Source organism: Secundilactobacillus muriivasis, assembly GCF_054785195.1.
This window is the reverse complement of record NZ_BAABMI010000027.1, coordinates 53767-97141: the sequence shown is the minus strand read 5'-3', so window position 1 is coordinate 97141 and position 43375 is coordinate 53767. Positions and strand designations below refer to the sequence as shown.

Below are 43375 nucleotides of genomic sequence, written 5' to 3'. Positions count from 1 at the left end.
AAGCAAGATCAAAAGCCGTCAGTTTTTGAAAAACATGAAAACTGACGACTTTTTTGAAAGGTATGAATAATTCAGGTATATGATTCAGGGAAATATTTCTTGATTTGTGCTAAAGATTTGGGATTATTAATCGTGGCTGATGTTGATTCAGCGAAAAACTCGGCTTCTGCATGACCGTTAGCAACTTTCTTGTTACCACCATACTCTTTGGTCGTCCAATAGCCTTTCCCATGACCAAAACCTAACGATAACCCGCCATTAGTAGCAGCTTCAACCATATCTGAAACATCAGCAAAAAGTCGCCAATTTGTATCGTCATCGGCTATATATTGCTCTCTCCAAGCCCGTTCCACATTATAGGAAGATACTACATCAGGAAATTCATCATAGATAGACTGAACTGCTGCTAGTCCTTCTTTGTGTAGCATATCCTGCAACCCGTATTTTGGCTTAAGGCTGTAGTTAGAGTAAGTTGCAATCTCAGCATCTTTCACCGACCTTTTTAGATAGCGGTGAACGGTCTGTAGAATTGCACCATCTCCAGTATCGTCAATGCTGTGGGCGAGTTCATGAAATAATACATCGTTTTCTGTTGCATACCTGGTATCACCATTAAATGATTTTTTATCAAATTGAATTAGCTTACTACCAGCTAAATAATAGGAACCCCGGTTAGGTGAAGTCCTAATTGCCACTGCTTTCGGTCGTGTTGCAAATAGCTTCTGCATATTCTCAGGTGCTTTTTCAAGGATCTTCATGAAAGTCTCTGGAACATCAGTCCCTAACTCACTTAAGCGTTCCTTATCATCGCTACTCAAAACGTTATTTAGATTAATAGCATATCCAGTGGGTTTGTATGGTGTTGGCTTAGGCATCTCAGCCCCAGAGTTAACTAGCTTCTTCCATTCGTCAAATTTCATATTTCTAACCAGCTTACCCTTGCCAGTTTCAGGATCACGATACCATCGGCTAGTCGTCTCTGGTAAATCATCCGTATAAGGTACTGTAGTACATCGGCACCGACTGTGGATGATTGGGTAGTTCACCCCGTTCTTACGTTCTGACAATTTAAAAATGGCACCGTCTAAGCGTCCACACACAGCACAAGTGTGCGACTCTAACGTTGCCATATACTGGTACTTTTCAATTTCGTTTTCTTCATAACTTTCAGCAGTGGCTTCTTCAGCAACGTGAGCCATTTCACTGATAACTAAACGATGGATGTTATTACGTTGAATATCCTGAAATCTAGCGTGAAACATCTTGCTAATTCGCTGTGGACTGTAACCCAACAGAGTTCCACGAAGCACTGCATCCATCAAATAACTGGGTAGCTCTTTGGTGTAGTTCTTCCAGATTCGCTGTGAGAAGTCTTTACCATCTGGTGCCCACGGTTTTGAAACGGCTACTTTTAACTGCTGTTCATTGAATCGTGCAAAGTTAGCAGTAAACTGTGCCTTTTGAGCTTGAATGTTGAATGTTGTTCGCATGTAGGTGTCATCATACTGCTTAGTTAATTCCTGTTGCATATCAGTGGTCTGTTGATTTGCAAAACTCCGTGTGTGGAACTGAAGTTGCTTCTCCAAAGACTGCAACCGAGCAACCCGACTTCTGAAGTACTCGGCATCAAGCTCTGCATCATATCCACCGGCTCTAGCCTTGGCTTCAAACTGCTTTAAAGTTAGCTGCCAGTGTTTGGTACTGATATTACGCAGTAGCTTACGTGCAGTTTCCTTATCAATAGCCTGGTTATTAGCGTAACGGGTCACCCAATACTCCATTTCGCTTTGAAGCTCTCGGTACAGCCCGTTTAGCTGTGGCTGAAGGGCACGCTCATACTCAGCGCTATTCTTTAACTCCCTTGCTTTGACTTGAAGATGGCGGCGTTCCCAATACTGTTGGTTCGTCATCGTCATCAGGATCACCACCATTCAAATCGTTGAGTGCATCGGGGTTATCATAGCCATCGTGTTTAACCGCATCATCTTCACGGTCCTTCAACTCCTGCTGCCAGTCTTCCACAATCGGGTTAGCCTTAGCAACAGCTTCATCTGATGAGTATTGAGCAACTGCTGATAAAATTTGGGCCCGCTCTAAATCATTTTGAATCAGCGTCCGAGTCCAAGTCTGCTTGACCTTAGTATCATCGGCGTCCGCTACACCCATAAACCGTAAGATGGCCTTGACCAGCTCACTGATACCAATCTCGAATTGAGCTTGGGTGTTTCCGGCTTTTAGTTCGAGGTGCGAGTACAGCATTTTAATGGCAGCGCCCGTTGCGTTATTGGCCTCGAACTTAGTTGGGTCGATGCCTTGACCCTGCTTAAAGATTTTAGCTTCGGTCGTTTCCAACAGACTGTTTCTAGCATCCACAGGAATATCAATCGTGAGTGTTTCTAGGCCTGACTTATCACCAGTCCCCATACTCTCAAACTTAACGGCCTTATCCTGTTTCAGAGCTTTCTTAAACTCCGCCAGCGATTCTCCACCATAGTTTGTGAGCACTAAAATGACCTGTTGAACGTCATCAACGTCATTCACGAACCCGTTATAAACCGAATCGTAAACGTCAATCTGGCCTTTGTATTTAGTCAATTCCGGGCGTCCAAACTCGTTCTTCTTGAATGGAATAAACGGAATGTGTCCGGGATCATCATAGGTCATTGTGTTACTAGTGCCCGTTTCAATCCCAGTCGTAATGTCCACAGCAGTGAAACGGTCATAGACTGGTTTCAGGTCAGAGTAGGCGTCTTCATCAGTGGACTGCCATACAGTTACCTCGGTATCAGTCCAATACTCATGAATGTTTCGAGTGCCACCAGTTGCCGGATTGATTTCTTCATAGCTTCGGCGCACTGCCAAAAGCTTACGCTCTAAGTCGTTAGAGTAAATCGGTGTAACTTGGTCAGGCGGTACGATACCATACTTAAAGCCTTCGTCCTTATCTTTCCAATAGTGGACCCAAGCTACACCGGCATTCGCCGCATACACTACCAAGCTGTTTAGGCGAACACCAAACTCATCACCAAGAATATCAACCAGCTTATCATTGTTGGTTTCGTCTTCAACGTCAATCTGTGGCGGTGTCGTGGTTAGATAGCCAGCTTCTTGATCAACAATCAATTGATGGTAGTTGCTACTAACACGGTTGTCCGCACTCCGCAACAACTCATTAATCTTGCCATCATTACGAGCCTTTGACTGACCACCGACTGGAATAGTGATGTCGTTTTCATTTAAGTAGTAACGCATCGAGGTCTTGTAGTCTTCGATAAATTCATTGTGCATGCTATCGGTTCTCTTAAGCAGCTTCTTCATTGCTTCTACTTCCAAGGTCTGAACCCTCCCTTCTTCATTAAGCTTTCAAGTGCGTACCTGGTGCGGTCAATTGAGTGATCGTCACCATCAGGGTAGCCTGATTTGAAGTTCCCGTTGGCATCTCGTTCCAGCTCATAGCCCGTAAACTCTCTGGTTGCATTAGGACACCGCTCAGGGTCAACCACAATCTCTCTTAGGTCTTGCAGCCACTTGAACCCATGCTCACGACTACCAGGACCTTTCTTGGCACCGACTAGGTTCAGGCCTAAGTCTCTAAACTCAGAGATAGTTCTAGGCTCAGCCGAATCGGCGATAACGACTTCGTTCGCTGGGTTGAGTTTCTTAATGGCTTCCACAGCGGTGCGGTTCTTCATGCCGACCTGGTAAATCTCGGTAAACAAAAAGATCCGGCGTCTAGCCGAATCCCAGTAGATGTCACCATATGATAGTGGGTCATGCGCAAAACCAAAGTCGATACCGCGATAGATCTTATCGAAGTGACTGATTTCTTCATCCGTGATGCGCCGAACAGTTACATTGTTGAAGACTTCAGCGCCAGTCCCGGTTACTTCACCCAGATATTCATGGGCGTAAGCCTTTGGATTGTCCTTGCGGAGTTGCTCCGCATCGGCTAGAAATTCTTTCCCTAACCACTCTTTTGGCACGGTCAGGTAATCGCTAGAGTGCACCAGCGTATCGTCACGTAGCCCCTGTTTATCGCTCTCCTGATTGACCCATGAATTAACGCTGGCTGGCGGGTTGTAGGAGTAGAAGGTGATGATGTCTGAACCACCACGGTTGAGTGATTGGTTGATACTCCGAATCTCTTCCATGCCCTTGAACTCGGCAACTTCTTCATAGTGTTTGAACTTCGTATAGCCATGCCGAAACTTCTGCGATTTGATTTTGAGTGGGTTATCAGCGCCCTTAAACCGTATCTGTTGACCGGTTGGCAAGTAAGTTAGTTGCATCGGACTTACTGAGTCTTGCCACAGATGATTAACGCCTAACTGGTCAATTGCCCACAGGTATTGATCATAGACCGATTCACGCAACGTTGTAGCGTAACGACGCATGACCACAGCGTTAGCATCAGGATCAGTCATGATGCCTAAAACAATTTCCAAACTAACAAAAGAGGACTTGGTACTACCACGCCCTCCCTTTAACCAATAATTTGAATGAATGTGATTCTTGATATCATGGTGTAACTGGTAAAACGCTGGTGCGGTAACGGATGCTAGTTTAACCATCGTCATCACCAGCCTTATCTGGTACATCATCAATGATTTGAACGGGGCCAACGTTAGCGTTGATATCTTGCCTGATAGTAGGCATAAATCCAGCTCGATCCAATAAATCTTTAGCAGCATTGAATCTAACCAGTTCACTCTTTGCGTCAAGTAGGTGGACCATCGTTCTCATGGCTTGTGGCGTAGAACGACTAATTGTTTCATCGGTGTAAGCCTTCATCGCATCAATGAAATCAGGTTCCCGTTTCCACCTCGATAACGTTGTTGGGTGAATTTTTAACTGTGCGCTAATGTTAGTTTGGGAGAGATTGCCCTCAAACATTAGTTCAATCGCTTTCTGTTGCTTCTTTGTTATCATGCTATCCCTCCTAACTATTAGCGTTGTTTAGCAATTAAATAATAGACTGGTTCACCTAAATGTTCTTTTGCATGGCACTCTTGGCAAAGAGTAATTCCATTATCAACATTTACTCGATTGATTGGATCATTAGACCAGTACGAAATATGGTGAGCACATAAATTCTCAGTCGAACCACAATGCTGACAAGTACTATTATCACGTTTAAGAACCTTCTGTCGCCATCGCCTGACCATGAAGCTCTCACGATCAGTCACAACCGCATATTCTTCAATCATATCGTTAACGAGTTTCTTTGGAAAAACGTAACGCAACAATAATCTAGAGGCCATCTTTTGCTCCGATGACGTGTCCCAAGAACCAATAGTTGCCAACGCATCAACGATATCCATGTAGTTCAGATAATTTCCTTTGATTGTAAGCTGAGTATCAATGTAACTAATAACGTTCAACTCATCATCCGAAAATTCATGATTGTCGGTAAATTGACGTTGTTCTGCTGTTAGTTTAGCCATTCCACAGGCCTCCTTTCATTATTGGGTGACCATTGTCTTGTACGATAGAAGTTGTATTGCTGGCGCTTAGTGTCATCGCGATTACGTGTGACCGTGTTGTACTTGTGCGTGTAATGCTCATCGTGGCTACGTGCCCAACGTTCACGGCTAGCTAGATACTCAGCCCGGCTGTCTGCACCTTCTTACGCGCGGCATTACATCATCCCAAGTCTCTTAAACCGTTCTTCGACCTTACGTGCAACCCTATCATTCTTACGCTGTATCTCACGTTGCACCTTAGCTGATTTATTCATAGCCTTTTCCACATGTTTGCTAAAATTCTGAAACGCCTTATCATAATCACGTGCCACCCGTTGATAATCCTTCATCACTGAATTCAATTTACGCACCTCCCTGATTGTATTAAAAAACCACTCGTAATGAGTGGTAATTTTGAGACCTACGCAGGCTGTTAGTTTAGCCGTTGTCAGGCCTCCTTTTTAATTGGTTGTAAAGATAATCCTAAAAATATACACGCTTTCACTCACTGCGGATGCCAGGATAGCAAACATCAGTGCAACGCCAATTTCACTTATAATTGACTTTTCCGTTTCAGGAAAGACGCTAATCACAACAATTGCCAGAACAGAAGTCATAAAGTATAGAAAGGTTGCGATTATAATTCTCTCCAAGAACTTTTTATCCGTACCTAATTTGCGTAACCATCCCGCACTTAGCTTGGGCACAAACGCTAACGCCGCCATAAAAATTGCAGTGGCTAAACTAGAAAATGACACAATGTTTGAAACTGAATCTTGGTAATTTGGCAGTCTACTCGGAGTTGCTTTTATCGCAATCATTAAAACAAACGTAATCATAAAAATACTAATAGAAAATCTATTTCTATGAATCCTTGCTTTCGTTATCATCCATATACACCTTCAATGCTATTGTCTTCTGGATGAATTCAACTTGGCTTGCAAAAGCCTTAGCCAAATAATTAAAGTTGTCACGAATTGTCATGCCCACAGCAGTATCAAACTCAATATACCCTCTGTAATTTAGCTTATTCGTAATCAAGTCAAAAAGAACTTCCTGACCATCTTTAATTCCTTCAACTTTAATTGATTTCACGTCATCAAATTCATCCATCCCGAGTCTTGTTTCCATATAATGTTTAATTTTACTTTTTGTTTTTTCTTTGTTTAAACTAACAGATTTCATTCTGACTTCGAACTCATCTGCCTCTAAATCATTTGCAAGTGCAATATCTCCCATTTCTGATCTAGCGTCATCTTTCTGGTTATTCGCATCCCCAGTTTTGGAAACCTTATAGTCAACGGCCGTAATAATAGTCATTTCGTCTAAATCTTCTATTCCTTTTTTATCCGGAATAAAAGCAAGTCTAAGTCCCTGGGCATCAAGTATTTGTTGCAAAAATTTCTTTAAAGCCCACAAATTCACTCCTCCAGAGGTTCTCCCGGTGGCTACTACGGAGTAAAACGGATCAACTATAAACTGTGAATCAACTAGTGGTCCAACTTGATTCATATCCACATCATCATCAGATAAGTCCACGACTTCTTCTCTATCACTAACCACTTTTGACAAATCACCGTATTTAATCTGTTGAGCCGAATCAACCTTTGCAATATTAATTGCAAAGCAATAATAATCCACCGTATCTTCACCGTAATTAATAAGCTTGTTCATGGAGATTTTTTGGATTGCCGAAATATAATACCGAACATCGTCAATTGTTAACTCATCAATTTCATCGTAGTTCTGATTAACGAACAACTGAAAAATATGATCTATTTTACTTTTTAGATCAAACTTGTGTTTCCCCTGTTGAAGCTCATAAAATGCAATTTGCTTTTGACGCCGAACTAAATTAGCCATGCTATCTCCTCCAAGTATCAAATATCCCATATTTTTAGCATAACAAAACCCCAGCATTTCTGCTAGGGTCTCGTTGGCTAAATACATGTTCGGGAAAGAAAATAGTATGTCGAATACTTTTTCACACTATCATTGTATAACTTTGATTCGGGCTTTTGGGAGCGGATTTTCGGCACTATTTGGACACGTCATTGAGACTATCAATTCCGAAAATCATTACGCCCAGTTCATTGATTGCCTTACGTTCATCCCGACGAATGGTTTTTTCATCACACCCAAACTTTTCCGCCAGCTTTACCCGCGTCATCGTCTCAGTGTTAATGTACAGTGTCTTAATCACCTTGTAGCGCCGCTGTTGTTCTGCCGTTCCCGCCATACAAATCGCTTCATAGCGATCAAGCACCTTATTGAGAAAGATAATCATCTCCTTAGAGCGCGCCCGGTACCCCAGTAATGAGTATAGGGTCAACTCATACTTGTTTAACGGAGTGTCCTCCTCAAGCACCGGCATATCAATATCAACGTGGCTCTCTAATAACCGGTAATTCTGAAATAGTGCCTTCGTGTTACGTTTAATTTTCTCACTTTCGGTCTCCGAAAAGTCGTTGCCTTTAGTAATTAGCCGATCCACAATCTTATCAATCGTACTGTCCGTTAGTTCAATCGCCATAAACTACCCTCCCAACATGCAAATTTCTTTGATCACTTCGTTGCGCTCTTTGCCGGTTAAATGATGGTATGCCACTCGAATCGTGTTCGGCATTTTATTAACATGCCGGGTCATCCAACTAATCGAACGAATGATATCAGCATCATGCTGTTCAAAGATGTTCACGAAGTAGTTTTTGAATTTAATTTGGTCTTTAGTCATTATCCGCCTCACTTTCTGAACGTCCACACATTGCTTACGATAGCAACCACACAAACAGCAGTGGCAACCCACTTCCAAATGCCTTGAGTAACTACCATGCCATTAAGGGTAACTTCACCGAACAGGACTGCTATTAAAAGCATGGTAAAAACACCCGTGGTCCAGCCCGAAATTAATAGGTACCAGTTCATTTACCGCCCAACACCTTTCCAATATCGTTGCCCATTCGTTTGAAGGCTTCACTCATTGAACCAGCTGGTGGCGTAGGTTCGATCCGCTCGAGGCGGTTATCGTGATTCAAGAGATATTTATCATACTCATTCTTGAACTTTTCCAACCGTGCCCCCAGAATCATCGTCGTGATAATCGCTGACAGTGCAATCGAGATGATTGCCGTTAGTGCGTACATCATTCGCCCACCTTCACTTCCACAGTGACTAAACGTCCATTCAAGTAACCTAACTTCTTTAAATTAGAGTCCGAGAGAAAACGCTGTGCAGCTAACGCATCAGTGGTAGGTACAATTCGAAGTTGATTATTTACCTGCTTAAGTGAAGCTAAATATTCGCCAGATGCAAACTCAAACACGTTAAATTTCATTCCGCCGCCTCCTTGATTTTGACATCACCCAACCAAACTTCGATGGGGAGGTTGCCGATTTTTCGTAGAATCTGGTCACTAACAATATCAGTAGCACTCGTGCTCCAACTTGATACGGCACCCATCGTTCCTAACGGATCATCAAGAAACAGATGTAATTCATTCGTTTTAGTTGATGATCGATTTACTCGCCACATTTCATAATCGTGGGCCTTATCAACAACGCTCGTTTCAAAACCGGCTTTAAATCTGGTCAATAAATCTTGTTTAGTCCACTTTGAATTCTAGCTTTCATCACTGATTGCCTTGTAAAACGCCCGAGTACTACCACCGAGATTTAGCTTCATTCCATTTGTGAAAAAGGCCTCCGCCTCACCATCGCTATTATCTTGAACCATAATTACCTGATTTAAATTAACCATTGCCGGGTGGCCACCCTCAGCTTCTATGCCTAAAGACATCCACTTAGGTTCAATTGTTGTCTCCATATACAAATTCCTCCTAGTTTAGTGCTCGTTACAGTCATTTGATATACCCTCCCAGTGCGATACGACCACTAACATCATTCTCTTTAGCACGAATGTATGGTAAAGCTCGGTGTGCTAAGCTGGTTTTCACATCTTCCAAAGTCAACGGAAACTTTCCATACCTCGTAACGTTCGCATTTGCGTTTAATCGTTCAGTAATCTCTTCGAGCGTCATTTGACTGGTCGACATGTGATTGTACATCTTGTTCAACGCTTCTTGATAAGTCGTTGTCCGATGATATTTCACCATCATTTCAATACGATGATCCTCTTTACGAAAATACGCCTTCCGAAAATCCGCGAACTCTTCCCACGCATCATCGGGGACCTTATCTGGACCGCCATATTCGTCTTCGATAATGTGGACTGCTTTGGTGAACTCGTTAGGTTTCATCTCGACCACCGATTTCAGTAAGTGGCTGATTCAAATGTTCAATTTCGAAAAGTGCGACCTTTAGTCCGTCGGTCAATGTGGTTTCATCATTTTCTGATGGCGCCGGTGTATTCTTAATGTCAATAATCAACCGGTGAGTCAATTCTTTCAGCGGATCAGGGTATTTGATTTCAACCATCAAATTAGTAAGCGTGATGGATTTTTCAATCTCTGCAACTTCACTATCGTCAAACCACTGAATCAAGCTTCCAGCCCTCACGTTGGGGTTGTGCTCACCACACATGAAGTAGTTGTGCTTGCTATGCTTACCGCGGGTTAAGTACTGCTGTCCTTGATTGCTTTTAACATCTGGTAGATAGAACCGTCTTAACTTACTCATGCAGGTCACTCTCCTTCACGAACACGCCATTGACCATCTCGCCTTTGCGGTCCTTGATGGTGTTGTACGCCACTCGCAAGCACCCTTGAAACGACACACCTAGTTGCTGACACAGGATAATCATGACCACCGTCATGTCACCCATAGAGTCACTAGTCTTGATGACGTCGTTTTTGTTGATTCCTTGGGCTAGTTCACCCAACTCTTCGGTTAGCTTGTTAAGTTGCTTGGTTGGATCAGCCACATCCAGGCCTCGTTCGCAAGACCATCGTTCAACGCCTTTAATTAATTCGTTCATCGTACACGCTCCTTAGTTAATTGTCCTAACGGAATTTCCCGCTTCTCCAACAACGCTGTTTGGTAGGCGCCTCGATTGATGATGGCGTGCACCCATCCGTATTTACGGGTGTCACCTTCCAACCAGCTCACTTTGTCACCCGGTTTAATCATTGAGCTCACCCCAGTCATCACAATAGAGAAACTCCGCCGAAACGTTAAAGTAATGTGCTAACTTAAACAGCGTTGGAATATCTGGTAAATGCTCGCCTCGTTCCCATCTACTAACGGTACGTGCATCAAACCCCATCACGTTACCAAGCTCTTTTTGAGTTAGCTCGTACTGCTTACGTAGTAATCTAATTCGGTTTTCCATTCGATTCACCTTCCACAATCTTCAACGCATCATCAACTGATCGGGCCACTCCATATAAAACTGGGACGGTTTTAAGAATCTTCGCAAACTTTTTTTGATCTTCTCGCAGTCGTCCGGTTTCATTTTTCATCTCAATAAAAAACATTTTGCCATCACTATGCCGATAACCAAACAGATCAGGGAATCCTTTTGGTAATCCAGTGTCGAACCACCGACCATTATCCATTTTGACTTTACCGACGTTTGCCCGAAAAATCGTGCAACCATGCTGGCTAATTGCTACCCTAACATCGTTTTGAATTTTTTGTTCTCGTGTCATATTTTTTTTAAGTGAATCAATGAAGCACTGACATTTCAACTTGAAGCATTCGTTTGTCCTTACTCTCCCAAGGGATTAGACGGCGTGAAACCGTGTATCGCTAAAAAATGACTTTATACGTTATACACGCACCCTATGTCTATACCCCTATATAAAATATATATATATATATATATTTAGTGTAGTAGTAGATTCATATAAAAGGTGCGCCTTACTCTCCCAAGGGATTAAGCGTGAAGCACTAAGTGGATTTTGAGCACTTCATAGTTAATTCAGCGCTTCAAATCCGCTTATACCCCCTTTTCACGACTCTCCCAAATCTTTTTTGGGCTGGTTTCCAACCGCCATGATTATCCATGACGTACTTAATTTTCTTAGCCAAGCGTCGATTGTTCACCAGATTATCTTCACCAATCTCATGAGCGATCTCTTTACTTGCCACAAAACTTCCAGTAAACCGCTGAAGGTACTCTTCAATCTGAGCCTCTTCTTCGTCTACATACATAAACGACTTTCTCAAATCGCCTAGTAACTTCTCCTGTTCCTCCGTCAACATGAAATCAAAACCATCCTGATAGTAAGTGGTGAATTCACCCCAGAGCTGGTCGATGTAGTCCTGTGGTAGTTCCGTTAGTGGGGACTTCTCTTGTTTGGCCTTATCGGCTAACACTGGCATGAAGCGCCGTTCACCGGTCTTATCTTTCAGATAGGTCATTTCATTGGTCGTCCGAGCCATCACAAAGTTTTTATTTCGCCGTACACTATGCCGAGCATAAGCGGCCCGAAACTCAAACGTCTCTGAACTAATGAACTTCTTTAAGATTTCAAAGGACGAATTATTGGTGGCGGTCATTTCGTCATCGTTGACGATCAGGGCTCGCAGCATGTTTTGAAAATTATCCTTGTTTTCGAAGTCCGTAAACTGATCTGTATACCAGCCATTAGAAACTTTCTTGAGCAGTGTGGTTTTCCCAACGCCTTGACCACCAACTAAATCTAAAACGTAATCAAACTTCATCTCTGGTCGATAAGCCTTTGCCACCGCGCCGGTGAAGAAAATCTTCGTTTCCAACGTGGTAACTTCGGACCGTTCGGCACCCAGATACATTGGCAAGAAGTCAGCAACCCGTTCAGTGCCGTCCCAATCCGTTTGACACTGTTCAAAATAATCCAATACCGGATTAAATACGTTCTTGCGGGCCACGTTAGTCATCGCACCGGTCAGTAACCGGTCTGCAAACATCACATTGTATTTCAATTCCATGTAACCGAGTAACGCCGGGGTGTAATCATCATCAATTCGACCCTTTTCGAGCATCAACTTGGGTAAATCTTCGAGCAATTCAATTTCATAGGTAAATTCGTTGAAGGCAAACTTACCAGCCAACATTGGATCTCGTTCTAAAATCGTCGCCACGTTGGTAATGCTGTTAGCGCGAATTTTGCCGTCTTTGGTTGTTTTAAAACCCGAAATCGGCATTTCAGTCACGTTACTTTGTAGTGCCTTTAATTTTTCAATACTCTCTTCAACCGCCATTTTTAGCCTCCTCTCGTCTGCGGATTTCTTTTTTCAGCATTGAATCAAATGTGCGATCAAACTCATTTAGTGGTAATGAATTCGGGGTGCTTGTATTAGCCAATTTTGCAAGCTGATAGACTTTTTCAGCATCAACGTTCCGATATAGCAAGCCACCTACAAAACTCGTTAGAGCATTGTTTCGACCCCCTGTGTCGCCGAATCCGTCCACGATAGTTTCAAACAATCGACTAGTATTGGTCTTCTCATCTGACACTGGTAAATTCATCGCTGGTGTCGTATTGGACCGTTGGTTGATCGCTGCTACCAATTTAGTTGAAGCTGTCACCATTGGTTCTCGGTTTAACCACTGATAGCCTTCACTAGGTGCTACCACCACGTAATTATTTGGGTGGGCCTTGATATCCACACCTGGCAACCAGCCAATATTTTGCTGCACGCTTTGGTCTTCACGTTTCAGATAGAACAACTGCTGACCGCCGTGCCGGGTTCGTTGTGCTAACGTTTTACGAAAATACCCAGTATGATCCATCTTCGCTAACGTTGCGATACCGTCCACACCGCCTTCATGTCGGTCAATATCAACAACGAAGAAGTTGGTGGTTCGTAACGCTATTCCAGCGTATGGATGGTCGGTCCAATATTGTCTGATTTCGTCAACCGTTAAGGGCGGTTTATCAGCAAACCGAATTAACGGTTTCTTGCCTACCATTGGCAAAACACTCATTCCATGTTTGGCGTACATCACTGCCGAATTAACAAGATTCTGTATCATACAATCACCATCTTTGAGCAGGGCATCTCACCCCGCCGGTGGAAACGACACTGCGTTAATTGATTAATCGAAGGGCAACTGGCTATCATCCACCACTGGTGATTCTGTGGCGTCCTGACTAGCCGTGTCAGGAGCGAACGGATCATCAGCTGGTAGTTCCTCTGGCTGTTCGGCTTCATCGAGGTCATAAGAAGTGTACGGATTCGATGGATCCTTCTTGTTTTCCCGCACCGTGACTTTTAGAATCATCGTGACGCCTTCGTGACCGTGCATTTTTTGGTACAAATTTTCGTGCGTATCAGTTTCGTTATCGGCAAAATCATCTGGAGTAATTTCAACACCTAAGAAAGCGCCTAGTTTCATGATCAGCTTGATATTCCGATCTAAGATAAACTTTGGAATCGGCTTGCCTGACTTAGCTGTTTCAGCAAAGGAAATGTTGACGTTCTCCTTTTGACCAGTATGGTCTCCTTCTATTACTTCAAATGTGGCGCCAAAGCAATCCCAACCAGAATCGAAAACTCGGTGTGCAACTTCTGAAACTACCGTAGTGTAATCACCAGCTGGTAAACCTGCAGCAGTTGCTACTGCGTCTGTCTTTGGATCATAGCTTGATGCCGCGATTTCATTTGCAATATCTCGTAAACTCATAATTAATTACCTACCTTTTCTTTTGTCAGTGCGCCAGTAATGGCCTTTAAAATTTGAAGAATCTTAGGGTCGTCAATATTTTTCTCGTAGTAGTCTTTGCGTTTATCAGTCACCGACCGAACGTGACGACTACCGATTTTTTGAACGTGGATCACTAAATCACAGTTACCGTTGACCACGTTGTAGTACTTGGTTTTAAGCGATGGGACCTCTTTCGTGGTGCCGTCGTCTTCTACGTGGTCTTCGACACGAGAAACATAGATCACGTTAACTGGTAACATCTTTAGTTCCATCACTAATCCTTGAAAAACACCGTTAAACGTCGCGTAACCTTTTCCGTAAGGAATATCAGCCAGTGCCTTTACTCCTGCCTCTAAGCACACGGCTTGCTCAATCAGCAATGCTACGTCGTCCACCACGTCAATGACGATGGTTTCATAACCGTGCTTTTCCGTTTGCAATGCCAGCATGATTTCATCGAGCTGTTCGATGACGGTTTTATCTGCGGTGCCATCGGGGTTGCGTTTGTTAAATAGTTGAATCGATGGTGCCTTGTTTTGCTTAGCGTTCCCATCCGTATTTAGAAATAACGGGTTCGGGAATCGTTCAGCTAGATAGCTTTTTCCCGCCATTGTGCGACCATAGATGAAAAAATTACGCGGCGTGTCAATGGTCGGCTTAGGTTCGTTCTTTGGTAAAATGCCCATTATCTAATCATTCCCCTCTTCTTGAGTTGGTAGTAGGCCCACCCCGGCTTGTAACCGTGTGCCTTACGATAAGCGCCAATTTCGGCGTAGGTCTTTAAATCATCAGGTTTCATGTGTCTCACGCGGTCCATAAGTTCCTGTTCGGCCGTGTATTCTTCCAGTTCAGCGCCATCATCGGTTTCGGGTGTGTTGCTTTCCGATTGCTGTTTAACCGGCAACGGCTCCCCACAAAACGGGCACAGTGTTCGGCCACTGCTATCCTTGTCGGCCTCATCACGGTAAAACGTTCCGAAGCATTCTTCGCATACCACTACCGGTTTAACCGGTTCACCAGTCTTGCTACCCGATAACTTCCAGTCACGGTTAGCCGTCGGTAAGCCGAATTTTTCAACATTACCAACATGATCAATGATGATGGCTGTTTTACCAGATCGTGGATTCATGGACCGCATCGAAAATTGAAGGTACAACGATAGTGATTGAGTTGGCCGTAGCATGATGACACAATCGACGTTCGGTAGATCCAGCCCCTCGGTAAACAGCTCATTATTAGCTACCACTTGAATTCGACCAGCACGATACTCATCAATAACATGGTCCCGAACTAATTTGGGAGTGCCACCATCAACAGCCGCCGCGGTAATGCCACGCTGATTAAATTCATCGGCCAACTGATGGGCACTTGCTACGTTGTAGGTGTAGGCAATCGCCTGTTTACCTGCTGCGAGTTTGAGATAGTGATCAACCGCATTACCGTAAATTCGAGGCTTGGATGCTTTTTCGATTGACGCTTCCGTAAATTCGCCGGTCCGCTTCGCTTTCAACATCGAGGTATCAATTTGTTTGGGTGCGTAGTACTGAATTGGCGCTAAATTACCGTGGTCAATCAACCACTGAATTGGCTTTCCCACAATCAGGTCATCTGCAACATCTTCAAACCCGGCCCCATTCAATCGAATCGGCGTTGCCGTAAACATTAAGTGAATGGCGTCCGGGAAGGCGTCCAGGATTCGCCGATACGATTTTGCCAATACGTGGTGAGCTTCATCAACGAACAACACTGCTGGTGCCTGTAACCGGTCGACTTTGCGGGTAAACGTCTGCACCATCCCGATTTGAGCTAATCGCATATCAACCCCCTGCTCTTCAAAGGTCGTTTTAACTTGATCAACGATTTCTTTGCGGTGGACGATGAACATTACCCGACCACCTCGAATAGTCGTCTTACGCGCAATTTCAGCCATTAAAACCGTCTTCCCCGTTCTAGGGTGGGGACTGCACCATGATTGAACGATGACCAGCTCGCATTGAGTCAACAATCTGCTGATACTCCTCCAACTGGTAGTCCCGAAGGTCATACAATCCCAATCACCTCCCGCCTATTCATTGCTATCATCGGGATCAATAACCTCCACCCGACTAAGCCCAAACCTGATAAACTGATCCGCTAACCGGCCCATTGGGATGCCGGTCTCTTCCTTGAGTGACTTCAACTGTTCGATGGTCTCAGCTGGTAAGAATACCGGTTTGACCCCGCCGATTGCTGTGGGTTTCTCACGAGTTAAAATAATTTTGTCATTCATAATTAACGCACCCGAATTGAACGTGTCTGAATTAGCTTAGTACCTGGTACTTCATCACCGGCCTTCAGTGCGTTCAAAATGTCCTTTCCCATAATTTGTGGTACTTGCTTAATGAATTTATCCGGCACTAAAGTTTCGTCCAGATACACCACTTTGGGCGGGTTATTTTGAATCCAGATTGATAACTCTGGATCCTTAATTTTTTCCTGACCTGATAATTCCATGGCACCTTGAAGGGCCGACTTTAACCGGGATAAGTTGTTGTTCAAACTATGCAACCGTTCCTGATCAACGGTGATTTTTTCTTTCAACATTCTGCTGTCAGCCGTAAGCTGCTTAATGACCTTGCCGTAACCAACCGCCTTATCCGCAATACCGTCTTTTAAACTAGCAATAGTATCGGCGTATAGTTGTGCATCATCTGGATTAGCGGATTCTGCTAAGTCCAATACCTGTTGTAAGTTGCTTTCTAATTGATATAGGTTCATGAACGTACCTCCCGTAATTCGGCATTGATCAATTCACCGTGGTCTGCATCCATTTGGAGATACAAATCATTTAATGTTGATGCCGACCTGTACGTTTCACCATTTTCCAGGTTGACAAGTGCAACGTTATCGCCCGACTCGGCAACCATTGCCAGTACGTCATCACCGTAGAAGTAAATCACATTGCCAAGGTGATAAGACTTCGGTACATTCTTTCGCTTGATCAAATCAATTTTCATCGATAACCACCCACAACTTTCCTTTCATCAGTAACTCACGCTTGGCCTCATCGAGTTGTTCAAACCAATACTCCAGCGCATCAATTCGATCAATCGAAATTGCGTCAATTTGACTTTGAATTGTTTTAACCCGACTTCGCAACTTTAAAATTTCTACCATTGCTACCTCCTGTGGTATAATTCACCTGAAATGTTTTTAGTTCAGTCAGCTACTTGCGATAGCTGGCTTTTTTTGTGCTGTGGAATAACTTCCACAACCATGAGTGACGTTTAGTCCGAAAGACTAGATCACTGTACGTTCGAGTGTGGATCATTCACATCACCTCCTAAGAATGCCTATACAGCCATTCATTCATCCGGTTTAATGTACCGGTTTGAATCTTGGACCGTTTACCGCTTAAAATATCGGATAACGTCCAATGGCTAACGCCCCGTTTCCTGTTCCATCTGGCGATAGTTCAAGTTGAGTTCACCGCGTTTTCTACGAATCGCTGTTCGCATTAGTTCTGTTACTACTGGCATGTTCATACCTTCTTTCTGTATTTTTCAAGAATCGGCTTGAAGTATTTTTCTTCGGCTGCCTTGCGAGCGTTGATGGCGTCTTGTTTATTGAAAAAATAGCCTAAAAAAATATCATTGCCCTTTAAGCTGATTTTAGCTCGCCACTTCTGTCGCCTGACATCCCAGCTTACCCCGATGGTTCCTGATTTATTATTTTTACGTGGCTTTCGATGCGGTTTGATAGAACGAATCTGGGTGCCTTTTTCAGGTTCAAGGGCGATCTCTTTTAAACGTCGTCGAGAATTATTTTCGTTCCGCAAACAACCACAACTGAGTTGACCACGAAGTAAGGCATGTGAGGAGACCTGCACTTCGCGTCCACAATCGCATTGGCATTGCCAAACTACAAAGGAGTGGGAACGCTTTCCACTATCTTTAATTACTAGTAGGCGTCCAAAGCGAATTCCTTTTAAGTTCTTCGCAGTTTTCGCACCAAGCTCTTTTCTAAAGCATCCACAGCTTGTAGTATGACCACTAATTAGGTTAGTTGAACTGATTTCAGCTGTGTTCCCGCAGTCACAGTCACATTTCCAAGCAGCGTGTTTTCCTCTATTTTTAGTCCGTTCAACCACAACCAAACGTCCAAACCGTTTTCCGGTTAAATCTTCAATTTTTCTACCCATTAGATCACCTCCTTTTGTTATCTCACCTCTGATATACTTGATGGATAAAGGAGGTGATAAATATGAAACCTAGTGATGAACGTAGATTGTTTTTACTTTCTGAATTAGCAAATCCTGTCAATAGACCAGATTCTGAACAAATCAACTCCGTTCTTAAACGAGGAGAAGATAATGGTTTTTCATCTGATCTTCTAATCGATGAAATCCAAAATATGGATTCTCAACATGAAGGATTACTGACTGTACAACTTGCGCCAACTTTAGGAGGACCTCCAGTTTTGGCTATTTCTCAGAACTATTGGCTAACTTCTAAAGGTGAAGATTACCTATATAAATTGCAACATCCAGGCTCAAACGAAGGAGATGAATCATCTATGTCTGGCATCCACATCGATACCATAAACAACAATGGGCAAGCCGCCTTTGGAGATTATTCATCGTTTACTGACAACCATTCTCAAACTATCAACATCGATGAATCTATCCACCAATTACTTAGCATAGAGAATCAATTACCTGATAATTCTGACAAAGAACAGCTTCGTGATTTAGCCGCTGAATTAGAATCAGCTCTTAAAGGTTCAGAAAACCCCAAGCCTAAATTCCTTTCACGATTCAAGGAATTCATTGGTAAAACTTGGAAGGTAACTGGCCCGGTAATATCGCCACTGCTAGTTGAACTCGGCAAACAAACGTTTTTCTAATTCAGGTCCTTAGCCGAAATTCTCCGCTCAAAAAGTTTCTTCCCATTTTGGTCCCAGTACTGCTCCCAGATTCCTAACTCGTTCTCAAAGTCGGGTGGATACAGGTGAGATGGCGCTTTGAGCAATACACGAGTTACCGTTACTTGTGATACTTTCAGAACGTTATCGACGTAACGTTTCTGAATCTTATTTTCGTAGAACTTTTGATCATCCTCTTGCATAGGGTGGTCATTTTTAATTTCTGCCATATTCAGCCTACTTTCTATTCGCCTGTTCCAGCACCGCCGCCAGAACGAAAATTAAAATTAGAACTAGCATGTTAATCAAACCAGTCGTTAGGATGGTGCACCAACTCATTGGTCCAGTACCCTAAGCCTAAACAAAACACCGTCCAGCTAAACCACTGCCAAATTACCGCCAACATTTAAATCACCCTTTCAAATTAACCCGCCTAGGTTTTTACTTTGTAGTCTGGTGATTCATAATCCACTCATGCACCGCGGGAACATAGTAGCGTGTCAATTTTCCGTCCTTAAAACTCGGGAAGCCTGGCTGATACCTGAAGTGATCATCAAAAGTGTTTACATCAATGTTTAAAACTTGTTCACACAGTTCTTTGCGGGTAAGCAGTTGATAGTCATTTTGCTGACCCGCCTCGAACCCACGTTTAACCGCTTGATTGACCAGGTCTAAAATACCCTGTTCCAATACTGATTCAGTCATATGATCACCCTACTTTTGCATAGATGGCCTTACTCACCGACAGGTCAAGACCGAACTCGTCATTGATTTCCATCAGGCGAACTGTGTCATCTAAAATTGGCTCGCGTTCAACTAACATCTCTGGCGTCATATCACCTTTTTTAATCATTTTGGCGTAGCCATGTTTAGTTGAAATAGCCTTGTTAGCGATGGTGTTGGCCTTGATAAAGTTCACACGTACTGGATGTTTGAGGCCCTTACACAGTCGCGCCATCGCTTCTTTCTGATGTTGCTTGTCCAGCATCCGAAATACCTCAAAACCTTCAAGGCCTGTTGACTTACGGAGTTGTTGGATGGTTGTGAAGACCCATCGTTTGAACTGCTTAGCCGCTGGGAGCTTGCTTGAGAACACCAGGTCATAAATGCCGAACTCGCTAATCACAACTGCTTTTGACTTGTAGTTAGAACCAGGGCCCTGAATCAGGGCGGTGGTTTTGTCTTCGTCTTCCACATGATTGCTAATGGCATTACGTGGCTTTGAATAACCTAAAGCGCTGGCCACGTCAATCGCTACAGCCCACCATTCGTGGTTAACTTCCACAAACCGAATGTTGTGACAGTTCCAATTTTCCATTCGCATTTAGATCAACTCCTTTCAAATTAGTAATTCAAGAACTTCTTGAGCTGTTCTCGAATCCGAATTGACTTGGGCGTCATATCACCCTTAATTGCTCGATTGAGCAACTGCGGGTTGAGGTGTAACGCTCGGGCAACATCAACTTGTTTCATGTCCCGGTCAAGTAACGCCCGCTTAATACGCTTTTCTACATCATGTGCACCTTGTACTAGCATTTCTTCCGTCATTGGACCACTTCCTTTCATTTGATATAATCTCTCCTAAAGGGAGGTGTTAAAATTGACTTTTTACAATTGGCTTATGGAATTTATAGATGTTGATTTACCAATTGGTGATTTCGCAAAGGATGCGAAAAATGATTCTAATTTCCCCAAAAATGTTTCAAGTTGGGATGCTCTGGCAGACTACATCACGTCCGTAAATCCACGAAATGCTGAACTGGACGTAATCCAGAATGTTTTCAATTATTATGCTGCTGAATACTTGGAGTAATAAGTAGCAGTTCATAATTGTCGGGGAGCTTCATATCCCGCAGGCTATACTTGCTAATCAATTCCCAGTGGGTATAAAGTCCTGCATTTAATTTTTGAACTCCCTGACGTTTACATAGTTCCAAAATCAAATCGTCTGTGATAACTTCACTTAAATCCATCGGTTCTGCCTCCTTTCACTGTTATTTCTTCATCAAGTTATTGACTATTTTTAAAATGAAGCCATAATTAAATAAGCGATAAACTCCACGCCTATTAGCTTTACTCGCCAAAGTACCCAGCTAACAGGCTCTGTTATTTATTGCTCAATTACTTGATGAACTTATAATAATCTAATCGAGTAAAATAGTCAATAATTTTAATTCGATTAAATAAAATTATAAGTTGGTCATGTTGGAGGAATGCTAATATGACTGTGTTTGAACGCACGAAAGAAATTTCAAAATTAAAAGGAATGAGTCTACAACAGGTTGCAACTAAGGCCGGTCTTGGGATAAATAGTATCTATCAGTGGCAGAAACAAAAACCTAGCACTGAACGAATCGCAAAAGTCGCTGAGGTCTTAGATGTTTCGATTGACTACTTAATCGGTAATACAGAAGATCCTAAAGTAAAACCCATAGTTGACTTAAACAAGGATGAATCAATCCTAACCTTTGATGGTAAGCCGATTCCAGATGAAGATAAAGAACTAATTCGTAGACTACTTCGAGGAAAGTGATATAGATGGATAGTATTTTAAATGATCTTTACCAATTCGCATACGATAACGGAATCGGGGTTGTTTTGAACAGAAAACTTTCACCCAATTGCCCATCGATAGCAGATACCGAAACAAGTAAAATTTTAGTTAACTTAAATCAACCTGGGTATGAAAGCCAACTACCTTTTCAGGTTGCACATGAAATTACTCACGTGATTGAACACCACAAATCGCTTCATGGGCTGGGTTTTCATGGTGAACACTCCGAGCCACGGATTGAACTTGAAGCCAATCGCGGCGCAATTCGCATGCTGTTGCCTTACTATGTGGACGAACGCAGCCTAGATCATGTCAGCTTCACCCAATTCATGGACTACTTTATGATTCCATCACATTTAGAGAAAACAGTTATTGAAGAATTTCAAGCACTTGCCTAGGCCCTCGTCCAAATACTGATGACACAAAAAGCTGAAAGTTGAATTAACTGCCCTGTTAACTGGTAACAGCTAACTTAGCATCGGGTGAATTCAAGGAAAGCCTAAACAAAAGCAAGGTAACCCTGATCCAAGCACACACAAGTGTGAAGGTGCAACGACTAATCATTGAGCTACGGCAATAATATGGACACGAGCGCCCGACACCCTTCTGGGGTGAAAAGATAGTCTGAACTTTATGGAAACACAAAGAAGCCCCGCCTAAATCGACGGGACGGTAACAATATTGATCGATGCATTCATGCCTGCTTCATTCACTGTCAACCCAGCAAACACTGATTTAACCGTAACCAAGGGAGTTGACACTGCGATGACGAACTTAGAATCTGCTTTCACTTCACCACTGGACAAGTTAGCAAAATCTGTTTCAGTTCCTAAAGTCAAGAATGCATTAGATGGTAAACGTAATTCAGCTAAACTGGTTTCAAATGAATTATTTTCAACTAAATTATACCCTATTGGGGAGGATATTACTATGAGAAAAGTTGCAACTGTAGGGGTTACGCTTTTGGCGGCACTTGCATTAACTGCCTGTGGAAACTCTAATTCATCGTCAAATTCTGATAAAGAAACTACCAGTTCATCTAAAAAAGCTGAACCAAAGAATGCTATCACCTTAACTAAATACAATCGTATTAAGGTTGGTGATATTACCTCTGGGCAAGGTGGTTCAGCCGAAAGCACCGTTAAATCAATGTATGGTAAACCTGAAAGTAAGACTGAAACCACAGTTACCGGTTCTACTACTAAGGCATCTCAGTATACTTGGACTAACGTTGGTACCTCGCTTAAGGGCGCTACCATTACCGCTCAATTTGTGGATGGTAAAGCCGTTGGTAAAGGTTACAGTAATGCTGATTTTACCGATAAAATTAACTCATCTACTTACAAATCACTCCAAACGGGAACTACTTTAACCGCTGTTAAAAAACAATTGGGTACTCCCGCTGGTGAAATCATTACCGGAACGGGTGCTATGAGTTCCCAAGTACTCACTTATACTAATGGCAAACGAACTATTTCGCTTACCTTTACTGGTGACAAACTTACAACCAAATCTGAAACATCTATCTAAATAAAAAAAACACATCGCCCTCCCGCCAAGAAAGTCGATGTGCCCTTAGAAAATACATATACGGGTGAACTGCACCCTTTTTACAATCATACATTAAAGGAGGTGATGCCACAAGCATCCACATAAATTCAACCCGCCTAGGTGAATTTGAAAGGATGATTAATAATGGCAACTTTTACAAAAAGAAATAATCGATGGAATGTTCGCATACTAGATACTGCAACCGGAAAAAGAGCTAGTCGGACCTTTCCGACTAAGAAGATGGCTCAGGTCTGGGCTAACAAAATGGAGCTCCGAAAGTTTGCGGGTGCTGGTGTCGTACAGTCTCAAGACACACTGCCAGAATACATGCAACTATGGTATGACACATTTAAGGCGCCAACCATCTCAGCAACTACTCAAAAACGCTATGCTAATACGCTAAAAGTAGTCGCTGCAAAATTTGTTGGTCAGAAAATTTCTGAGATCTCACGAACTCAATATCAACAATTTTTAAACGAATTTGGTCAAACACATTCGATTGCCAGCTCGCAAAAACTTCATAGTCAGATTAGAGCTTCAATTCGTGATGCTGTGGACGATGGCATCATTACCAAGGATTTTACCAATCGTGCTAAGATAAGTGGCGCAGATGGCAAAAATGAAGCTGACAAGTACCTTGATAAGGATGACATGGTGAAGTTAATCACCGACTTAAAGCATGATATTAATGCTCGTCACCCATCGAAGACCATGGCACTAGTCTCACTTTACACTGGTGCTCGATACGAAGAGATTAGTGCACTACAGTGGAAAGATATCAGCGAGAAATTCAAAACGCTAAGTATCAATAAAGCGTGGGATAACGATACTAACGATTTCAAGCCAACCAAGAACAAACAATCTAACCGGGTAATCCCGGTCAATGATGAGTTCTTTGAAATCATGACGCAGTACTGGCACTCATTTCAAGAGGTAGCATCGCCTAACCCACATCAGTTGGTTTTCGTTACGCCCAAAGGTAAGATTCCATCGTCAAACGCAGTCAATGATTCACTACACAACGCTTTGACCCGAATCCATGCAAAGCAGATTACTTTTCATGGCCTCCGCCATACCCACGCTTCTTACCTGATCTATGCTGGTATTTCGCTGTACGCCATTTCTAAACATTTAGGTCATGCCAACTTCAACGTAACGCTTTCAACCTATTCACACGTTTTTAGTGAACTAGAAGCTAAGGAAAACAAGGCTATGGTTGTCGCTTTAAACAACATCAGAGATTGTGAAGTGGAACAAATGACAGCACCTAATCCCTTGTGGGGCAATTGATACAGCAATCGGTCGATTGTGAAGTGGAACAAATCTCTAATTTTAAAATTGACATCAAATTTGTGCCAATTTTGTGCCACTAAGCTCATTTTCCATCACTCTCAATCACTTTAGAGCAAAATAAAAACGCCTATTTATAGGCGTTTCAGAATGATATGAAGTGATGCATAATGATACAATATGCCCCGAGCAGGATTCGAACCTGTACTTGGTTGCCCAAACAGCGACCTGAACGCTGCGCGTCTGCCAATTCCGCCACCGGGGCATCAAACAACAGAAATAATCATACCGTATCATCAGTGGTTTGTAAAGGCCTATTTTGGCAAAGTGATGACGGTTCCATAGCCATGAACGATTAAAAACTTAGGTGCAACGCTCATGCGAACCACTTCCGTATTAAACGACACATTAACGATTCCGTCGCCACCACGCTCCTTCGTTTTTTGAAAGAGTTGCTGTTTGGCATCTTCAAACAGTTGATCAAATAATTCAAATTCATCCGGTTTTTCGGACGTTAACATTTTATGGCACGTTACAGCCACCACACCTTTAATGACGTGTGCTTGGTTAAAATCACCTGTCGACATAAACATCGAATCACCCCTCTGACGTCATTATACCGGTTAATTGGGCAAGAGAGAACGCTTTTATCCAGAAGCATCAACTTTTGAAGCTGACTAAAAAACAAATCAAGGCAGTACACTGTCTTTAATAATGCCCGTAGCTAATTTTTAACCACACCAAGTGACAATCCACTTCATATTTCGAATAATGTTTCTTATCCATATCACTAAGCATATAAATAATTGGACAAGCAAAATCAAGCGGGGTACAATGAATTCGACTAATGATTAAATTGTCCATCACAGACCGTCATGAATTGATGACGATTTACCTAAAACTCTTAGAAAGAAGGCGCCACTATGTCCGATACGACTCCTCGTTTACTAGACGATCAGCTCTGTTTCGCATTCTACAACGCTAGTAAGACGTTCAATCACTTTTACCAAGAGGCTTTGAAGCCTTTCCACCTCACCTACCCACAATACATCGCCATGTTGGCTCTCTGGGAGAAGTCACCCATGACGGTTCGTGAATTGGGCGAACACCTTAATCTTGATAGTGGGACGTTAACCCCACTGCTTAAACGTTTGGAAAGCATGGGTTGGGTCACTCGAACCCGTAGCCAACAAGACGAGCGACACGTGAACATTGAAGTCACTGAATTTGCCCAAAACCAGCGTGATGAAGTTTACAGCCGGGTCAACGCCTGCGTGGACTTCTTGAAGCTGGATGGCATCGATTACGACCAATTCATGAAGCAAATCAACAGTGTTATCGGCGAACTGAACACGATCAACCATGATCAATTAATTCACGGTGTCACTGAATAACTGACAATAACTAACAACGGGCTCACCGCCACCATCCCAATTGGAATGATGACGGCGAGCCCGCTTTTTACTTCTATTCAGCCTACTTGTGCCAAAGAAACTCTTTTGCCGCTTGTTGTGACGCAAACGGTCCTGGGATCGTTGAAACGCCACGGTGATTGCCGAAGTAGTCTTCGTTGAAGATAATATCGTCCCCATTTGGCATCTCAAACCGTTGTTCTGGTTCGAACGCTTCGCCTAAAACGTTGGTATTGATGATGCTATTCTTGAAATTGCTGAGTCGCTCATACAGATTCGTTTTTAATGCGGGTTGACCCTCATTTTCAACAAGTTCAAATTCGACCTTATCTTGGTCATCCACTAACTTATGATCCTCTTTCTTCCACGCTTGGGCGCCGTTCAAATAAACGTTACCGCTGGCCCAAACTGGTAGATGCCCAAAGTGGTATGGTTGCAAGTCGGCCATATCATTCTCCACCGCTGGTTTACCTTCAAGCTTCTTAAATGGCGCGTACCATTCATCGTAAGTTGGGTAATCATCAAAGACGTAGGTGCCAACTTTTTCATTGGTCGCCGGTGTCGTATCGGTTACAGGCCATTTTTGGATGAAGATATTGTTATAAAACCGATCATCGCCATGCAGAATCGTCATGAACCCGGCAACTTCCGTCCGGTGTGCAATGTGATACGGCGTATATCGTGGTTGCGGTGCACCCTTACCCGGATGATCCGTACCAGCACCAACTAGTGTAAATGACCCTAAAATCAAGTTATGAACGATGGCTAACCCCTGAGTTGGGATTCGCAATGAGCCCTTCGATAAAAGTAAGTTATTATCGATCAATGTCGGGCCGTGACTCACTTCGACCCAAATATCTTGACTCTCCATCGCCCCCTTCAAATGTGGCGCAGTCCCATCAGGCGCATAGTTGTGATCAAACAGGTTTTGAGTAATCCGGGTACCTTGAGCTTCCCAGTCACACCATAGCCCCATCGTTGAATGATCAAAGTGGTTACGACGAATAATGACATCGATTGCCGCATGGAGTTTGATGCCGGCAATCTCGGCACCTGCTAATTCTTGCATGTTGTTAATGTGGTGGATATGATTATCTTCAATTAAGCTAAATACCCCACCCTGACGACCAACGATCCCATCTTGTTCACAATCATGGATGTTGCACCGCCGGATGACGTGATGGCCAATATTTTCTTTATACCAACCATGATATTGCCCGCGGCAGACGGCATCCCGTTCCATTTGAGTGGGACTCTTAACGTGCTTGTAAGTGAAGTAGTGATCGTTATCAGGATCCTTGTACTTGCCTAGCGAAATCCCAGCACAACGTGAATGACTGATATCACAATCTTCAATAAGCCACCCTTTTGACCAGTGCGGACCAATCATACCATCTTGGTAAGCGGCAGGCGGCGCCCAAGTTGTCGCAGCTTTATTGATTGCGAACCCACTGACCGTAATATAATTTCTGCCGGTTGCTTGTGGCCAAAACACTTCACGACGGACATTGATATCAACTGATTCTTTAGTCGGATCCTGACCTTGGAAATTAGCGTAAATAATTGTCTCATGCCGCTCTTCGTCTTGTTCGGTGTACCATTTATAAACCGAATTCTTTGGGTCCCAAGACCGGGCATAGATGTCACCCTTCAAACAATCAGCTAATGTCTCGGTTTCATAGAATTGTTGATTATTCATATAGACAGCACCCGTATGCTTATTTACGGGTCCGAGGTACCAGTCGCCGATGATGTATGTGGTATACGGGTTGTAGTCGCCGAACAAATGATTATTGATTCGGGTTACCCAAACATTATCTTTGTATTGTTTCCAATCAGTGACTTTTTCAGCACCGGTGATCATTGCCTTCAATGGTTCGACACTGCGGTACGTGATTGGCGCATCTTCAGTGCCGGCATTAACAGGATTAACATTTTCACGATAGGTCCCCGGATAAACCAAGACCTCATCACCAGCTACTGCAATTCGTGCCGCGTCATTAATCAATTTAAAGGGTGCTTCTTTAGTGCCGTTTCCGTCTCGAATGGCGTTGGCATTAACATAAATTTTCACGTTTGGAACCTCCATATTCAAAATAGCTTCATTTTTAAACGGTTGAAAACTTTGGCCGTTTTGTAAACGTTTTCTAAAATTAGTATAGTTAATTCATTTAGTCAATTCAACATTGACTAAATCACTTCTGCTGCAATATACAAGTAGTGCGTGCGCTAATCATGGTCATAAAAAATCACCCTATCATAATTGATAAGGTGATTTCACTGTACCACGAGGGACATTTAGGACGTTTAATTATCGTGTGACTCACGATCGACTTAACGTCATTTTGTCGTTAACACGCGATCGCCATGATTAATGTGACCACTCTGTTTCAAATCAGCAACAACCACTGTTTCTGGTTGTGTAAAGAACGTCACCACGAGATCATCATAGCCCGCTTCTCGAATAATCGCGCGATCAAAGGTCATTAATAGGTCGCCAGCTTGCACGTGTTGACCATCCGTATACTTGGTCACAAACCCTTCACCACGAAGGTTGACGGTTCCCAGACCAACGTGAATCAACGTTTCCAATCCATCATCTGAAACAATGCCAAAGGTATGCCGCGTCGAGAACGTAAACTTAATGGTACCATCAAATGGTGCATAGATGTTTCCTTCAGATGGCTGAATTGCAAAGCCCTTTCCTGTGAACCCGTTGACCTGTTCGGCAACATAGTTCAGATCCTTCAACTCACCTGAAACGGGCGCCAAGACCTTGGTCGTTTGCACTGATGATCCAGTCGTCGTTTGATCCGCATCACCGGCCGCAAGTTTAAGTTGCAGTTCTTCCACGATTTCAGCGTGTTTCTTTTCGGTGATCTTAACCTTCCACCAAAAAATAACCAACGCTAAGATTGAGAATACCAACGGTGTATAGAAGGCAAATAACTCAAAAGTATGGATATTTTTAGCCGTCATATCAGCAGCCGTCGCACTACCGGTCATTCCGGCAACTAACGCAATCGACCCAACCATCCCGTTTGAAAGTGAGGCTGATACTTTGTCGATCATTGGCCGAATGGTGAGCGTGACTGCTTCATTTCGATTACCATTCTTTAACTGGCCATATTCGATTGAATCGGTCAGCGTTAACACCGTAACCAGTTGGGCAAACGTAAAGTTGAACAGTACCAACCCGACAACAACGAGGGATAAGTTTGATTTGGCCACAATAAAAATCACGTAGGATAAAATCATTGCGGTTTGACCAATTGAAAATAACACTTTTCGGCTAATAAACTTGTTTAGGATTGGGTAGAGTGGTGACGTACAAAAACCAACGATCGTCGCAACTAACCCAGCAATCCAAAATTCACCTGGATGACCTAAGACGAATTTGAAATAATAGAATAAGATCCCATTGGTCGTCACGTATGCTAATGAGTAGCAAAGGTAGGCCAAACTCGTCCATAAAATCTGGTCATTTTTGGCAATACCGACAAACACGCTCTTAATCGACGTTTTTTCATCAGAAGCTGCCCGAATCACGTTATGCTTTTCCTTAGTCCCAGCTGCAACTGCCAAGGCACACAGTAACGCGACAACTGAAACGATGATGCCGAAGACGAACCAACCTGGTGCCCCTTCAGTCCGCTTGCCAGTTGAAAGGAACGTAAAGTAAGTGACCACGGGTACCACAATAATCGCTAATCCGTTCCAGCCAATCGTCCCGGTGAAGGAGCCTAGCGCAGTGAAGATCCCCCGTTCACGACTGTCTTCACTAATGGCAGGAACCATGCCCCAATAAGACACATCAACTAGTGAATAAAAAATATCCAATGCAATAAATAGCACCACAAAGACGACCGCAAATAATACCCAATTCACTTTAGCTAACCCAAAGATTCCTGAAAACAGGATAATCATCAGGACGGCACTCACAACACCACCAATGACTTGCCAAGGTTTAAATTTACCCCAGCGACTTTTTGTGTTATCCACAATATTACCAAGAATTGGATCAACGACAATTTCTGCTAATCGAATAATCACCACTAAACCGGTAACTAACCCAATTAATTTATTGGCAATCTTATCAGGCATCCCCGCAAACATCCCACTCGTGACAAAAACGATAAAATAAGTGCTCATCGCGCCATAAAACGCTGAATGTCCTAGATTACCTAACGTAAATGCGATGCGTTCAACCCATTGTTGCCTCGTCAAATGTTTTTTTACGTTTCCTGTGCTTGTATTTTCCATGATTTTCGCTCCCCGAATTTCAAATCGGTTACTTCAGTTCCGAATAAACTTTGACGCCATAGCCATCGATTGCCTGTGTGCCCGCAACAACTTGTTGCTTCGAAAACTCATCTAACAAACTCGTTGTGAGTTCAACTTCAGTTGCTTGGTGACCGTAATTGATCACAAAATAATAGCGAATGGTGTCATTTTCACGAATTTGAATATTGACGGTTTCCGAGTGCTTAGAGATTGGCATCGGTTCACGTAAGTCAAGTTCCGTTGCCAACTGATCGTAGAAGGTCATTAAGAAATCACGCCCGGTTCGAGCACCAAGATAGTAAGCCTGACCCTCACCTAATTCGTTAACCGTAACCGCTGGATCACCAGCGTAAAAATCATCTTGGTAGCGTGCTAGCGGTTGCGCCGTATCAAGCTGGAATCGATCACAATAATCAGAAACTTCAAATGATTGGCCTTGGTAATCTAAATGATTATGTTGGGTTGGGTATAGGGTATCCGTTTCGGTAAATTCAATGCCATAAGTATCGTGTAACGCTGTTGGCCAACCACCTAAATAAGCTAAAAATTCTTGATCAACCATCCCAGTGATATAGGTACCGACTAGATGACCGCCTTGAGTAACGTATTGTTGCAATTTTTTTGAAAATGCCGAACTCATCATAAAGTGCATCGGATCAATCACTAACTTGTATGGCGTTAAATCATCCTCAACGGAAACAATTTCAACTGGAATATCATGCTGCCAGAAATAACGATATTGATTCTGAATGGTCTGCCAATACTGCTTGGTTTCGTTAGCGTAATTTCTGGCGTCATCCAAGGCCCACATATTATCGTAATCAAAAACAATTGCGACCTTAGCCGTCTGGCGACGAGTTTGCGTGAGCGCTTTAAGCTGAGTTAAATCTTGTCCCACTCGTTTAACATCTTGAAAGGCCCGGGTTTGATCACTCATGGTATGCGTGATCACGGCACCATGAAACATTTCCGAAGCCCCTCTTGATTGATGAAGTTGAAAGTACAAGACCGAATCAGCACCATGCGCGACCTGTTGTAAGCTACCCATTTCGTGCATCCCGGGTCGTTTTGACCGGTTGAATGGATGCCAGTTAACTTGTGACGGTGTGCTCTCCATAATCAAATAATTCTGGTGTTTCAAGCTCCGCATCATGTCGTTCATGAGCCCCGTCTTCATCCCTAATTCAGCAGTGCTTTCATAATCATTGCCCCAGTTTGGATACGAGTCCCAACTGATCACATCTACGTGTTTAGCGAATTCTTGATAATCAAGGTCATAAAAAACGTGTGATTCTGGTGGATTACCACCCATAAAGTTTGCCGTTACCGGAATATTAGGCGTTATCTCCCGTAATGGTTTGACCTCAGCATCAAAGAAGCTGATCGTCCGTTCCGTAACGAACCGTTTCCAATCGAGGTTTAATCCCAAGAACGTCTGATCACCTAACTGTGATGGTGAGTGGACTTGGTCCCAACTCGTATATTTATGACTCCAAAAGCCACTCCAATAGGCATGGTTTAAGTGATCCAAGGTTTGATACTTTGCTTTTAACCAGTCTCTAAATGCCGCCTGACACAACTCGCAATGACATTGACCACCAAATTCATTGGAAATGTGCCACATCAATAAGCCCTTTCGCTTGCCGTAACGTTCCGCCAGCTTGCGGTTCATCTGTTGTACCTTTTCTCGGTACACCGGTGACGTGTAGCAATGGTTGTGACGTTCACCAAACAATGCGCGTTCACCATTTTCGTTCACGCGTAAGACTTCGGGATACTTTTCAGCCAGCCATCTTGGTCGCGCACCACTGGGCGTCGCTAAAATCACCTGCCCCCCCTGAGCCTCGACCCGGTCGAAAATATCATCCAACCAATCAAACTGGTACTTGCCCTCTTCAGGCTCTAACGTTGCCCACGAAAAAACGCCTAACGTGACAGTATTGATGTCGGCTTCCTTAAATAATTTAAAATCTTTGTCAATTACTTCGGGGTGATCCAGCCACTGGTCAGGGTTATAGTCCCCGCCGTGTAATAATTCATTTAATTTGAGATCAACTGTCATTATTAATTACACAACCTTCATTTCTTCAATTTACGATATCGCAAATTAAGAATAACCGGATTTTAGATAAAATGTAACCGATTACTGAAGGTTAATTACTAACAATTAGTAAATTATTTACCATTATCATAAATGATTTACTAAATTGCATTACTTTTACTATTTATTTTTTCAAATTACTATGCTACGGTAGATGTAACCGCATTCATAAATCTGTACTAGGAGGTGCTTTAGATGACAACAATCAAAGAAATCGCGAAAAAAGCTGGCTTTTCAACAGCGACCGTTTCGCGAATTTTAAACGATGATGCTTCTTTTTCAGCATCTCAAGAAACTCGTGACAGCATCTTTAAAATTGCGCACGCGCTCGGTTACTCATCCAAACATCAACTCAAAGCCCCGAAGATTAAAGCGGCACTCTTATACGCTGTTACCCCTCAAAAAGAGCTTGAAGACATTTTCTACAATGATCTCCGAAACACGATCATCAACTCTGCTGAAGCAAATAATATCAGCTTAAAGTTGGCGCGACACGTTTCCGAGATTGATCCTGACACCTCCGGATTCATCTCGATTGGCTTGCTGGCGGATGATGAACTTCAAAAACTTAACGCGACACACCTCAATGGTATTTTTATGGAAACTAACCCCGACCCGCATCACTATACGTCCGTCGAATTTAATTTTCGCGAAATTGTCGAAGAGGCAATCGACCTCTTTACGGCAGCCGGCCTAAGTAAAATTGGCTTTATTGGCGGTCCGTTTTGGGATTTGAACCAACCTCAACGACCTGTCTGGGACGTTCGGCGAAAGTTTTTCGAAACCCACATGCGAGAACTCGGTATTTTTGATGAGCGTCATATTTTTCTCGGTACTAATTTCTCAGTTGAAAGTGGCTACCAAGTTGGCAATCTCATTGCTGAAAAATACGAGGAGACTGATGCCATCCCCGAGGCCTTCTTAGTTGCATCTGATCCCTTAGCAGTTGGTGTTCTACAGGCCTTTAACGAGCACCAGATTCAAGTACCTGATCAAACCGCCATTATCAGCATCAATGATATCGATGTAGCCAAATACGTCTCACCCCCACTGACCACCTACCACTTAAACGTTCATGCGCTGGGCCAAACTGCGGTTGAAGCGCTTCGTGATACCGTGAACGCCCCTGAACAGGCCAAGCGAACGATTTTACTGAGTTCCAAAATAGTCTACCGAAAAAGTTTTCTTGAGCCAGTTTCAACAACATCACGTTAACCTAAAACAAAGTTCCCCAACTGACCAAATCAGTTGGGGAACTTTGTTTTTAGCTTTGTTAGCAATAAAGGGAATCACCTAGCCAATTCAGCTTGTATTTAATTGTGCCTAACGCAACATAACCGCCATTCCAGCCATCGCAATCGCATTATTAAGCATGTGCACGCCAATGGAGGTGGTTAAGTTATTCGTCTTCAAATAGACCGTTGCCAAAATAGCGCCTAGGCAGGTATAGATCAAGAAGCTCACCGGATTACTGCTTGCGTGACCAATTGAAAAGGCCACCCCACTAAAAATCACCGGCCACCAAAACTGGTTGGTCTTAAAAAAGGCGTTCACCAAGTAACCCCGAAACAGTAGTTCTTCGAGGATTGGTGACATCACCACACCGGAAAACATCAGTAGATAAAACGTCCAGTGATCACTTTTTAACAGGTCGATAATGGCTTGATTATTCGCGGTTTCGGTTTGGCTGAACAACAACTGGTTTAGCATATTCAACCCAATTTCGATCACAAAAAAGCCAATCCAGCCAATTGCAATCATCCGCCAATCCGGACCCGTTAGTGGTCGCCAAATTGGCCCAGTCGTCACCCGCTTCAAGGCAAGCCAAACGAGCCAAATCACTAACGCATAACCGGCAATGTAACCAACCGCCAGTAAACTACGCCCCAGAATTGAACTGGCAGGTAATTTTTGAAACCCGAGTAACAACACGGGTGGAAGTTGAATTAACACAAAAAAACTAATGAAAAGTAAGATTCGCGTCCACAGCGATGGGCGCGCCGCTGGGCGAGAATCGGGAAGTCCAGACATGTCGTCACCTCAATCATGTTTATTGGTCGGCTTTATCCGCCGATTTGGTGGTTACTGACTCATCCTCGTCATCATCTTCATCCGCCGAAAGTCGTTTCGTAAACGGCATCAGTTTGAGATAGAGAATCGTCACTAACACCATCGATACCAGCCATGCGATAAACCACACCACCATGGTACTCATCGCGTGAGGTGGCCACGTACGAGTTAGGTAAACCGTTGTTCCTATAATGGTCGACGGCACAACAACGATAATCAGGTATATGAGTGCTTTCACGCTAATCCTCCGTAACTATTTTAATGAAAGTCTTCAGCCATGTAACGTTCCAAAATAGCAGTCACACCATAAGTCTTGAAACTGCCAAGTTCGAGGTAATTGACATCCGCATAGGCCAATTTAACCTGAACGCGGGCCGTTAAATCAGTGGCATCAACATCGTTAAGTTGCAACTTTTTATTCTTCAACGCGGCGATAAAGCCAGTATACGTTTTTTCGCGCTTTCCTGGATGAATTCCGAGGCTCACAACTTGATCCTGTTTAAAGGCCCACTTCAAGGCGGCTTTTAAAATTGAGTGGTGCGCTAAGTCCAGTTCCGTTGTAATGGCATCAATCTGCCAAACATCGCTATAGTGCCGTTCACGGGCCAGTGCCATAATGGCAACCAGTGATTTTAGATAGTCCGATTGTGCAATCACTTTCGTAATGGTGTTTAATCGCAGAATAATCAGGCCATCCACCGCGCCGTTTTGATTGATGCGTTTGATCAAGCCAAACTTTTCATCAACCGCGATCACGTTACCCGTTAAAAAATGCCGTTCATCGCCGTAACGAAATAACGACACCAACCGGCCTGTTTGTTGTGCTGACAGTAACTGTTCTTGAATAGTTTCCATAACGTTGGTCCTCCGTTAACTCTCTCACAGAAATTTTAATCGGCATAAATTCAGTTGCCGATAACCGATAAATTGCCTAGCTACGATTGTCATTTTAACACACAATGACCAATAACACGGCGCATGGCCTTCGAATTTCCGACTTCTCTTAGCAAACTTTCATTAAAGTATTGGGCGAGATACCCACGTTTTCAAACGTGGGAGGAAAGCCCGCCACTCCTCTTTTCTTTAAAATTGGTTGAGCGTCTAAAACAAAATATGCGAACAATTGTTCTCTTTGCGAAATATGATTCTTTGGTACACTTGGTCTATCCCAATTAAGGAGGTCGACCAATGGCGAAAAAAACGGAACAATCAGTGGTAATCAAAGTAAAACTCAAACTACACCACAGCACGGACGCTGACTTATTAAATATCATGATGCAACAGTATCGTAACGCCTGTAACTTTGTCTCTCAGGTCTTTTTTGATGACCGCTTTCGTTCCAATACGCAGGCACTGACCAAACGCCTGTATCGCCAATTGCGGCAAGATTTCCATTTGAAATCACAACTGGCACAATCAGTCGTTCGCACAGTAATGGCACGGTATAAAGCGGTCGAAACCCAATTAGGTGACCAACCTTACTGCTATCCAACTGGCGGAAAACTGCCAAATGGCCGGCCGGAACTAGTGTGGGTCCATCGTGACTGTCACTGGCTGTGGCAACCCATCAATTTTTCCCAACCTCAAGCTGATTTACAACGTGGGCGTGACTGGTCATTTTTGAGTAATGGCGATTTATCCATCAACACGCTGGAAAAACGCATCCGCGTCACACCCGTTTGCCATGGCTTACAGGAATACCTGGCCGGTGACCCCATCACAAGTACTGGTCACGGCTTTGAACAATATCTAGATGGATCTTGGAAATTTGGTACTGCGAAAGTCTTACACATTCGCGGTAAATGGTACCTGCATATTGCCATGACCAAGGACGCTGATGAGCTTCAATTGTCCAAGACCTCGAAGGTTGTTGGCATTGACCGCGGCTTACGCTTTCTAGTCACCACCTATGATCATCAACAACAAACGACCTTCGTTTCCGGTAAAGCCGTTCAGCACAAACGGGCAAAGTTTAAACGAACTCGTGAAGAACTCCAACGCAAGGGGACTAAATCAGCCCGGCGTCGACTAAAGAAAATTGGAAATCGAGAGAACCGCTGGATGACAGATGTGAATCACTGTCTATCTAAGACACTCGTTACGACGTATGGTACAGATACCTTATTCGTGTTGGAAGATTTAACCGGTGTTAGCTTTAACCGCGATGATTTACCTAAAGCCTTACGAAACGATAATAGCTCATGGGCCTTTTATCAACTTGAAATGATGTTGAACTATAAAGCTCACCGTCAAGGGAGTCTGGTTTTAAAAGTACCCGCTAACTATACCAGCCAACGCTGCCCTAAATGCGAAGTGATCAATAAAGAAAACCGAGATTACCAGTACCATCAGTATCAATGTGCTGACTGTGGCTATCGTTCCAACGATGATCGAGTTGGGGCGATGAATATCCAGACATTGGGGCAGCGCTACGTTGCTGGTAATGCTAAACCGAGGTTTAAAAAGCCAAAATCAACCAAAACAACAGTTGCTTAGCAATGCTTCGTAACTAAACGGGCGCCGTCAACCGTCCGATATGATGTAGCCACTTTGGGAAGGGAGTATCAGGTAACTGATATGTTTGACCACCGCGGGAAGTTACCGCGTGAGCTACAAGCCCCTTATTTTAATAAGGGGTGTGTTGACATCAAATTAGCAGACCATTTTTCAGCCACTTTCAAGTTAAACGGCTTACAATGGGGTTAACTTTAGACGAAACTAGGTGAACCAATGACCACTCACGATCAATTTCAACTCCATTTGCAACAGTTACCACCCCAACCGGAGACGGCCATTGAAACGATATTTGCGTTAGGCAATGGTCACTTTGGCGTTCGTGCTTCTAATCCACTTCAAGGCACGCAGACTGCCTACCATGGCCAGCCAGGATTATTAGTAAACGGGTTCTACGATTTAACCCCGCTGTCTTACGGTGAAAACTACTTCGGCTACGCTCAAAATTCGCAAACGATTTGTCTCCTCCCCGACCCGCGGTTAATCATTTTCGAGATTGATGGCATTCGATCAGATGAACAACCCTTCGACGTCAAAATCGTGGATAAAAACCTTGATATGCAGACTGGTGTCTTGCTCGAACTGTTTGACGTGACCACCCCGACCAATAAGCAATTCCGATTGACTTTACAGTCCTTTGCTTCCCAAGATGACACCCATTTTTACGTCATCAATTACCGAATCTCGGCCCTTAACTTTACCGGACCGGTCACGATTATCAAACAACACGCCTACATTGATCAACAGATTGCCCGGGATGATAACGATGTGCGTGCTGCTCAACGTGACATGACGTTGGACCGGACCTTTACCTCGGGGCAACTCCCCACAATGATGATCAGTACCCGTAAAAGCCAGCTTGCCTTACTGGTTGCGATGACGCCGCTACCTGATACCAATATGCCACTGACCACGATCGATGACCTGCCGGCTTATAGTCGGACCCTTGACCTCACAAGCGGACTAACCGTTAGTTTTAGTTTTGCTTACGCCATTGGCAATCCGCATCCGCTACTGGACGCGACCCAACTGCTTCAGAACTTCACAGAAACTGCTGAAAGTCGGCTCGTGGGACAAACTTTCGACGCTTTATTAGCAAGTTCTCAACAACGTTTAGCGGACTTTTGGCGTGATAGTGACATTGCGTTGCACGGCGATGATACGTTAGCCAAAGCGATTCGGTTCAACCTCTTCCACCTCTTTCAGGCCGCTGGTCGTGATGGTCAGACCAGCATTGCGGCCAAGGGGCTTACGGGCACTGGGTATGAAGGTCACTACTTCTGGGACGCTGAAATGTTCATGTTCCCGTTTTTTCTTTACACCCAACCCAAGATTGCCAAATCACTACTGTTATACCGTTATAAAACCCTTCCCCAAGCCCAACAACGCGCCCGGGAACTGGCTATCAAGAACGGTGCGCTGTATCCTTGGCGGACCATTAACGGCGAAGAGGCTAGCAGCTACTACCCAGCCGGAACGGCACAGGTTCATATTGATGCCGATATCGCTTATGCGGTTGCGGCCTACGTTGCCGTTACCGATGACCAGACCTTTTTACTTCAAGCTGGGTATGAAATGATTATCCAAACCGCTCGTTTCTGGTTAGCGTACGGTCACTATACCGCAGATGGCATGGATTTTGTGATTGAAGACGTGACTGGACCAGATGAGTACACCGCAATGGTAAACAACTACCGTCAATTCAACAAAGCTAACTGTGATTTGACTGCGTAACTACTATATAATATGGAGGTGATCAGATGCCAGGAGTTCACTACGTCCCCTGTGGCGAATTTATCCTCGTCTACGTTTGCGATGAGCTGGTTGACCACTTTAGCTGTGGCGACCCGGCAACTGTGGACAAGCGAGCAAGCCTGCTCAACGCATGAAAAAAGCCGTCCATCTCGATTGAGGTGGGCGGTTTTAGTTTAATCCTTGGGTTTCAATACTTCATCTACTTCATAACGTACACGGTAGCCGATTTTTATATCTGTTTTCTCGGCATCCAATGCCTCACGATTTAATTCTTTGTTTTTATAAAATGCGTCTTTATAGTTGTCGAATGTCGCTACGGTTTCGATAATTATTCTTTAACAGTTTTAAACTAATTCAATTCGATTCCATCTGATTCCATCTTTTTAATTATTGGCTTGTATTTTCTGTTTTCCATTTCTTTTCGTTCCGCGATTGCATCTTGGATGTCATCGTACTCATGACCAATTTCGTGCTTTCCCCCAAAAGAAATGCTGGCACGATAGCGCTTGTCGCCAGAAGGCAAGTTTCTCACGGACACGCCACGTATTCCTGTGCTATTACGCTTGTTTGGCCCCATTGAAATTGTTCCCGGATTGATGCCGTATTCGTCAATAAATTTATGCGTTGGTGCAGATCTTGCTTCACGATGTGCCTTGTCATCTTTACCGCAAGTGATACGATTCCCGCTGAGTAACAATGGTGCCAGTATCGCTACTTGGTTGCCGTCTAAATCACACTCACACAGCCAGTACGTTCTTGCGTTTTTAGATGGCGCTTGCTTAATTACCGTTAAGTGACCAAACTTTTGGCCAGTAAGATCATTTAATTTTTCTGACCTTATTGTATGAGTATCAAGATATTTGTTAACTGCTTCAACAGCCTCATTAAAGGTGTTAAACATTTCATACAATTTGCTTCCGCCGGCTCGACTATATGCCAAAAACTTGATGTCGCCACTAGGCAATCGTTTTACATAAATTCCGTTGGTTAACCAGTGCGGTTTACCGTCACTTTTCACCTTTTTGATAAATGCAGATATTTTTTGCTTGCTCAACATCTCTGGGCGGGAGTTGGGTTTGCTAGAATAACTTTCCGTCATAGCGTATGCCTCTAATCGTTATTTATTTCGTGACCTTGATCGTCAAGATTTAGGATGTAGTTTCCGTCATCGTCAACCGACCATAATTTAAAATTGTTAAGCTTATCCCACATCTTATCGGATTTTTCCTGCTCAACTTTAAGCTGGTTAGTCAGTGACGAATTATTAAACGCCGCTACAATGTCACTAGCGATAAGCCTGTCCTCGTCACTATTGTCCTCGTTAAGGCTATCCAATTCGGCGTAACCATCGAAATTATCAAAGTTGATTGAAATTAGTTTGGCATCATCAAGTGACCGGGTATAGCTGTTCTTATATAGATTAAATTGCATAGGCGAAAACCATTCGTGGTCAGCAGAATTAAGTAGTGCATCGTTTCTGTCAAGTGTCGCCTTCCAGTTTTTCACGTCACCTTCGCCGTCTGCGGTAGCTTCTCCGCCACCGTTATGCATGACCTGTTTAAGTAAATCAATAGTAACAAGTCGGTAGGATTTAATTCGCTGTTCTTTTTCCTCTTGCATCACCCGATTACTCAATGCTCGGTGCTCGTCATGAGCATGTTCTTGCTCAGCTTTGGTCATTTCGAGTTTACCAGTATAGTAGATACTAAGATCGATACCATCAGCGTAAGCACCAAACATTGTCTGCTTACTGATTTTCTCCGCTATGCCTTCCCAAAATGGGTCGTCATCTTCATCTTGGATAAATATGGAAGTTCCTAGTCGCAATTCCAATTCGCGTTGATCCACGGGCATTTTGCTGGCACGTTCAAACAAGCGTTCAACTTGAAATTGGAGAATGTTGTCTTCTTGCATCACGCTAAGCAACTTTGCTTGTTCTTCTGGGTTCATTTTCTTACTCCTTTTCGCTTACTATCTGATCGTAGTATTTTCCAAGCTTTTCAGCGGTGGCTAGTTCCATCTTGCCAATTTTGCTCTTGCCGGCACGTAAGTCACTAATTTTTTGCTGTGATACGCCAGAATCCTTTTTGATTCTGTACCCGCTAATGTCGCTATCTAACAACTTTTGAATCTTTTCCGTTAATTGTAATGTGATAATTACGCCTCCTAAAATTATGCGACCATAACTGACTTAGGGCACCACATTTCGTATTGGCCTTGTGTAGTCATAAAATTGATTAATCGAGCTTTTTCGGTTTCATGAACTACTTCGATTTCGTAAGTTCCGTTAAAAATACTAACGGCTGCATACGCATCGTCAATACCGTTGAAGTGCTTTGAAATAATCCAATTTGGAATGCCGAATGTGAAATGCTTCGTAGATTGCCCTTCATGGATTTGCATGGCCCGTAGTCCCCGTTCAAGCTGAGCTTCGATTTCTCGGTTGTTCAATTTTTGTTCATGGCCGTGTGCGATAATCTTCCAAACTTTTTTAAGACAAATGCTAAACGCAATCTGGTAATCACCAACCTCAGCAACGATTGAACGAGCCGCGATATGTGCCATTTTAAACATTACTGATTTTTTCATGATGATTACCTCTTTCTGTTTTTGTCTTACTTAACTTACAAATATAGTATACATCAGTCTATGAATATACACAATACTATGAGCAATATTTTTTAATTTATTTAAGCACACAAAAAAGCCACCCAACCCGACTAGGGGCTGAGTGGCTTTTGTAGAGTTATGTGCAGTTTTGTAGAGCTTTTGATAGCTTTGTAGAGCTACGATACATAGGCGTTAATCAGTTTGTTGCCACTGATGTAGGTGCCGTCAGCCAACTGTAACCGGCTGACCTCACCCACCATGACGACCTTGGCAACATCGAACTTGGTGCCGGCACTATAACCGGCCTTGCGGTATTTGGGGTCAAACTTTTTGCGGGTGTACTTATACGTGCCTGCAACTGACTTGACCACCTCAACGTGCTTTTTGGCGTTAGTGTAGTAAAGATTATTGATGTAGTCCTTAGATGCCGTGATGTACAACCCATTGGTCAGCTCAAAGCGAGTGACCTTAGACGATCCCGATTTGACCAGTCGCTTGACGTGTAGCTGGGTCTTAGGCTTATAGGTCTTAACGACCCCTTTGCCACTACCGACTGCACCGGCCGTTTTGTAGGCGGCCACTTGATACTTGGGGTAAATCCACTTGGGCGTCCAGTCAAAGTAGGTGCCAGTATTTTTAGGTTTAAGCGCCGTAGCGCCACCCAAGAAGTAGAAGTCTGACCAGTTGACCGACACATCAAACCGGCTCCCACTACCTAAAAAGGTAGCACTAGAAGTCCACTGCCAGCTATTGTAGTCGGAGTAGTAACGCTTGCCGGTGGCGTCATAAGGATAGTTGGCAATCCAACCGGCACGACCAGAATTGTTGATGGCCACCGAGTTGACCCATGACCCCATTGTGTAGAGGTCATAGCGATAACCCGCAGCCTTGACGATTTTGGCAAACGCCTTGGTGGTAGCATTATTCTGCGCCCAACCCTTGTTGTAGCTCTCAAAGTCGCACACAAGGACGTGACCGATCGGCAAGCCCGCCGCCTTAGCACAGTTGACCGCAAACCGAGCTTCCGCCTGCGCACCGGCTACCGTGGTGAAGCGAGCGAAGTGGTAGGCGTGGATAACTAAACCGACTGATTTAGCACGGGCAAGGTTCGCCTTAGCTAAGCCGTCTTGGAAGTAGGTGCCCTCACTGACCTTAGCGATGACCGCCTTAACCCCTTTAGCTTTCATAGCCTTAAAGGTGGTGGTTGAAATTGCTCCATTGTTGTTGGAAATATCGACCATGTCATACCGTGGCATCGTCATCACTCCCTTTGATTTTGGCGATAGCGGCTTCGATTTTGCCTTGTGCCACGTACAGTTCCGTTAATTTATCCGATGGCTCTTCGGCCTCATCAGCAGGAGTTTGCACATCGTCAGTGCTTGGCTCAGGCGTCACAGCGACTTGCTCAGCACTCACCTTTTCAGCCTCAGCCAAACCGGCGTTAAACTCCGCTTGCTTCGCTTGTGACTTGGTATCAGTAGTCGTAAAGTACTGATACGCCTTCTCGATCGTGAGGTCAATATCCTTGGCATCAATACCCTTGACGCCCTTTTTAGCGAGTTGTGACTCAATGGTCGCCACGGCTTGGTCATGCTTGGCCTGACTCGTTTTTTCGTATTCGGTTGACATCAGTGCAACCGCACCCTCTGTCACCTTGTCCAGCACATCGTAAGCACTAGCGATTTTAGAGTTCTTGGCGTTAGCATGCGCCTGCTTGAGCCACGGTAAAACTACTGCCGTCAGAAAAACGCCCAGAACTTCGAAAATACCGGAGTCATTGAGCGTTTGAAAAAATTTATCCATTATGGATCACTCCTTACTTGGTAGCGTCGTCCACGGCTTTGTTGGCGTCATCGATTGCTTGGTCGGCGTCCGATTGGCCGGCGGTGGCCACCGTAGTAGCCGTGCTAGCTGACGTAGTAGGCGCTGGCTCTGTGGCGGGCTGAGATTCGGCTGATTGAGCCGTTTTGGTAAAGTAGGCGACCACCTCACTGACGCCGTCTCGTAGTTGGGCTGGCACGTCCTCAATTGTGGCCTGATTGTCTAAAATCAATTGTGCCCAGAAAATATTAGTTTTATTGTTCATTGTGATTATCCTCCCGATTAAGTTGATTAAATACAGTCTTAAATTCCTCGTCGTGTCGTGCGAGGTGTACGTCTTGCTCATCAAGTCGCCGGTCGTGTTCGGCATGCACCCGGTCAGCGTTACCGCCGATTCCATCGACTTTAGACGACAGGTTATTGATGGCAGTCGTGAGTGGTGCGACAATGGCCGCCCTGA

The 43375-nt window shown here is 43.8% G+C and carries 60 protein-coding genes, 1 tRNA gene and 1 pseudogene (1 of these 62 cut by a window edge); 11 read left to right on the top strand and 51 right to left on the bottom strand.

What is annotated here, in order from left to right:
• Positions 1-71: 71 nt before the first annotated feature.
• From ACYVR3_RS07540 to ACYVR3_RS07390, 31 genes and pseudogenes are all read right to left on the bottom strand, one after another.
• Complete coding sequence (locus ACYVR3_RS07540; RefSeq protein WP_461243745.1) at positions 72-1916, bottom strand: minor capsid protein; 1845 nt, start codon at positions 1914-1916, stop codon at positions 72-74.
• A complete protein-coding gene (locus ACYVR3_RS07535; protein WP_461243744.1) occupies positions 1846-3333 on the bottom strand; it encodes a phage portal protein in 1488 nt (495 codons plus the stop codon). Before ACYVR3_RS07535 ends, ACYVR3_RS07540 begins: the two co-directional genes overlap by 71 nt.
• Complete coding sequence (locus tag ACYVR3_RS07530; protein WP_461243743.1) at positions 3324-4571, bottom strand: PBSX family phage terminase large subunit; 1248 nt, start codon at positions 4569-4571, stop codon at positions 3324-3326. The genes ACYVR3_RS07535 and ACYVR3_RS07530 overlap by 10 nt, the downstream gene beginning before the upstream one ends.
• Positions 4564-4929 (bottom strand): phBC6A51 family helix-turn-helix protein, encoded by a 366-nt coding sequence (locus ACYVR3_RS07525; protein WP_461243742.1) that lies wholly within the window; start codon positions 4927-4929, stop codon positions 4564-4566. The genes ACYVR3_RS07530 and ACYVR3_RS07525 overlap by 8 nt, the downstream gene beginning before the upstream one ends.
• Positions 4930-4946: 17 nt before the next feature.
• Positions 4947-5444 (bottom strand): HNH endonuclease, encoded by a 498-nt coding sequence (locus ACYVR3_RS07520; RefSeq protein ID WP_461243741.1) that lies wholly within the window; start codon positions 5442-5444, stop codon positions 4947-4949.
• 26 nt (positions 5445-5470) lie between these two features.
• Positions 5471-5617 (bottom strand): annotated as a pseudogene (locus tag ACYVR3_RS07515) (HNH endonuclease); the annotation flags it as partial.
• Between the two features lie 21 nt (positions 5618-5638).
• The gene (locus ACYVR3_RS07510) at positions 5639-5824 is read right to left on the bottom strand and encodes a hypothetical protein (RefSeq protein ID WP_461243740.1); all 186 of its coding nucleotides are present in this window, start codon (positions 5822-5824) and stop codon (positions 5639-5641) included.
• 99 nt (positions 5825-5923) lie between these two features.
• A complete protein-coding gene (locus ACYVR3_RS07505; RefSeq protein WP_461243739.1) occupies positions 5924-6352 on the bottom strand; it encodes a hypothetical protein in 429 nt (142 codons plus the stop codon).
• The gene (locus ACYVR3_RS07500) at positions 6327-7325 is read right to left on the bottom strand and encodes a hypothetical protein (RefSeq protein WP_461243738.1); all 999 of its coding nucleotides are present in this window, start codon (positions 7323-7325) and stop codon (positions 6327-6329) included. The genes ACYVR3_RS07505 and ACYVR3_RS07500 overlap by 26 nt, the downstream gene beginning before the upstream one ends.
• A 175-nt stretch (positions 7326-7500) precedes the next feature.
• A complete protein-coding gene (locus ACYVR3_RS07495; RefSeq protein ID WP_461243737.1) occupies positions 7501-7995 on the bottom strand; it encodes a hypothetical protein in 495 nt (164 codons plus the stop codon).
• A 3-nt stretch (positions 7996-7998) separates the two neighbouring features.
• Positions 7999-8196 (bottom strand): hypothetical protein, encoded by a 198-nt coding sequence (locus ACYVR3_RS07490; RefSeq protein ID WP_461243736.1) that lies wholly within the window; start codon positions 8194-8196, stop codon positions 7999-8001.
• A 187-nt stretch (positions 8197-8383) separates the two neighbouring features.
• Positions 8384-8608 carry a hypothetical protein gene (locus ACYVR3_RS07485; RefSeq protein WP_461243735.1) on the bottom strand — a complete coding sequence of 75 codons (225 nt, stop codon included), beginning with the start codon at positions 8606-8608 and terminating at the stop codon, positions 8384-8386.
• On the bottom strand, positions 8605-8796 hold the full coding sequence (locus ACYVR3_RS07480) for a hypothetical protein (protein ID WP_461243734.1): 192 nt from the start codon (positions 8794-8796) through the stop codon (positions 8605-8607). Before ACYVR3_RS07480 ends, ACYVR3_RS07485 begins: the two co-directional genes overlap by 4 nt.
• The gene (locus tag ACYVR3_RS07475) at positions 8793-9053 is read right to left on the bottom strand and encodes a hypothetical protein (protein WP_461243733.1); all 261 of its coding nucleotides are present in this window, start codon (positions 9051-9053) and stop codon (positions 8793-8795) included. The genes ACYVR3_RS07480 and ACYVR3_RS07475 overlap by 4 nt, the downstream gene beginning before the upstream one ends.
• A 27-nt stretch (positions 9054-9080) precedes the next feature.
• The gene (locus ACYVR3_RS07470; protein WP_461243732.1) at positions 9081-9284 is read right to left on the bottom strand and encodes a hypothetical protein; all 204 of its coding nucleotides are present in this window, start codon (positions 9282-9284) and stop codon (positions 9081-9083) included.
• A 34-nt stretch (positions 9285-9318) separates the two neighbouring features.
• Complete coding sequence (locus ACYVR3_RS07465) at positions 9319-9717, bottom strand: hypothetical protein (RefSeq protein WP_461243731.1); 399 nt, start codon at positions 9715-9717, stop codon at positions 9319-9321.
• Complete coding sequence (locus tag ACYVR3_RS07460; RefSeq protein WP_461243730.1) at positions 9707-10096, bottom strand: hypothetical protein; 390 nt, start codon at positions 10094-10096, stop codon at positions 9707-9709. The genes ACYVR3_RS07465 and ACYVR3_RS07460 overlap by 11 nt, the downstream gene beginning before the upstream one ends.
• The gene (locus tag ACYVR3_RS07455) at positions 10089-10394 is read right to left on the bottom strand and encodes a MazG-like family protein (protein ID WP_461243729.1); all 306 of its coding nucleotides are present in this window, start codon (positions 10392-10394) and stop codon (positions 10089-10091) included. The genes ACYVR3_RS07460 and ACYVR3_RS07455 overlap by 8 nt, the downstream gene beginning before the upstream one ends.
• The gene (locus ACYVR3_RS07450; protein WP_461243728.1) at positions 10391-10546 is read right to left on the bottom strand and encodes a hypothetical protein; all 156 of its coding nucleotides are present in this window, start codon (positions 10544-10546) and stop codon (positions 10391-10393) included. Before ACYVR3_RS07450 ends, ACYVR3_RS07455 begins: the two co-directional genes overlap by 4 nt.
• Positions 10539-10748, bottom strand: a complete 210-nt coding sequence (locus ACYVR3_RS07445) for a helix-turn-helix transcriptional regulator (protein WP_461243727.1) — start codon at positions 10746-10748, stop codon at positions 10539-10541. The genes ACYVR3_RS07450 and ACYVR3_RS07445 overlap by 8 nt, the downstream gene beginning before the upstream one ends.
• Complete coding sequence (locus ACYVR3_RS07440; protein ID WP_461243726.1) at positions 10732-11067, bottom strand: VRR-NUC domain-containing protein; 336 nt, start codon at positions 11065-11067, stop codon at positions 10732-10734. The genes ACYVR3_RS07445 and ACYVR3_RS07440 overlap by 17 nt, the downstream gene beginning before the upstream one ends.
• Positions 11068-11347: 280 nt before the next feature.
• Entirely contained in the window at positions 11348-12604 is a 1257-nt protein-coding gene (locus ACYVR3_RS07435; protein ID WP_461243725.1) for a VapE domain-containing protein, read from the bottom strand.
• A complete protein-coding gene (locus ACYVR3_RS07430) occupies positions 12594-13376 on the bottom strand; it encodes a bifunctional DNA primase/polymerase (RefSeq protein WP_461243748.1) in 783 nt (260 codons plus the stop codon). The genes ACYVR3_RS07435 and ACYVR3_RS07430 overlap by 11 nt, the downstream gene beginning before the upstream one ends.
• Before the next feature lie 66 nt (positions 13377-13442).
• Positions 13443-14030 carry a hypothetical protein gene (locus ACYVR3_RS07425; protein WP_461243724.1) on the bottom strand — a complete coding sequence of 196 codons (588 nt, stop codon included), beginning with the start codon at positions 14028-14030 and terminating at the stop codon, positions 13443-13445.
• 2 nt (positions 14031-14032) lie between these two features.
• On the bottom strand, positions 14033-14737 hold the full coding sequence (locus ACYVR3_RS07420) for an AAA family ATPase (RefSeq protein WP_461243723.1): 705 nt from the start codon (positions 14735-14737) through the stop codon (positions 14033-14035).
• Positions 14737-15981 (bottom strand): DEAD/DEAH box helicase, encoded by a 1245-nt coding sequence (locus ACYVR3_RS07415; RefSeq protein WP_461243722.1) that lies wholly within the window; start codon positions 15979-15981, stop codon positions 14737-14739. The genes ACYVR3_RS07420 and ACYVR3_RS07415 overlap by 1 nt, the downstream gene beginning before the upstream one ends.
• A 135-nt stretch (positions 15982-16116) precedes the next feature.
• Positions 16117-16320, bottom strand: coding sequence for a hypothetical protein (locus ACYVR3_RS07410; RefSeq protein WP_461243721.1), 204 nt, complete (start codon positions 16318-16320; stop codon positions 16117-16119).
• Between the two features lie 2 nt (positions 16321-16322).
• Entirely contained in the window at positions 16323-16808 is a 486-nt protein-coding gene (locus ACYVR3_RS07405) for a siphovirus Gp157 family protein (protein ID WP_461243720.1), read from the bottom strand.
• The gene (locus tag ACYVR3_RS07400; protein ID WP_461243719.1) at positions 16805-17047 is read right to left on the bottom strand and encodes a hypothetical protein; all 243 of its coding nucleotides are present in this window, start codon (positions 17045-17047) and stop codon (positions 16805-16807) included. Before ACYVR3_RS07400 ends, ACYVR3_RS07405 begins: the two co-directional genes overlap by 4 nt.
• A complete protein-coding gene (locus ACYVR3_RS07395; RefSeq protein WP_461243718.1) occupies positions 17037-17207 on the bottom strand; it encodes a hypothetical protein in 171 nt (56 codons plus the stop codon). Before ACYVR3_RS07395 ends, ACYVR3_RS07400 begins: the two co-directional genes overlap by 11 nt.
• A gap of 364 nt (positions 17208-17571) precedes the next feature.
• Complete coding sequence (locus tag ACYVR3_RS07390; protein ID WP_461243717.1) at positions 17572-18231, bottom strand: hypothetical protein; 660 nt, start codon at positions 18229-18231, stop codon at positions 17572-17574.
• A gap of 62 nt (positions 18232-18293) precedes the next feature.
• On the opposite strand from ACYVR3_RS07390, the gene ACYVR3_RS07385 reads away from it, so the two are divergent.
• Positions 18294-18935 carry a hypothetical protein gene (locus tag ACYVR3_RS07385; protein ID WP_461243716.1) on the top strand — a complete coding sequence of 214 codons (642 nt, stop codon included), beginning with the start codon at positions 18294-18296 and terminating at the stop codon, positions 18933-18935.
• Here the strand turns inward: ACYVR3_RS07385 and ACYVR3_RS07380 are convergent.
• The 4 genes from ACYVR3_RS07380 to ACYVR3_RS07365 all read right to left on the bottom strand — a co-directional run bounded on the left by ACYVR3_RS07380 (position 18932) and on the right by ACYVR3_RS07365 (position 20501).
• A complete protein-coding gene (locus ACYVR3_RS07380; protein WP_461243715.1) occupies positions 18932-19183 on the bottom strand; it encodes a hypothetical protein in 252 nt (83 codons plus the stop codon). The two genes, ACYVR3_RS07385 and ACYVR3_RS07380, sit on opposite strands and share 4 nt — an antisense overlap.
• 211 nt (positions 19184-19394) lie before the next feature.
• On the bottom strand, positions 19395-19658 hold the full coding sequence (locus ACYVR3_RS07375; protein ID WP_333604207.1) for a hypothetical protein: 264 nt from the start codon (positions 19656-19658) through the stop codon (positions 19395-19397).
• Between the two features lie 4 nt (positions 19659-19662).
• The gene (locus tag ACYVR3_RS07370; protein WP_461243714.1) at positions 19663-20277 is read right to left on the bottom strand and encodes a BRO-N domain-containing protein; all 615 of its coding nucleotides are present in this window, start codon (positions 20275-20277) and stop codon (positions 19663-19665) included.
• A 20-nt stretch (positions 20278-20297) separates the two neighbouring features.
• Positions 20298-20501, bottom strand: coding sequence for a helix-turn-helix domain-containing protein (locus tag ACYVR3_RS07365; RefSeq protein WP_461243713.1), 204 nt, complete (start codon positions 20499-20501; stop codon positions 20298-20300).
• Positions 20502-20574: 73 nt separating this feature from the next.
• On the opposite strand from ACYVR3_RS07365, the gene ACYVR3_RS07360 reads away from it, so the two are divergent.
• On the top strand, positions 20575-20766 hold the full coding sequence (locus tag ACYVR3_RS07360; RefSeq protein ID WP_461243747.1) for a YozE family protein: 192 nt from the start codon (positions 20575-20577) through the stop codon (positions 20764-20766).
• On the opposite strand, the gene ACYVR3_RS07355 is transcribed toward ACYVR3_RS07360, so the two are convergent.
• Complete coding sequence (locus tag ACYVR3_RS07355) at positions 20735-20926, bottom strand: hypothetical protein (protein WP_461243712.1); 192 nt, start codon at positions 20924-20926, stop codon at positions 20735-20737. The genes ACYVR3_RS07360 and ACYVR3_RS07355 overlap by 32 nt on opposite strands.
• A gap of 248 nt (positions 20927-21174) precedes the next feature.
• Here ACYVR3_RS07355 and ACYVR3_RS07350 point away from each other — a divergent pair, with 248 nt between their 5' ends.
• The 4 genes from ACYVR3_RS07350 to ACYVR3_RS07335 all read left to right on the top strand — a co-directional run bounded on the left by ACYVR3_RS07350 (position 21175) and on the right by ACYVR3_RS07335 (position 24348).
• Complete coding sequence (locus tag ACYVR3_RS07350) at positions 21175-21486, top strand: helix-turn-helix domain-containing protein (RefSeq protein WP_461243711.1); 312 nt, start codon at positions 21175-21177, stop codon at positions 21484-21486.
• Between the two features lie 5 nt (positions 21487-21491).
• Positions 21492-21905 (top strand): M78 family metallopeptidase domain-containing protein, encoded by a 414-nt coding sequence (locus tag ACYVR3_RS07345; RefSeq protein ID WP_461243710.1) that lies wholly within the window; start codon positions 21492-21494, stop codon positions 21903-21905.
• A gap of 367 nt (positions 21906-22272) precedes the next feature.
• Entirely contained in the window at positions 22273-23037 is a 765-nt protein-coding gene (locus ACYVR3_RS07340; RefSeq protein WP_461243709.1) for a DUF3862 domain-containing protein, read from the top strand.
• A gap of 165 nt (positions 23038-23202) precedes the next feature.
• Entirely contained in the window at positions 23203-24348 is a 1146-nt protein-coding gene (locus ACYVR3_RS07335; RefSeq protein ID WP_461243708.1) for a tyrosine-type recombinase/integrase, read from the top strand.
• 181 nt (positions 24349-24529) lie between these two features.
• Here ACYVR3_RS07335 and ACYVR3_RS07330 read toward each other — a convergent pair.
• Together ACYVR3_RS07330 and ACYVR3_RS07325 are read right to left on the bottom strand one after the other, a co-directional pair.
• A tRNA-Leu gene (locus ACYVR3_RS07330) sits at positions 24530-24613 on the bottom strand.
• A gap of 49 nt (positions 24614-24662) precedes the next feature.
• A complete protein-coding gene (locus ACYVR3_RS07325; protein WP_461243707.1) occupies positions 24663-24941 on the bottom strand; it encodes a hypothetical protein in 279 nt (92 codons plus the stop codon).
• 330 nt (positions 24942-25271) lie between these two features.
• Here ACYVR3_RS07325 and ACYVR3_RS07320 point away from each other — a divergent pair, with 330 nt between their 5' ends.
• Positions 25272-25742: a MarR family winged helix-turn-helix transcriptional regulator gene (locus ACYVR3_RS07320; protein ID WP_054734748.1), complete on the top strand. Its 471-nt coding sequence runs from the start codon at positions 25272-25274 to the stop codon at positions 25740-25742.
• 82 nt (positions 25743-25824) lie between these two features.
• Here ACYVR3_RS07320 and ACYVR3_RS07315 read toward each other — a convergent pair whose 3' ends face one another.
• The 3 genes from ACYVR3_RS07315 to ACYVR3_RS07305 all read right to left on the bottom strand — a co-directional run bounded on the left by ACYVR3_RS07315 (position 25825) and on the right by ACYVR3_RS07305 (position 32106).
• Positions 25825-27834: a right-handed parallel beta-helix repeat-containing protein gene (locus ACYVR3_RS07315; protein WP_461243706.1), complete on the bottom strand. Its 2010-nt coding sequence runs from the start codon at positions 27832-27834 to the stop codon at positions 25825-25827.
• Between the two features lie 266 nt (positions 27835-28100).
• Positions 28101-30023: a glycoside-pentoside-hexuronide (GPH):cation symporter gene (locus ACYVR3_RS07310; RefSeq protein WP_461243705.1), complete on the bottom strand. Its 1923-nt coding sequence runs from the start codon at positions 30021-30023 to the stop codon at positions 28101-28103.
• A 28-nt stretch (positions 30024-30051) separates the two neighbouring features.
• On the bottom strand, positions 30052-32106 hold the full coding sequence (locus tag ACYVR3_RS07305) for a beta-galactosidase (RefSeq protein WP_461243704.1): 2055 nt from the start codon (positions 32104-32106) through the stop codon (positions 30052-30054).
• Positions 32107-32340: 234 nt separating this feature from the next.
• Between ACYVR3_RS07305 and ACYVR3_RS07300 the strand changes: the two genes are divergently transcribed.
• The gene (locus ACYVR3_RS07300; RefSeq protein ID WP_461243703.1) at positions 32341-33360 is read left to right on the top strand and encodes a LacI family DNA-binding transcriptional regulator; all 1020 of its coding nucleotides are present in this window, start codon (positions 32341-32343) and stop codon (positions 33358-33360) included.
• A 108-nt stretch (positions 33361-33468) separates the two neighbouring features.
• On the opposite strand, the gene ACYVR3_RS07295 is transcribed toward ACYVR3_RS07300, so the two are convergent.
• The 3 genes from ACYVR3_RS07295 to ACYVR3_RS07285 are packed head-to-tail and all read right to left on the bottom strand — an operon-like array spanning position 33469 to position 35070.
• Positions 33469-34176, bottom strand: a complete 708-nt coding sequence (locus tag ACYVR3_RS07295; protein WP_461243702.1) for a lysostaphin resistance A-like protein — start codon at positions 34174-34176, stop codon at positions 33469-33471.
• A 19-nt stretch (positions 34177-34195) separates the two neighbouring features.
• Positions 34196-34453 carry a hypothetical protein gene (locus tag ACYVR3_RS07290; RefSeq protein ID WP_461243701.1) on the bottom strand — a complete coding sequence of 86 codons (258 nt, stop codon included), beginning with the start codon at positions 34451-34453 and terminating at the stop codon, positions 34196-34198.
• A 20-nt stretch (positions 34454-34473) separates the two neighbouring features.
• Positions 34474-35070, bottom strand: a complete 597-nt coding sequence (locus ACYVR3_RS07285) for a hypothetical protein (protein WP_461243700.1) — start codon at positions 35068-35070, stop codon at positions 34474-34476.
• A gap of 333 nt (positions 35071-35403) precedes the next feature.
• Between ACYVR3_RS07285 and ACYVR3_RS07280 the strand changes: the two genes are divergently transcribed.
• The 3 genes from ACYVR3_RS07280 (at position 35404) to ACYVR3_RS07270 (ending at position 38618) form a co-directional block, all read left to right on the top strand.
• Complete coding sequence (locus ACYVR3_RS07280; RefSeq protein ID WP_461243699.1) at positions 35404-36711, top strand: RNA-guided endonuclease TnpB family protein; 1308 nt, start codon at positions 35404-35406, stop codon at positions 36709-36711.
• A 234-nt stretch (positions 36712-36945) separates the two neighbouring features.
• Positions 36946-38463: a glycoside hydrolase family 65 protein gene (locus ACYVR3_RS07275; protein ID WP_461243698.1), complete on the top strand. Its 1518-nt coding sequence runs from the start codon at positions 36946-36948 to the stop codon at positions 38461-38463.
• A 26-nt stretch (positions 38464-38489) separates the two neighbouring features.
• Positions 38490-38618 carry a hypothetical protein gene (locus ACYVR3_RS07270; protein WP_461243697.1) on the top strand — a complete coding sequence of 43 codons (129 nt, stop codon included), beginning with the start codon at positions 38490-38492 and terminating at the stop codon, positions 38616-38618.
• Between the two features lie 215 nt (positions 38619-38833).
• On the opposite strand, the gene ACYVR3_RS07265 is transcribed toward ACYVR3_RS07270, so the two are convergent.
• From ACYVR3_RS07265 to ACYVR3_RS07235, 7 genes are all read right to left on the bottom strand, one after another.
• Complete coding sequence (locus ACYVR3_RS07265; protein ID WP_461243696.1) at positions 38834-39583, bottom strand: hypothetical protein; 750 nt, start codon at positions 39581-39583, stop codon at positions 38834-38836.
• Positions 39584-39594: 11 nt separating this feature from the next.
• Positions 39595-40434 (bottom strand): hypothetical protein, encoded by an 840-nt coding sequence (locus ACYVR3_RS07260; RefSeq protein WP_461243695.1) that lies wholly within the window; start codon positions 40432-40434, stop codon positions 39595-39597.
• A 222-nt stretch (positions 40435-40656) separates the two neighbouring features.
• Entirely contained in the window at positions 40657-41073 is a 417-nt protein-coding gene (locus tag ACYVR3_RS07255) for a hypothetical protein (RefSeq protein WP_461243694.1), read from the bottom strand.
• Between the two features lie 197 nt (positions 41074-41270).
• Positions 41271-42350, bottom strand: coding sequence for a GH25 family lysozyme (locus ACYVR3_RS07250; RefSeq protein WP_461243693.1), 1080 nt, complete (start codon positions 42348-42350; stop codon positions 41271-41273).
• Positions 42337-42897 (bottom strand): phage holin, LLH family, encoded by a 561-nt coding sequence (locus ACYVR3_RS07245; RefSeq protein ID WP_461243692.1) that lies wholly within the window; start codon positions 42895-42897, stop codon positions 42337-42339. Before ACYVR3_RS07245 ends, ACYVR3_RS07250 begins: the two co-directional genes overlap by 14 nt.
• A gap of 13 nt (positions 42898-42910) precedes the next feature.
• Positions 42911-43180, bottom strand: a complete 270-nt coding sequence (locus ACYVR3_RS07240; RefSeq protein WP_461243691.1) for a hypothetical protein — start codon at positions 43178-43180, stop codon at positions 42911-42913.
• A protein-coding gene (locus ACYVR3_RS07235; RefSeq protein ID WP_461243690.1) for a hypothetical protein crosses the window boundary here: on the bottom strand, positions 43170-43375 show its 3' portion. The gene runs 124 nt beyond the window's last position; the window shows 206 of its 330 coding nt (coding positions 125-330); its start codon lies beyond the right edge, outside the window — the gene reads right to left on this strand; its stop codon occupies positions 43170-43172. The genes ACYVR3_RS07240 and ACYVR3_RS07235 overlap by 11 nt, the downstream gene beginning before the upstream one ends.

Coding starts and splice junctions, on each gene's coding strand:
- ACYVR3_RS07540 (WP_461243745.1), bottom strand. CDS start 1,916: ATGACGATGACGAACCAACAGTATTGGGAACGCCGCCATCTTCAAGTC.
- ACYVR3_RS07530 (WP_461243743.1), bottom strand. CDS start 4,571: ATGGTTAAACTAGCATCCGTTACCGCACCAGCGTTTTACCAGTTACAC.
- ACYVR3_RS07525 (WP_461243742.1), bottom strand. CDS start 4,929: ATGATAACAAAGAAGCAACAGAAAGCGATTGAACTAATGTTTGAGGGC.
- ACYVR3_RS07520 (WP_461243741.1), bottom strand. CDS start 5,444: ATGGCTAAACTAACAGCAGAACAACGTCAATTTACCGACAATCATGAA.
- ACYVR3_RS07505 (WP_461243739.1), bottom strand. CDS start 6,352: ATGATAACGAAAGCAAGGATTCATAGAAATAGATTTTCTATTAGTATT.
- ACYVR3_RS07500 (WP_461243738.1), bottom strand. CDS start 7,325: ATGGCTAATTTAGTTCGGCGTCAAAAGCAAATTGCATTTTATGAGCTT.
- ACYVR3_RS07495 (WP_461243737.1), bottom strand. CDS start 7,995: ATGGCGATTGAACTAACGGACAGTACGATTGATAAGATTGTGGATCGG.
- ACYVR3_RS07490 (WP_461243736.1), bottom strand. CDS start 8,196: ATGACTAAAGACCAAATTAAATTCAAAAACTACTTCGTGAACATCTTT.
- ACYVR3_RS07485 (WP_461243735.1), bottom strand. CDS start 8,608: ATGATGTACGCACTAACGGCAATCATCTCGATTGCACTGTCAGCGATT.
- ACYVR3_RS07480 (WP_461243734.1), bottom strand. CDS start 8,796: ATGAAATTTAACGTGTTTGAGTTTGCATCTGGCGAATATTTAGCTTCA.
- ACYVR3_RS07470 (WP_461243732.1), bottom strand. CDS start 9,284: ATGGAGACAACAATTGAACCTAAGTGGATGTCTTTAGGCATAGAAGCT.
- ACYVR3_RS07465 (WP_461243731.1), bottom strand. CDS start 9,717: ATGAAACCTAACGAGTTCACCAAAGCAGTCCACATTATCGAAGACGAA.
- ACYVR3_RS07460 (WP_461243730.1), bottom strand. CDS start 10,096: ATGAGTAAGTTAAGACGGTTCTATCTACCAGATGTTAAAAGCAATCAA.
- ACYVR3_RS07455 (WP_461243729.1), bottom strand. CDS start 10,394: ATGAACGAATTAATTAAAGGCGTTGAACGATGGTCTTGCGAACGAGGC.
- ACYVR3_RS07450 (WP_461243728.1), bottom strand. CDS start 10,546: ATGATTAAACCGGGTGACAAAGTGAGCTGGTTGGAAGGTGACACCCGT.
- ACYVR3_RS07445 (WP_461243727.1), bottom strand. CDS start 10,748: ATGGAAAACCGAATTAGATTACTACGTAAGCAGTACGAGCTAACTCAA.
- ACYVR3_RS07440 (WP_461243726.1), bottom strand. CDS start 11,067: ATGACACGAGAACAAAAAATTCAAAACGATGTTAGGGTAGCAATTAGC.
- ACYVR3_RS07435 (WP_461243725.1), bottom strand. CDS start 12,604: ATGGCGGTTGAAGAGAGTATTGAAAAATTAAAGGCACTACAAAGTAAC.
- ACYVR3_RS07425 (WP_461243724.1), bottom strand. CDS start 14,030: ATGAGTTTACGAGATATTGCAAATGAAATCGCGGCATCAAGCTATGAT.
- ACYVR3_RS07420 (WP_461243723.1), bottom strand. CDS start 14,737: ATGGGCATTTTACCAAAGAACGAACCTAAGCCGACCATTGACACGCCG.
- ACYVR3_RS07415 (WP_461243722.1), bottom strand. CDS start 15,981: ATGGCTGAAATTGCGCGTAAGACGACTATTCGAGGTGGTCGGGTAATG.
- ACYVR3_RS07410 (WP_461243721.1), bottom strand. CDS start 16,320: ATGAATGACAAAATTATTTTAACTCGTGAGAAACCCACAGCAATCGGC.
- ACYVR3_RS07405 (WP_461243720.1), bottom strand. CDS start 16,808: ATGAACCTATATCAATTAGAAAGCAACTTACAACAGGTATTGGACTTA.
- ACYVR3_RS07400 (WP_461243719.1), bottom strand. CDS start 17,047: ATGAAAATTGATTTGATCAAGCGAAAGAATGTACCGAAGTCTTATCAC.
- ACYVR3_RS07395 (WP_461243718.1), bottom strand. CDS start 17,207: ATGGTAGAAATTTTAAAGTTGCGAAGTCGGGTTAAAACAATTCAAAGT.
- ACYVR3_RS07390 (WP_461243717.1), bottom strand. CDS start 18,231: ATGGGTAGAAAAATTGAAGATTTAACCGGAAAACGGTTTGGACGTTTG.
- ACYVR3_RS07385 (WP_461243716.1), top strand. CDS start 18,294: ATGAAACCTAGTGATGAACGTAGATTGTTTTTACTTTCTGAATTAGCA.
- ACYVR3_RS07380 (WP_461243715.1), bottom strand. CDS start 19,183: ATGGCAGAAATTAAAAATGACCACCCTATGCAAGAGGATGATCAAAAG.
- ACYVR3_RS07375 (WP_333604207.1), bottom strand. CDS start 19,658: ATGACTGAATCAGTATTGGAACAGGGTATTTTAGACCTGGTCAATCAA.
- ACYVR3_RS07370 (WP_461243714.1), bottom strand. CDS start 20,277: ATGCGAATGGAAAATTGGAACTGTCACAACATTCGGTTTGTGGAAGTT.
- ACYVR3_RS07365 (WP_461243713.1), bottom strand. CDS start 20,501: ATGACGGAAGAAATGCTAGTACAAGGTGCACATGATGTAGAAAAGCGT.
- ACYVR3_RS07360 (WP_461243747.1), top strand. CDS start 20,575: ATGGAATTTATAGATGTTGATTTACCAATTGGTGATTTCGCAAAGGAT.
- ACYVR3_RS07355 (WP_461243712.1), bottom strand. CDS start 20,926: ATGGATTTAAGTGAAGTTATCACAGACGATTTGATTTTGGAACTATGT.
- ACYVR3_RS07350 (WP_461243711.1), top strand. CDS start 21,175: ATGACTGTGTTTGAACGCACGAAAGAAATTTCAAAATTAAAAGGAATG.
- ACYVR3_RS07345 (WP_461243710.1), top strand. CDS start 21,492: ATGGATAGTATTTTAAATGATCTTTACCAATTCGCATACGATAACGGA.
- ACYVR3_RS07340 (WP_461243709.1), top strand. CDS start 22,273: ATGACGAACTTAGAATCTGCTTTCACTTCACCACTGGACAAGTTAGCA.
- ACYVR3_RS07335 (WP_461243708.1), top strand. CDS start 23,203: ATGGCAACTTTTACAAAAAGAAATAATCGATGGAATGTTCGCATACTA.
- ACYVR3_RS07325 (WP_461243707.1), bottom strand. CDS start 24,941: ATGTTTATGTCGACAGGTGATTTTAACCAAGCACACGTCATTAAAGGT.
- ACYVR3_RS07320 (WP_054734748.1), top strand. CDS start 25,272: ATGTCCGATACGACTCCTCGTTTACTAGACGATCAGCTCTGTTTCGCA.
- ACYVR3_RS07310 (WP_461243705.1), bottom strand. CDS start 30,023: ATGGAAAATACAAGCACAGGAAACGTAAAAAAACATTTGACGAGGCAA.
- ACYVR3_RS07305 (WP_461243704.1), bottom strand. CDS start 32,106: ATGACAGTTGATCTCAAATTAAATGAATTATTACACGGCGGGGACTAT.
- ACYVR3_RS07300 (WP_461243703.1), top strand. CDS start 32,341: ATGACAACAATCAAAGAAATCGCGAAAAAAGCTGGCTTTTCAACAGCG.
- ACYVR3_RS07295 (WP_461243702.1), bottom strand. CDS start 34,176: ATGTCTGGACTTCCCGATTCTCGCCCAGCGGCGCGCCCATCGCTGTGG.
- ACYVR3_RS07285 (WP_461243700.1), bottom strand. CDS start 35,070: ATGGAAACTATTCAAGAACAGTTACTGTCAGCACAACAAACAGGCCGG.
- ACYVR3_RS07280 (WP_461243699.1), top strand. CDS start 35,404: ATGGCGAAAAAAACGGAACAATCAGTGGTAATCAAAGTAAAACTCAAA.
- ACYVR3_RS07275 (WP_461243698.1), top strand. CDS start 36,946: ATGACCACTCACGATCAATTTCAACTCCATTTGCAACAGTTACCACCC.
- ACYVR3_RS07270 (WP_461243697.1), top strand. CDS start 38,490: ATGCCAGGAGTTCACTACGTCCCCTGTGGCGAATTTATCCTCGTCTAC.
- ACYVR3_RS07265 (WP_461243696.1), bottom strand. CDS start 39,583: ATGACGGAAAGTTATTCTAGCAAACCCAACTCCCGCCCAGAGATGTTG.
- ACYVR3_RS07260 (WP_461243695.1), bottom strand. CDS start 40,434: ATGAACCCAGAAGAACAAGCAAAGTTGCTTAGCGTGATGCAAGAAGAC.
- ACYVR3_RS07255 (WP_461243694.1), bottom strand. CDS start 41,073: ATGAAAAAATCAGTAATGTTTAAAATGGCACATATCGCGGCTCGTTCA.
- ACYVR3_RS07250 (WP_461243693.1), bottom strand. CDS start 42,350: ATGCCACGGTATGACATGGTCGATATTTCCAACAACAATGGAGCAATT.
- ACYVR3_RS07245 (WP_461243692.1), bottom strand. CDS start 42,897: ATGGATAAATTTTTTCAAACGCTCAATGACTCCGGTATTTTCGAAGTT.
- ACYVR3_RS07240 (WP_461243691.1), bottom strand. CDS start 43,180: ATGAACAATAAAACTAATATTTTCTGGGCACAATTGATTTTAGACAAT.